This window comes from Amycolatopsis anabasis (assembly GCF_009765355.1).
In the GTDB taxonomy this organism is placed as follows: domain Bacteria; phylum Actinomycetota; class Actinomycetes; order Mycobacteriales; family Pseudonocardiaceae; genus Amycolatopsis; species Amycolatopsis anabasis.
On sequence record NZ_VTHK01000030.1, the window covers coordinates 1 to 57,526 of the forward strand.

General features: G+C 67.8%; 50 protein-coding genes, 1 tRNA gene and 1 pseudogene (1 of these 52 cut by a window edge). 28 read left to right on the forward strand and 24 right to left on the reverse strand.

The genetic code is table 11. The annotated features are described in order from the left end of the window. Positions 1-262: 262 nt before the first annotated feature. From FXO23_RS31970 to FXO23_RS31980, 3 genes and pseudogenes are all read left to right on the forward strand, one after another. Positions 263-1,071, forward strand: a pseudogene (locus FXO23_RS31970) (DeoR/GlpR family DNA-binding transcription regulator). Beyond that, entirely contained in the window at positions 1,068-2,156 is a 1,089-nt protein-coding gene (gene galT / locus FXO23_RS31975; RefSeq protein ID WP_158889228.1) for a galactose-1-phosphate uridylyltransferase, read from the forward strand. Before FXO23_RS31970 ends, galT begins: the two are co-directional and overlap by 4 nt. Positions 2,157-2,234: 78 nt before the next feature. After that, on the forward strand, positions 2,235-3,731 hold the full coding sequence (locus FXO23_RS31980; protein WP_158889229.1) for a S1C family serine protease: 1,497 nt from the start codon (positions 2,235-2,237) through the stop codon (positions 3,729-3,731). A gap of 89 nt (positions 3,732-3,820) precedes the next feature. On the opposite strand, the gene FXO23_RS31985 is transcribed toward FXO23_RS31980, so the two are convergent. Genes FXO23_RS31985 through FXO23_RS32005 form a run of 5 tightly spaced genes read right to left on the reverse strand, consistent with a single transcriptional unit; the run spans position 3,821 to position 7,302 of the window. Beyond that, positions 3,821-4,252: a hypothetical protein gene (locus FXO23_RS31985; protein WP_158889230.1), complete on the reverse strand. Its 432-nt coding sequence runs from the start codon at positions 4,250-4,252 to the stop codon at positions 3,821-3,823. Further along, on the reverse strand, positions 4,249-5,361 hold the full coding sequence (locus FXO23_RS31990) for a molybdopterin-dependent oxidoreductase (protein ID WP_246258154.1): 1,113 nt from the start codon (positions 5,359-5,361) through the stop codon (positions 4,249-4,251). Before FXO23_RS31990 ends, FXO23_RS31985 begins: the two co-directional genes overlap by 4 nt. Continuing rightward, on the reverse strand, positions 5,358-5,990 hold the full coding sequence (locus FXO23_RS31995) for a methyltransferase domain-containing protein (RefSeq protein ID WP_158889232.1): 633 nt from the start codon (positions 5,988-5,990) through the stop codon (positions 5,358-5,360). The genes FXO23_RS31990 and FXO23_RS31995 overlap by 4 nt, the downstream gene beginning before the upstream one ends. Then, the gene (locus FXO23_RS32000) at positions 5,987-6,658 is read right to left on the reverse strand and encodes a TIGR04282 family arsenosugar biosynthesis glycosyltransferase (RefSeq protein WP_158889233.1); all 672 of its coding nucleotides are present in this window, start codon (positions 6,656-6,658) and stop codon (positions 5,987-5,989) included. The genes FXO23_RS31995 and FXO23_RS32000 overlap by 4 nt, the downstream gene beginning before the upstream one ends. Further along, complete coding sequence (locus FXO23_RS32005) at positions 6,655-7,302, reverse strand: glycosyltransferase family 2 protein (RefSeq protein ID WP_158889328.1); 648 nt, start codon at positions 7,300-7,302, stop codon at positions 6,655-6,657. Before FXO23_RS32005 ends, FXO23_RS32000 begins: the two co-directional genes overlap by 4 nt. A gap of 169 nt (positions 7,303-7,471) precedes the next feature. Between FXO23_RS32005 and FXO23_RS32010 the strand changes: the two genes are divergently transcribed. Genes FXO23_RS32010 through FXO23_RS32020 form a run of 3 tightly spaced genes read left to right on the forward strand, consistent with a single transcriptional unit; the run spans position 7,472 to position 10,607 of the window. After that, positions 7,472-8,839 carry a hypothetical protein gene (locus FXO23_RS32010; protein WP_158889234.1) on the forward strand — a complete coding sequence of 456 codons (1,368 nt, stop codon included), beginning with the start codon at positions 7,472-7,474 and terminating at the stop codon, positions 8,837-8,839. Positions 8,840-8,847: 8 nt separating this feature from the next. Beyond that, positions 8,848-9,549: a response regulator transcription factor gene (locus FXO23_RS32015; protein WP_158889235.1), complete on the forward strand. Its 702-nt coding sequence runs from the start codon at positions 8,848-8,850 to the stop codon at positions 9,547-9,549. After that, complete coding sequence (locus FXO23_RS32020) at positions 9,546-10,607, forward strand: sensor histidine kinase (protein ID WP_158889236.1); 1,062 nt, start codon at positions 9,546-9,548, stop codon at positions 10,605-10,607. The genes FXO23_RS32015 and FXO23_RS32020 overlap by 4 nt, the downstream gene beginning before the upstream one ends. 62 nt (positions 10,608-10,669) lie before the next feature. Here the strand turns inward: FXO23_RS32020 and FXO23_RS32025 are convergent, their stop codons facing one another. Beyond that, on the reverse strand, positions 10,670-11,731 hold the full coding sequence (locus tag FXO23_RS32025; RefSeq protein WP_179956937.1) for an NAD-dependent epimerase/dehydratase family protein: 1,062 nt from the start codon (positions 11,729-11,731) through the stop codon (positions 10,670-10,672). Positions 11,732-11,858: 127 nt separating this feature from the next. Here FXO23_RS32025 and FXO23_RS32030 point away from each other — a divergent pair, with 127 nt between their 5' ends. Together FXO23_RS32030 and FXO23_RS32035 are read left to right on the forward strand one after the other, a co-directional pair. Further along, entirely contained in the window at positions 11,859-12,359 is a 501-nt protein-coding gene (locus tag FXO23_RS32030) for a MogA/MoaB family molybdenum cofactor biosynthesis protein (RefSeq protein ID WP_158889238.1), read from the forward strand. Positions 12,360-12,478: 119 nt separating this feature from the next. Beyond that, on the forward strand, positions 12,479-12,658 hold the full coding sequence (locus tag FXO23_RS32035) for a hypothetical protein (protein WP_158889239.1): 180 nt from the start codon (positions 12,479-12,481) through the stop codon (positions 12,656-12,658). A gap of 168 nt (positions 12,659-12,826) precedes the next feature. Here the strand turns inward: FXO23_RS32035 and mscL are convergent, their stop codons facing one another. From mscL to FXO23_RS32055, 4 genes are all read right to left on the reverse strand, one after another. Beyond that, complete coding sequence (gene mscL, locus FXO23_RS32040) at positions 12,827-13,228, reverse strand: large-conductance mechanosensitive channel protein MscL (RefSeq protein WP_158889240.1); 402 nt, start codon at positions 13,226-13,228, stop codon at positions 12,827-12,829. A gap of 83 nt (positions 13,229-13,311) precedes the next feature. Next, a complete protein-coding gene (locus FXO23_RS32045; RefSeq protein ID WP_158889241.1) occupies positions 13,312-14,010 on the reverse strand; it encodes an SAF domain-containing protein in 699 nt (232 codons plus the stop codon). Between the two features lie 142 nt (positions 14,011-14,152). Then, positions 14,153-14,506 carry an FmdB family zinc ribbon protein gene (locus FXO23_RS32050; protein ID WP_158889242.1) on the reverse strand — a complete coding sequence of 118 codons (354 nt, stop codon included), beginning with the start codon at positions 14,504-14,506 and terminating at the stop codon, positions 14,153-14,155. 144 nt (positions 14,507-14,650) lie between these two features. Then, entirely contained in the window at positions 14,651-15,250 is a 600-nt protein-coding gene (locus FXO23_RS32055; RefSeq protein ID WP_158889243.1) for a 5-formyltetrahydrofolate cyclo-ligase, read from the reverse strand. 24 nt (positions 15,251-15,274) lie between these two features. On the opposite strand from FXO23_RS32055, the gene FXO23_RS32060 reads away from it, so the two are divergent. The 5 genes from FXO23_RS32060 to FXO23_RS32080 all read left to right on the forward strand — a co-directional run bounded on the left by FXO23_RS32060 (position 15,275) and on the right by FXO23_RS32080 (position 19,266). Beyond that, positions 15,275-16,171 (forward strand): UTP--glucose-1-phosphate uridylyltransferase, encoded by an 897-nt coding sequence (locus FXO23_RS32060; protein WP_158889244.1) that lies wholly within the window; start codon positions 15,275-15,277, stop codon positions 16,169-16,171. A gap of 5 nt (positions 16,172-16,176) precedes the next feature. Then, on the forward strand, positions 16,177-17,442 hold the full coding sequence (gene glp, locus FXO23_RS32065; protein ID WP_158889245.1) for a molybdotransferase-like divisome protein Glp: 1,266 nt from the start codon (positions 16,177-16,179) through the stop codon (positions 17,440-17,442). A 7-nt stretch (positions 17,443-17,449) separates the two neighbouring features. Next, positions 17,450-18,121, forward strand: coding sequence for a GNAT family N-acetyltransferase (locus tag FXO23_RS32070; RefSeq protein WP_158889246.1), 672 nt, complete (start codon positions 17,450-17,452; stop codon positions 18,119-18,121). A gap of 138 nt (positions 18,122-18,259) precedes the next feature. Continuing rightward, complete coding sequence (gene sepX / locus FXO23_RS32075) at positions 18,260-19,135, forward strand: divisome protein SepX/GlpR (RefSeq protein WP_158889247.1); 876 nt, start codon at positions 18,260-18,262, stop codon at positions 19,133-19,135. 58 nt (positions 19,136-19,193) lie between these two features. Continuing rightward, positions 19,194-19,266: transfer RNA gene (locus FXO23_RS32080), tRNA-Ala, on the forward strand. A gap of 138 nt (positions 19,267-19,404) precedes the next feature. Here the strand turns inward: FXO23_RS32080 and FXO23_RS32085 are convergent. The 4 genes from FXO23_RS32085 to FXO23_RS32100 form a co-directional block, all read right to left on the reverse strand. Continuing rightward, on the reverse strand, positions 19,405-19,695 hold the full coding sequence (locus FXO23_RS32085; protein ID WP_158889248.1) for a hypothetical protein: 291 nt from the start codon (positions 19,693-19,695) through the stop codon (positions 19,405-19,407). A gap of 125 nt (positions 19,696-19,820) precedes the next feature. Beyond that, positions 19,821-20,711 (reverse strand): IS982 family transposase, encoded by an 891-nt coding sequence (locus FXO23_RS32090; protein ID WP_158889249.1) that lies wholly within the window; start codon positions 20,709-20,711, stop codon positions 19,821-19,823. A gap of 197 nt (positions 20,712-20,908) precedes the next feature. Further along, entirely contained in the window at positions 20,909-22,060 is a 1,152-nt protein-coding gene (locus tag FXO23_RS32095; RefSeq protein ID WP_158889250.1) for a hypothetical protein, read from the reverse strand. 11 nt (positions 22,061-22,071) lie between these two features. After that, positions 22,072-22,407 carry a hypothetical protein gene (locus FXO23_RS32100; RefSeq protein WP_246258155.1) on the reverse strand — a complete coding sequence of 112 codons (336 nt, stop codon included), beginning with the start codon at positions 22,405-22,407 and terminating at the stop codon, positions 22,072-22,074. A gap of 161 nt (positions 22,408-22,568) precedes the next feature. On the opposite strand from FXO23_RS32100, the gene FXO23_RS52735 reads away from it, so the two are divergent. The 10 genes from FXO23_RS52735 (at position 22,569) to FXO23_RS32150 (ending at position 39,727) form a co-directional block, all read left to right on the forward strand. After that, positions 22,569-22,778: a hypothetical protein gene (locus FXO23_RS52735; RefSeq protein ID WP_425484929.1), complete on the forward strand. Its 210-nt coding sequence runs from the start codon at positions 22,569-22,571 to the stop codon at positions 22,776-22,778. A gap of 72 nt (positions 22,779-22,850) precedes the next feature. Continuing rightward, complete coding sequence (locus FXO23_RS32110) at positions 22,851-23,132, forward strand: hypothetical protein (RefSeq protein ID WP_246258156.1); 282 nt, start codon at positions 22,851-22,853, stop codon at positions 23,130-23,132. Positions 23,133-23,480: 348 nt separating this feature from the next. Then, complete coding sequence (locus tag FXO23_RS32115; protein ID WP_179956939.1) at positions 23,481-23,855, forward strand: very short patch repair endonuclease; 375 nt, start codon at positions 23,481-23,483, stop codon at positions 23,853-23,855. Positions 23,856-24,962: 1,107 nt separating this feature from the next. Next, on the forward strand, positions 24,963-29,672 hold the full coding sequence (locus FXO23_RS32120; protein ID WP_158889252.1) for a sacsin N-terminal ATP-binding-like domain-containing protein: 4,710 nt from the start codon (positions 24,963-24,965) through the stop codon (positions 29,670-29,672). Further along, positions 29,669-31,189 carry a nuclease-related domain-containing DEAD/DEAH box helicase gene (locus FXO23_RS32125; protein ID WP_158889253.1) on the forward strand — a complete coding sequence of 507 codons (1,521 nt, stop codon included), beginning with the start codon at positions 29,669-29,671 and terminating at the stop codon, positions 31,187-31,189. Before FXO23_RS32120 ends, FXO23_RS32125 begins: the two co-directional genes overlap by 4 nt. Next, complete coding sequence (locus FXO23_RS32130; protein ID WP_158889254.1) at positions 31,186-34,362, forward strand: helicase-related protein; 3,177 nt, start codon at positions 31,186-31,188, stop codon at positions 34,360-34,362. The genes FXO23_RS32125 and FXO23_RS32130 overlap by 4 nt, the downstream gene beginning before the upstream one ends. Continuing rightward, on the forward strand, positions 34,343-36,151 hold the full coding sequence (drmB, locus tag FXO23_RS32135) for a DUF1998 domain-containing protein (RefSeq protein ID WP_158889255.1): 1,809 nt from the start codon (positions 34,343-34,345) through the stop codon (positions 36,149-36,151). The genes FXO23_RS32130 and drmB overlap by 20 nt, the downstream gene beginning before the upstream one ends. A 420-nt stretch (positions 36,152-36,571) precedes the next feature. Then, complete coding sequence (locus FXO23_RS32140) at positions 36,572-37,063, forward strand: hypothetical protein (protein WP_158889256.1); 492 nt, start codon at positions 36,572-36,574, stop codon at positions 37,061-37,063. Positions 37,064-37,538: 475 nt separating this feature from the next. Next, complete coding sequence (locus FXO23_RS32145) at positions 37,539-38,546, forward strand: DNA cytosine methyltransferase (protein WP_158889257.1); 1,008 nt, start codon at positions 37,539-37,541, stop codon at positions 38,544-38,546. A 14-nt stretch (positions 38,547-38,560) separates the two neighbouring features. Continuing rightward, entirely contained in the window at positions 38,561-39,727 is a 1,167-nt protein-coding gene (locus tag FXO23_RS32150) for a DNA cytosine methyltransferase (protein WP_158889258.1), read from the forward strand. Here FXO23_RS32150 and FXO23_RS32155 read toward each other — a convergent pair. The 5 genes from FXO23_RS32155 to FXO23_RS32180 form a co-directional block, all read right to left on the reverse strand. Next, a complete protein-coding gene (locus FXO23_RS32155; protein WP_158889259.1) occupies positions 39,717-40,616 on the reverse strand; it encodes a DUF6339 family protein in 900 nt (299 codons plus the stop codon). The two genes, FXO23_RS32150 and FXO23_RS32155, sit on opposite strands and share 11 nt — an antisense overlap. Beyond that, positions 40,613-41,590: a hypothetical protein gene (locus tag FXO23_RS32160; RefSeq protein WP_158889260.1), complete on the reverse strand. Its 978-nt coding sequence runs from the start codon at positions 41,588-41,590 to the stop codon at positions 40,613-40,615. Before FXO23_RS32160 ends, FXO23_RS32155 begins: the two co-directional genes overlap by 4 nt. Next, positions 41,587-43,689, reverse strand: a complete 2,103-nt coding sequence (locus FXO23_RS32165) for a helix-turn-helix transcriptional regulator (protein ID WP_246258157.1) — start codon at positions 43,687-43,689, stop codon at positions 41,587-41,589. The genes FXO23_RS32160 and FXO23_RS32165 overlap by 4 nt, the downstream gene beginning before the upstream one ends. A 797-nt stretch (positions 43,690-44,486) precedes the next feature. Then, positions 44,487-45,737: an alpha/beta hydrolase family protein gene (locus tag FXO23_RS32175; RefSeq protein ID WP_158889262.1), complete on the reverse strand. Its 1,251-nt coding sequence runs from the start codon at positions 45,735-45,737 to the stop codon at positions 44,487-44,489. Positions 45,738-45,872: 135 nt separating this feature from the next. Next, positions 45,873-46,529 carry a DUF6308 family protein gene (locus FXO23_RS32180; RefSeq protein ID WP_158889263.1) on the reverse strand — a complete coding sequence of 219 codons (657 nt, stop codon included), beginning with the start codon at positions 46,527-46,529 and terminating at the stop codon, positions 45,873-45,875. Between the two features lie 160 nt (positions 46,530-46,689). On the opposite strand from FXO23_RS32180, the gene FXO23_RS32185 reads away from it, so the two are divergent. The 3 genes from FXO23_RS32185 (at position 46,690) to FXO23_RS32195 (ending at position 51,651) form a co-directional block, all read left to right on the forward strand. Beyond that, positions 46,690-48,126, forward strand: a complete 1,437-nt coding sequence (locus FXO23_RS32185) for a phytoene desaturase family protein (protein WP_281356650.1) — start codon at positions 46,690-46,692, stop codon at positions 48,124-48,126. 170 nt (positions 48,127-48,296) lie between these two features. After that, the gene (locus FXO23_RS32190; protein WP_158889264.1) at positions 48,297-50,189 is read left to right on the forward strand and encodes a Xaa-Pro dipeptidyl-peptidase; all 1,893 of its coding nucleotides are present in this window, start codon (positions 48,297-48,299) and stop codon (positions 50,187-50,189) included. Between the two features lie 31 nt (positions 50,190-50,220). Then, entirely contained in the window at positions 50,221-51,651 is a 1,431-nt protein-coding gene (locus FXO23_RS32195; RefSeq protein ID WP_158889336.1) for an aminotransferase class I/II-fold pyridoxal phosphate-dependent enzyme, read from the forward strand. 75 nt (positions 51,652-51,726) lie between these two features. On the opposite strand, the gene FXO23_RS32200 is transcribed toward FXO23_RS32195, so the two are convergent. The 4 genes from FXO23_RS32200 to FXO23_RS32215 all read right to left on the reverse strand — a co-directional run bounded on the left by FXO23_RS32200 (position 51,727) and on the right by FXO23_RS32215 (position 55,934). Further along, positions 51,727-53,544, reverse strand: a complete 1,818-nt coding sequence (locus FXO23_RS32200; RefSeq protein WP_158889265.1) for an alpha-L-fucosidase — start codon at positions 53,542-53,544, stop codon at positions 51,727-51,729. A 93-nt stretch (positions 53,545-53,637) separates the two neighbouring features. Beyond that, a complete protein-coding gene (locus tag FXO23_RS32205; RefSeq protein WP_158889266.1) occupies positions 53,638-54,243 on the reverse strand; it encodes a TetR/AcrR family transcriptional regulator in 606 nt (201 codons plus the stop codon). Further along, the gene (locus FXO23_RS32210) at positions 54,210-55,025 is read right to left on the reverse strand and encodes an SGNH/GDSL hydrolase family protein (RefSeq protein WP_158889267.1); all 816 of its coding nucleotides are present in this window, start codon (positions 55,023-55,025) and stop codon (positions 54,210-54,212) included. Before FXO23_RS32210 ends, FXO23_RS32205 begins: the two co-directional genes overlap by 34 nt. A gap of 330 nt (positions 55,026-55,355) precedes the next feature. Beyond that, positions 55,356-55,934, reverse strand: a complete 579-nt coding sequence (locus FXO23_RS32215; RefSeq protein ID WP_158889268.1) for a TIGR03086 family metal-binding protein — start codon at positions 55,932-55,934, stop codon at positions 55,356-55,358. A 40-nt stretch (positions 55,935-55,974) separates the two neighbouring features. Between FXO23_RS32215 and FXO23_RS32220 the strand changes: the two genes are divergently transcribed. Next, entirely contained in the window at positions 55,975-56,667 is a 693-nt protein-coding gene (locus tag FXO23_RS32220; protein ID WP_158889269.1) for an MOSC domain-containing protein, read from the forward strand. Further along, positions 56,657-57,307, forward strand: coding sequence for a TetR/AcrR family transcriptional regulator (locus FXO23_RS32225; RefSeq protein WP_158889270.1), 651 nt, complete (start codon positions 56,657-56,659; stop codon positions 57,305-57,307). Before FXO23_RS32220 ends, FXO23_RS32225 begins: the two co-directional genes overlap by 11 nt. A gap of 42 nt (positions 57,308-57,349) precedes the next feature. Here FXO23_RS32225 and FXO23_RS32230 read toward each other — a convergent pair whose 3' ends face one another. Then, positions 57,350-57,526: the end of a beta-N-acetylhexosaminidase gene (locus tag FXO23_RS32230; protein ID WP_246258158.1), read on the reverse strand. The gene runs 1,428 nt beyond the window's last position; the window shows 177 of its 1,605 coding nt (coding positions 1,429-1,605); the start codon falls outside the window, past its right edge; the stop codon is at positions 57,350-57,352.

Genomic DNA, 57,526 nt, shown 5'->3' on the forward strand with positions numbered 1-57,526 from the left:
CAGGTCCACCGATCCCTCACCGCCTACGACCACTGACCTTGGAATAGGTCATCTAGGCGATAGCGGGGGACCTTTGCTCCAGCCGAGGCGGGAGGAAAGGAGCTTTGCTATCGATATACGGGAGCGTGGGAGCTTTACTCCCGTATGGGTGTAGTAAAGGTCCCTTGCTCACGCTCCCGGCGCATGATTGTTTGATCGTGTAGGATTTTGTGTAGTTGGCGAGGTGTTTGCGAGACCGGTTTCTTGCGAGACGGAGTGGGCGGTGCTGGCGCGGCAGCGACAAGCGGTGATCCTCGAAGAGGCGCGGCGGACCGGTGCGGTCCGGGTCAGCGACCTCGTCGGCAGGCTGGGCGTCTCCGATATGACGGTGCGCCGCGACCTCGACGTGCTCGCCAGCCGGGGCCTCGTCGAGAAAGTGTACGGCGGCGCGACCTCGGTGATCGGCAAGAGCACCGACGAACCAGGTTTCGAGGCGAAATCCGTCCGCCAGCGCGCGCAGAAGGAGGCCATCGCCGAACTGGCGGCCGGTCTGGTCCGCCCGGGCACCGCGATCGGCATTTCCGCGGGCACCACCACCTGGACCCTCGCCCGGGCACTCGGTGCGGTCCCGGGTCTCACCATCGTGACCAACTCGATCCAGGTCGCCGACGTGCTGCGGTCCGGCCAGCCCGATCGGACCGTCGTGCTCACCGGCGGCGTCCGCACCCCTCCGACGCGCTCGTCGGCCCGGTCGCCGTGCACAGCCTGCGCTCGCTGCACCTCGATCTGGTCTTCCTCGGCGTCCACGGCATGGCCGACGGCCCGGGGTTCACCACCCCGAACCTCACCGAGAGCGAGACCAACCGCGCCCTGGTCGAGGCCGGGCGCAGGCTCGTCGTGCTCGCCGACCACACCAAATGGGGCACGGTGGGCATCTCCACGATCGCCGACCTCAGCGAGGCCAACGTCGTGGTCACCGACGACGGCCTGCCCGAACATGCCCGGCAGTCGCTCGCCGAACAGGCGGGCGAGCTGATGATCGCCCCGGTCGCCGGGGAAGATTCCGACGAAGATGAAGCGGAAGAAGCGTGAAACGTACCGCCCGCCAGCTCGCCGACGGCCGGGAAATCCTGTACTTCGACGAACATCCCGACGCGCCCGCGCGCACCGCCGCCGATACCCGGGACCTGCCGCCGGTCGCGGCCAGCTCGGAGATCCGGCTCGACCCGCTCACCGGTGAATGGGTCGCCATGGCCGCGCACCGGCAGACCCGCACCTACAAACCGCCCGCCGATCTGTGCCCGCTGTGCCCGAGCAAACCGGGCAAGCCCAGCGAGATCCCGGAGGCCGACTACGACGTCGCGGTGTTCGAGAACCGGTTCCCCTCGTTCTCCCAGAACGTCTCCGGACAGGAGTCCACTGTGGACGGAAATCCGCTGGTTCCGCTCGCGCCGGGGCGGGGCCGGTGCGAGGTCGTCTGCTTCACCAGCGACCACGACGGCTCGTTCGCCCGGCTGAGCCCGCGCCGGGTCCGCACGGTCGTCGACGTCTGGGCCGACCGCACCAGCGGTCTGTCCACAGTGGATGGTGTGGAGCAGGTCTTCCCGTTCGAGAACCGGGGCGAGGAGATCGGCGTGACCCTGCACCACCCGCACGGGCAGATCTACGGCTACCCGTTCGTCACGCCGAAGACCGAGCGGATGATCGAAGTCGCCCGCGCCTACCGGGAAGAGCACGGCCGGGCCGTGCTCGGTGACGTCCTGGCCGCCGAGCGCAAGGCGGGCACCCGGGTGATCGCCGAGGGCGACCACTGGACCGCCTTCGTCCCGCCCGCCGCGCGCTGGCCGGTGCACGTGCAGGTCGTTCCGCATCGCCAGGTCCCGGACATCCCCGCGCTGACCGACGCCGAACGCGACGACTTCGCCGAGGTCTACCTGAGCGTCCTGCGCGCGTGCGACGGGCTCTACGACCGCCCGCTGCCTTATATCGCCGCGTGGCACCAGGCGCCGGTGCGCCGCGACCGCGATCTGGGCTGGTTGCATCTGGAACTGTTCTCCGTGCTGCGGTCCAAGGACAAGCTGAAGTACCTGGCCGGATCGGAATCCGGCATGGCGGTCTGGATCAATGACGCCACTCCGGAGCAGATCGCCGAGCGGCTTCGCCGGACTGTGCGCTGATCGGTCAACCGGCATACTCATGCAGGAACCACAGGTTCGGCTCAGGAAGCTCTCAGGACCAACGAGCATGGTGGTGACATGACCGAGAACGACCCCAGTGCACAGCAGAACAAAGGTGTCCCGCAGGAACCGGGTGAGCAGCCCGCCCAGCCGGAAACCGGCACGCCATCACCGGGGGACTCGATCGGCGGTGAACCGCGTGCGGAGGCGCCCAGCCCCTGGTCGGCCCAGGGCGCGCAGAGCAACCCGTATGAAGCGCCGCGACACCAGACCTACGAACCCCCGCAAAGCCAGCCGTACCAGGGACAGCCGTACGGCACCGGGCAAGAAGGCGTGCTCTTCGGCTCCGCGGCCGGGCAGACCGGCCCCCAGCAGACCCACCCGCACGCGCCGCCCGCCGGCGGCTGGGCGGACCAGCAGCAGGGCACGGCGACGTTCGCCGCGCCGGTCGGTCCGCCCCCGCAGCGACCGGCGTCCAGCGGCACCGGCAAGCTCGTGGCCGGGGTGGCCGTGCTCGCGCTGCTCGTCGGCGGCGCCGCCGGCGGGCTCGGCGGCTACCTGGCCTCGAACAGCGCGGGCGACGGCGGCTCGTCGATCAGCTCGCTGGACCAGCCGAAACCGGCCAGGCAGACCGGCAACGCGCCCGCGGGCACGGTCGAATCGGTCGCCGAGAAGCTGTCGCCGAGCGTGGTGCAACTCCAGGTCGCCGGGAGCAGTGGCGCCGGGGAGGGCTCCGGATTCGTGCTCTCCAACGACGGCTACATCCTGACCAACAACCACGTGGTCGAGGTCGCCGCGAACGGCGGCCAGATCGAGGCGGTGTTCCAGAACGGGAAGAAGGCCGCGGCGAAGATCGTCGGCCGCGACCCGTCGGCCGACATCGCCGTGGTCAAGGCCGACGGCGTCAGCGGGCTGACCCCGGTCGAACTCGGCCGCTCCGACGACCTCAAGGTCGGCCAGCAGGTGGTGGCCATCGGCTCGCCGTTCGAGCTGTCCGGCACGGTCACCTCGGGCATCGTGAGCGCGCTGCACCGGCCGGTCACCGCGGGCGGTCAGGGCGACCAGAACACGGTGATGGATGCCGTGCAGACCGACGCCGCGATCAACCCGGGCAACTCCGGCGGACCGCTGGCGAACATGGCGGGCCAGGTCATCGGCATCAACTCGGCGATCTACAGCCCGCGGTCGGGCTCCGGCGGCGGCCTGCCCGGGCAGCAGAGCGAGGGCGGCAACGTGGGTATCGGGTTCGCTATCCCGATCGACCAGGCACGTCGGACCGCGGACGACATCATCAAGACCGGCAAGGCCACCCAGACCTATATCGGCGCGCGGGTCGGCCCCGCCCAGTCCGGCGGCGCGCAGATCGCTTCGGTCGAGCCGGGCAGCCCCGCCGAGCAGGCCGGGCTCAAGGCCGGTGACGTGGTGACCAAGATCGACGACCGGACCGTCGACGACTCGAACGCGCTGGTCGCGGCCATCCGCGCCAAGGCGCCCGGCGAGAAGGTGAAGCTGACCGTCGGCGACTCGCGGACCGTCGAGATCACGCTCGCCGGGAAGCCGGTCGAGGTCAACTAAGTCCCCAGACGCTCGGCCGCAGCGCGCGGCCGAGACCAACTCCGACCCGCTGCCCCCGGGCCGGAACCGCGGAGCCGCGTGCGACCGGATCACCCCTCGTCCGGTTTCACGCGGCTCCTCAACGTCCGGACCAGCCCGGTGACCAGCACGACTGTCCAGACCGCGGCCAGCGAGACGAGCAGCCCGGCGCCGGTGTCCGCGTCGTGCAGCCCGGGGTTGACCGGCACGCCGAAAGGCCGCCACAGCAGCGGGATCGCGAGCAGGGTGAGCACGGCGCTCAGGACCGCGCCGACGAGCAGCGGCACCCGCCACGGCCGGGGCGCGAACCGGGTCAGGACCAGCCCGGCGAGCCCGGCCGCCGGGGCGACCAGCGCGTCGTGCGCGATCGGGCCGCCGAGCAGCCAGCCGAGCGCGGCGAAGGATTCCGGGCCGAGCGGGAACGCGAAATCCGCGAACAGCACCGCGCCCCAGGCCAGCGCGGCCAGCCCGGCCAGGACCAGGAGCAGGCGCACGAGCTTCATACCACCTCCAGCGTGCTGACCCATTTCGTCTGCAGCACCCCTGGCCGGTTCGGCGCGATGATCCGGCACGGGAAACCGTGGTCGGGGTCGAGCACGTCGCCGCCCAGCTTCAGCGCGAGCAGCGTGTTCGGATCGGCGGTGTGCTCGCCGGGCAGGGTGCTCGAGGCGTACAAACCCCCGCGTTCCAGGGAGGTCACTCGCAAGGACACCCCCGGCTCGCTCCCCGCTGCCCGCAGCAGGTCCGGCAGCGCCACCCCGGTCCAGGTCGCCGACTGGCTCCAGCCCTCCACGCAGGCGATCGGCAGTTCGGCCGTCGTCTGCGGCAACGCGGCCAGGTCGGCGAGCGAGAAGGTCCGCGCACCGGCCGGGGTCCGCACCTCGAGCCACCAGTCCGGCGCCCGCGCCGCCGCCAGCACGCCCGCCGCCGCGGCCGTGCGGTTCACCGGAACCCCCTGCGGCCCCTTGCCCGACCGCCACGACAGCCCGGAAACGTTGCGCAGCAAGGGAACCGTGGCCCCGGCCGTGGCCACGACGGCGACCCCGGCCGAAAGCGCCGTGGTGCGCAGGAAACCGCGCCGGGACAGCCCACCGCCGAGCGGTTCGCGATCGGTCGCGTCGTACCGGGTCAGCGCCCGCCGCAGGATCGGCAGTTTGACCGCGATGTGCAGCAGGATCGAGCCGATCGCGATCCAGGCGACCGCGTAGTGCACGGCCGGGAAGTAGAAGTTCCACGGATAGTTCTGCGCCACGTTGAACAGGCCGGTGATCAGTTCGAAGAACGCGGCGGCCGACAGGACCAGGATGGACAGCCGTTCGAGCGCGTGCGGGAGCGAGCGGATCACCGGGCGGGCGAACAGTTTCGGATAGACGCTCCACAGTTTGGCCAGCAGCAGGGGAATCGACGCGATTCCGGAGAGCGCGTGCAGTCCCTGCGTCACCCGGTACAGGTTCACCGGCCGGCTGGGCCAGGCGAACCAGCCCGGCGGATGCTGGATCAGATGGCTGAGCAGTCCGGTCAGGAAGCACCCGGTGAACGTGATCGCCAGCCACAGCCCGATGCGTGCGGTGACCCGCTCGGAATGGGCCGCGCCGCGGAACGCGGGTTTCACGAGCGCACCAGCTCGGCGAACCATCGATGACCGTGGCGCCCGGTCCACCGCAGGTGCAGGGCCGCGTGCCGCGCGACCTCGGCGACCGCGTCGGTGCCCAGCCACGCCCAGGTGAACCAGGTGCCGGGTCCGTGGACGTCGCGGTGCACCCGGACCCGGTCACGCCGGAGCCCGTGGCCGGGCGGGTCGACCTCGACGAGCGCGCTGCCGTCGCCGCCGAGCAGCCGGGCGACCCGGCGCAGCAGCGCGACCGGATCGCCGCCGATGCCGATGTTGCCGTCCGCGAGCAGCACGTGCCGCCAGCGCCCTTCCCCGGGCAGCGGGTCAAAAACGTTGCGCCGCAAGGCAACCGCACCTCGCCGCCGGGTCAGTGCCACGGCCGTGGGCGAGACGTCCACGCCGAGGGCCACCACCCCGCGTTCGGTGAGCGCGGCGGTCATCCGGCCCGGACCGCAGCCGATGTCCAGCGTCGGCCCGGTGCACCGGCCGAGCATCGCCTCGTCGCCGTCCCGCGCTTCGCCGCGCCACCGGTGCACCGGCAGTTCGACGTGCTCACCCGTGGCCAGCTCGAGCCAGCACCGGCCGCCGAGCAACGCGGAGTCGAACTCGCTCCCGGTCAGAACGCTCATCGGGCCGTCTCCGCTTCCCGGATCCGCGCCACGGCCGCGGCGAACCGGCCGTGCGGGGCGAGTTCCGCGACCCGGCGGGCATCGGCCATGGTGTCCACATCGGACAGAGTGCGGAGCGTTCCGGACGAGCCGATCGCCCCGCGGGTGAGTTCGCCGGTGTCCGGCCGGGACATCGGGATTTCCGCGAGCACCCGGGCGCGGCGGGGATCGCGCAACCCCAGCGCCCACCAGCCGCCGTCCTCGGCGGGGCCGAGCACCGCGCCGGAGGAGGCGTGCGCCAGACGTTCGGCGGCGTCCGCCAGCAGTTCCGCGGTGACCTGCGGGGTGTCCATGCCGATCTGCACCACCGCGCGGCCCGGGTGGCGGGCGGCGGTGTCGGCGTGCGCGTTCGCCAGGCGCTCGCCGAAATCGCGGCCACGCTGGGCGAGCACCGTCGCGGCGCGCAGGGCCCGGCGGATCTCGTCGCCCCCGGCCGCCGCGCCGAGATCCCCGGTCACCGCCACCACCGGCAGTGCCCCGGGCGTGGCGGCGACCGCGTCCAGGGTGTCCAGCAGGGAGGCCGCGGCGATCTCGGCGGCCTCGGTCGCGGTCGCGGGCGGGCACAGCCGGGTCTTGGCGAACCCGGGCACCGGCGCCTTCGCCACCACCAGCAGGCAGAACGGGTTCACGACCGGAGCGCCTTCGCCATGTCGCGGACCGCGCGCAGCGTGCCGCGCAGCGAACCGGAGACCTTCGACCGGGTGCCCCGGGCGCGGCTTGCGTACCGCACGTCGAACTCGCGCACCCGCCAGCCCGCTCGTCGCGCCCTGATCAGCAGTTCCAGGGGATAGCCGAACGCGCGGTCGGTGACGCCGAGCGCCAGCAGCGCGTCGCGCCGCACCGCCCGGGCCGGGGCGATGTCGTGCACCCCGAGTCCTCGCCGGCGCAGCAGCGCCGACAGCAGCGCGTTGCCCGCCCGGGCGTGCCACGGCCACACCCCGCGCGCAACCGGCACACGGCGGCCGACCGCCAGCTCCGCCTCGCCCGCCCGCACCGCTTCGACCAGTCGCGGCAGTTCGCCCGGATCCAGCGAGCCGTCGGCGTCGAGGAAGCACACGATCTCGGCGGTCGCGCTTTCCAGCCCGGTGTGCACCGCCGCTCCATAACCGCGGCGCGGCTCGGACACCACCTTCGCGCCGAGATCAGCGGCGATGCCCGGGGAGCCGTCGGTCGAACCGTTGTCCACCACGATCGCCCGGAAACCGGGCGGCAACGCGCCGAGCACCCCCGGCAGCGCACCCGCCTCGTCCAGGCAAGGCAGCACCACTTCTATCCGCTCGTCTTCCACGCCGGTCACGTTAAGTCCGAGGTGGACGGTCGGAAACCCTTGCGGTGCTTACCAAACAATGACGTGCGCCGAAGGGTGGCGAGTTATTACCAAGTTCTGACGAGTAGGCCGTTCCGCTGGGTTCGCACCCCGTTCGCGACTACCGTGCGAACCGATGAGCGAGCTTGCGAGCACCCGGCTCGCCGGAAAACCCGTGCGTGAACCGGCGCGGCGCACCGGGGTGCGCGCCGATCTGGTGACGGTCGTGCTGGTGGTGATCCTGATCGCCGCCGCGACCGCACTCGGGATCTACTTCAACCGGCCGGGCTCCGGCGTGGTCATCTGGGCGTTCGCCCCGCCGCTGTACGGCGACTGGCTCCCGCACGTCGGGCCCGGTTCCGCGTTCGCCGTGCTGATCGCCTTCGCCGTGGTCGGCTGGGGACCCGCGCTGGCCGCCCGGCTGCCGTGGCGGCGGCTGCTCGGGCTCGGCTACCTGACCGCGGTCGGCTGGACCTTCGCCCTGGCCATGGTCGACGGCTGGTCGCGCGGCTTCGCGGGCCGGTTGGCGAACGGGCACGAGTACCTGCACGAGGTGCCCGGTATCACCGACATCCCGGCCATGCTGCGCGGGTTTTCCGCGCGGATCCTGGACTTCCAGCCCGATTCCTGGACCACGCACGTGTCCGGCCACCCGCCCGGGGCCACCCTGGTGTTCGTCTGGCTCGACCGGATCGGCCTGTCCGGCGGAGCGTGGGCGGCGGTGGTGTGCGTGGTGACCGGGTGCCTGGTGGCGGTCGCGGTGCCGGTCACGCTCGCCGCGCTGGGCCGGGCCGAGGCGGCGCGCGCGGTGGTGCCGTTCGCGGCGTTGTTCCCCGGCGCGGTCTGGATCGGGGTCTCCGCGGACGGGCTGTTCGCCGGGGTCACCGCGACCGGCATCGCCTTGCTCGCCCTCGCCGCACGGCGCCGGTCGTTCGTGCTCGGGACGGCGGCCGGGGTGCTGCTGGGATTCGGGCTGTACCTGTCCTTCGGCCTGGTGCTGCTCGGCCTGGTCGCGCTGGCCGTGGTGCTGGCCGGGCGGAATCCCCGGGTGCTCGCGCCCGCCGCGCTCGGCGCGGGAGCCGTGGTCGCGGCGTTCACGCTGGCCGGTTTCTGGTGGCTCGACGGCTACCACCTGGTCGTCGAGCGGTACTACCAGGGCATCGCCAGCGCCCGGCCGTACGCGTACTGGGTGTGGGCGAACCTCGCCTGCCTCGCGCTGGCCACCGGGCCCGCGGTCGCGGCCGGTCTGCGCCGAACCGGTGCCGAGGTGGTCCGCCGCCGGTGGGATCCGGTGGTCGTCGTGGCCGCCGCAGCGGTAATCACCCTCGCGTGCGCCGATATTTCCGGGCTTTCGAAGGCGGAGACCGAGCGGATTTGGTTACCGTTCGCGGTGTGGCTGCTGCCGGCCACCTCGCTGCTACCGCCCGGCTCGCGCCGCTGGTGGCTCGCCGGGCAGGCGGTGACCGCGCTCGCGGTGAATCATCTGGTGCTGACGATCTGGTGAGGTGCGTGGTGAACGAGCAGACCGGCCGGGTGCTGGTGGTCGACGACGACGAAACCGTGCGCGACGTGGTGCGCCGCTACCTGGAAGTCGCCGGGTTCACCGTCGAACAGGCGAGCGACGGCGCCGAAGCCCTGCGCAGCTTCGGCGAGCGGCCGCCGGACGCCGTGGTGCTCGACGTGATGATGCCCGGGATCAACGGGCTGGAGGTGTGCCGCCGGTTGCGCCAGGTCAGCGAAGTCCCCGTGGTGCTGCTGACCGCGCTCGGCGAGGAGGAGAACCGGATCGCGGGCCTCGAACTCGGCGCGGACGACTACGTGACCAAACCGTTCAGCCCGAAGGAACTCGCCCTGCGCGTCGCCTCGGTGTTGCGGCGGGCGCGAAGGCCCCGGCCGGAACCGGCCGCCGCGGAACTGCGGGACGGCGACCTCCGGCTGCAGCCGGGCGCCCGCCAGGCCACCCTGGGCGGCGCCGAACTGTCCCTGACCGTCCGCGAGTTCGACCTGCTCGCGTTCTTCCTGGCCCACCCCGGCACCGCGTTTTCCCGGGCGGACCTGCTGGAGAAGGTCTGGGGCTGGGACTTCGGCGATCAGTCCACTGTGACCGTCCACGTGCGACGGTTGCGGGAGAAGATCGAACCCGATCCGGCGAAACCGGTGCGGATCGCCACCGTCTGGGGCGTCGGCTACCGCTACGACCCGAGCGACCGATGATCGAGCCGAGCGAGTCGTTCGAGGCGATGCTGCTGCACGCCTGGCACATCCTGCCCTTCGCCTTGGCGTTCGCGTTGCCGGTCGCCCTGCTCGGCGGGCTGGTGCTGTACGTGCTGCGCCGGGGCTCGCTGGCCACCACGCTGACCGTGCTCGTGCTCATCCCGGTGCTGGCGACCCTGGTGGGCGTGCTCGGCGTCAGCGGGTTCATGTTCACCCCGGCGCTCACCACCATGCTGCTGGTGTGCCTGATCGTGGCGCTGGTGACCGTGCCCGCGGCCATCGTGTTCGGCCGGGCGGTGGCCCGGCGCAGCGTGTGGGAACGCGAGGCCCGGGAGCGCGAGCGCGCCGCCGAGGCCTCCCGGCGCGAACTGGTCGCGTGGATCAGCCACGACCTGCGCAGCCCGCTCGCCGGAATCCGCGCGATGGCCGAGGCGCTCGCCGACGGTGTGGTCGCCGAACCCCGCGAGGTCGCCGACTACGCCGGGCGTATCAGCGGCGAGACGACCCGGCTGTCGGACATGGTGGGCGACCTGTTCGAGCTGTCCCGGATCACCGCGGGCGCGCTGCGGCTGACCATGTCGGCGGTGCCGCTGCGGGACGTGGTCAGCGACGCGGTCGCCGCGCAGACGCCGGTGGCCCAGCAGAAACGGGTCCGCCTGCTGGCCAACGAGTTCGCGCGGCCGGTCGTGTCGGGCAGCGACCCGGAACTCGCCCGGGTGGTGCGCAACCTGGTGTCCAACGCGATCCGGCACACCCCGCCGGACGGCACGGTCGCGGTCCAGATCGGCATCGACGGAGCCGATGCGCTGCTCGCGGTCGACGACTCGTGCGGGGGCATCCCCGAGGACGAAATCGGCCGGGTGTTCGACGTGGCGTTCCGCGGCACCCAGGCGCGAACTCCCGAACGGTCCGGCGCGAGCAGCGGCGGCGGGCTCGGCCTGGCGATCGCCAAGGGCCTGGTCGAAGCCCACCGCGGCCGGATCGGCGTGCACAACCACGGCCCCGGCTGCCGCTTCGAAGTACGCCTGCCCCTGGCCCCACCCCCGGCCATGTCATGAGGGGACCCCTCCTGGCGGATTTTGCCCGGAGGGGACCCCTCATGACATGGCCGGGCCCTTCGTCAGGTGGTGACCGGGGCGCGGAGTTCGTCGGTGGCGAAGGTGGCGATGCCCTCGGCGAACCCGGTCCGCGCGGTGAACCCGAGCAGCCGTTCCGCCCGCGCGGGGTCGGCCACCACGTGACGCACGTCGGCCGGGCGAGCCCCGCCGACCACCCGGGGCCGCGGGCCGTCGCACGCGCGGGACAGCTCCTCGGCCAGCTCACCAACGGTGTGCGGAGTGCCCGAGCAGACGTTCACCGGGACCAGTTCGCCCGGCTCGCCCAGCGTGTCCACGGCGAGCACGTTGGCGCGCGCGACGTCGTGCACGTGGACGAAGTCCCGGCGCTGGCGGCCGTCCTCGAGCACGGTCGGCGCCTCGCCGCGCAGCAGCGCGGAGCGGAACAGCGAGGCCACCCCGGCGTACGGCGTGTTCTGCGGCATACGGGGTCCGTACACGTTGTGGTACCGCAGCGCCCAGACCGTCCCGCCGGTCTGCCGCGCCCAGGCGCCGGCCAGGTGTTCCTGGGCGAGCTTTGTCGCGGCGTACGTGCTGCGGGGTCGTAGCGGGGCGTCCTCGGGGACCAGCCGGGGCGCCAGTTCGCCGCCACACCGGGGGCAACCGGGTTCGAACCGGCCCGCGTCCACATCGGACTGCCGACGGGGAGCCGGTGGCACGACCCCGTGGCGGGGGCAGGAGTACCGGCCCTCGCCGTAGACCACCATCGACGACGCGAGCACCAGGCGCCGCACCCCGGCCGCGTACATCTCGGCGAGCAGCACGGCGGTCCCGTAGTCGTTCTGCAGCGCGTAGGCGGGCGCGTCGGACGGATCGACGCCGTGCCCGACGACCGCCGCCTGGTGGCAGACGGCGTCCACCCCGGCCAGCAACCCCCGGAGCAGGTGCGCGTCCGTCACGTCGCCCCGCACGAACCGGTGCGCCGCGGTGTAATCCGGCGGTGTGCCGCCGGAGTGCGCGGTGGGCAGCAGGTTGTCCAGCACCACCGTTTCGGCGCCGGATTCGGCCAGCAGATCGGCGACGTGGGAACCGATGAACCCGGCGCCGCCGGTTACGAGGACTCGCACGCCGGTCACGCTAGGCGCGGCACCCGGCCAGCGCAGCCGGTCGGCCCCTTCCGTCAGCCTTCGGTAAGGACTCCGGGTGATCCGCGCGACGTGACCTTGATCCACGCGACCGACTACGGTGTGTGCCATGGAACGGAGTGCACAACGGCTTGGCCGCGCCCTCGTGGTGATCGTGGACGACCGCGCGGCACACGGTGAACATGAAGACACCGCGGGCCCGCTGGTCACGGAGCTGCTCGAGGAAGCCGGCTTCATCGTAGACGGTGTGGTGGTGGTGCACGCGGAGACCGTGGCAATCCGCAATGCGCTCAACACCGCGGTGATCGGCGGGGTGGACCTGGTGATCACCGTCGGCGGCACCGGGGTTTCGCCCCGCGACCGCACGCCCGACGCCACCGCGGGCGTGCTCGATCGGCCGATCCCGGGCATCGGCGAGGCGCTGCGCTCGTCCGGGCTGGCCGCCGGTGCGGTGGACGCAGGGATCTCCCGCGGCCTGGTCGGGATCTCCGGCAGCACCCTGGTGGTCAACCTGGCCGGCTCCCGGGCCGCCGTGCGCGACGGTATGGCCACGCTCTCCTCGCTGGTTCCGCACGTCATCGACCAGCTCTCCGGCCTCGACGACGCCTGAACCCGCAGGAAGGGACCTTCGCTGCGCCCTCGGGCCAGCAAGGGAGCTTTGCTATCGCCGAACCGGAGTGAAGGTCCCTTGCTGCCGCCGCGGCCGGTGGGCGGTGGGACCATGGAGGAATGGCGGACGACGAGAAGGAGCGCGGACCGCGCAAGGTGGACCGGCGCACCCTGGACGCCGTGTTCGGCGATGTGCTGCCGGAGACCACATCGGACGAACGCGACCCGGAATCCACGCGCGGCGGTGACCGACGCGACTCCTGGTATCTGGACAACCGGCCGCCGCACCACGACCGCTAGCGCGGGCAGGTCATCGCGGGGTCGTGGACGGCCAGGGTGGCAGGGCCGCCCCAGCCGCCCACGACAAGCCCGCCGGAAGAGCACTCCGGGGGTCTCGGGCTCCACGGCGGGCCGCTGAGGCCACCGTCAATCGTGGGCTTGATCGCGATGTCGAGTTGTCAAGCAGCGTCAGCTCTTGCGCTGCTGCTCGCGAAGCAGGTCGCGGATCTCCGTGAGCAGTTCCACGTCGGTCGGTTCGGCGGGGCCGGCTTCCTTGCCCCGCTTGCGGCGGTCCTGGATCTTCTGCACCGGGAGCACGAACACGAAGTAGACGATCGCCGCGATGATCAGGAAATTGATCGCCGCGTTGATCACTCCGCCGAAGTCCAGGAAGGTGGAGTCGTTCCCGCTCAGGACGTTGAAACCCAGCCCCTTCGCGGCATCCGACCCACCGATGGCGTTGATCAGCGGTTTGATCAGGCCGTTGCTGAACGCGGTGACGATGGCGGTGAAGGCGGTGCCGATGACCACCGCGACAGCGAGGTCGACGACATTGCCGCGCATGAGGAAGTCTTTGAAGCCCTTCAGCAAGGTGCGCTCCTTTTCTGGCCCATGGGGCGTCACCTGCCGCCCCGGTCTCTCCTGCCCGCTCCACCAAGGGACACGGGAAACAGCTACCGGAGGGTAACGGTTACCGGACGCCCCAGCGAGGCGGCGGCGACCTGCGTGGCGTGGTCCGCGGGCACCGCCACGAGTACCAACGGCCCCTTGGCTTCCGTCCCCGTGGCGCGGCGTTCCCCGGCCCGGCCGGAAGCCTCCGCGACGACCGTGATCACCGTTGCCCCGCTGGCCAGGACCTTGCGCCCCTGCTCCCCGGCATCGAGCGCCACCACGTCGACCCGCGTGCCCGGATGCAGCAACTCCGCGACATCGGCGTCGGCGAGGCGCACCGGAACCGTCGCGCTACCCGATTCACCCGTGCCGGGGAGGGCCGGCGGCGAGCGGACCAGGCGCAGGTCGGTGATGGGCTCCCCGGCCCGGGCCGCGCCGGCGAGCAGGTGACCGCGCACCGCGTCGGGACTCGTGAACGCGCCCTGCGGCCGCAACGGGCCCGGCATCGACACGGTGCGGACGTCCGTGTCGCCCAGCGTGCTGCCGGGTGGAAGGTCGCGGGCGGACACCACCGTCGCGGTGCCGGAATCGCCGCCCGCGGCGGGCAGGAAGGCGAGGATTGCGGCGGCCAGCAGCAGTACCACGGCCAATCCCTTGCGGAACAACGAGAGCGGTCGGCCGCGCACCCGCGGCCGGAGACGCTCCCACCAAGGCCGCGCCGGACGGGCGCCATCCGGTTGGCGCGGTGTGTTCGTGCCCATGATCGATCCCCCTGCGTTCGTTCCGGATCGAGGACGGGATTCCGTCGCTCGCTGTGGTCGACGCTAGGCGGGGTGCGGGGTGCGCGGAAGGAAAGATTCGCGCGGCTGTGGATAACCGGGTGGGTGTGGATAAACCGCCGGATCAGGGCGCGGCGGCCGCGGTCTTCGGGGCGCTCGACGACGAGGAATCGCTGCTCGACGTGCTCGAGCTGGACGAGCTCGAGTCCGACTTGCTCGAATCGGACGACGAACTCTTGCTGCTCGACTCGCTCTTGTCGGACGCACCGGCCGACGACTTGCTCGACGACTTCGAGGAGTCGGAGCGAGAATCGTTGCGGTAGAACCCGCTGCCCTTGAAGATCACGCCGACCGAGCCGAACAGCTTGCGCAGCGGGCCGGAGCACTCGGGGCACTCGGTCAGGCTGGCGTCGGAGAACGACTGCACCGCCTCGAAACGGTGGTCGCACTCCTTACAGGCGTACTGGTAGGTGGGCACAGGTGCTCCTTCGTGTTGGCACTCTATCCACACGAGTGCTAACACTGGACCATACCTAAGCATTCCCGCGCAGGTCAAACGAGGTTTCCGAGGATCACATACGAGCTTGCTCACGGTCGCTGTTCCGCACCATTCCGTGCAGGATCAGGTCGCGCGGGGCAGCGCCACCAGGCCCTTTCCCGGGGTCAACGCCGCGGTCATCCGGACGTCGTGGGGTTCGCAGGGCAGCCGTTCGACCAGTTCGTCGTCGCGGACGACCGCCACCAGCCGGGCCGCGGGCGTGGCGTGTCCCAGGGAGCGGTCGTAGTACCCGGCGCCGCGGCCCAGCCGGACTCCCGCGTGGTCGACCGCGAGCGCGGGCAGCAGCACCAGCCCGGCCTCGCCGATCGCCGACGGGCCCAGCCGTGGCCCGGCCGGTTCGAGGACACCCCGGAATCGGCCCGCCGCCAGGGAGGACGTCCCGGTGTACTCGGCCCAGTCGAGGGCGGCCGGGGTCGGCGGGACCACCGGCAGCAGCACCCGCACGCCCGCCTCCCGCAGCGCGTCGAGCAGGCTCAGCGCCCCCGGCTCGGTGCCGAACGGCACGTAACCGCACACCGTCTCCGGCAGGGACATTCCGGCGATCGCGCCGGTCAGCGCGTGCGCCTCGGCGACACGCTGCTGGACCGACACGGCGGCGCGCTGGCCTGCCAAACGTTTGCGCCACTCCGCCTTACTACTCTGCTCATTGCCACCGACCTGCACGCCTCCACGTTAGGCTTTGCGCCCATGACGGGCGCCGCAGAAAATCAGACGTTCCGAACCGCCATCGTGCCGGCCGCCGGGCTCGGCACCCGCTTCCTGCCGACCACCAAAGCCGTGCCCAAAGAACTGCTGCCGGTCGTGGACACACCGGGCATCGAGATCGTGGCGAGCGAAGCGGCCCAGGCCGGAGCGAACCGGCTGGTGATCGTCACCTCGCCGGGCAAGGAATCCGTGGTCAACTACTTCCAGGACGCCCCTGAGCTGGAAGAAGCGCTGGAGCGCAAGGGGAAGTCCAAGCTGCTGGACAAGGTGCGCCGGGCTCCCGCACTGCTCGATGTCGAGGTCGCCATCCAAAAGGAGGCGCTCGGCCTCGGCCACGCGGTCGCGCAGGCCGAGCCCAACCTGACCGACGAGGACGAGGCCGTCGCCGTGCTGTTGCCCGATGATCTCGTGCTGCCAGCCGGAGTGCTGGAGCGGATGTCCGCGGTGCGGGCGCGGCACGGCGGCAGCGTGCTGTGCGCGTTCGACATCCCGAAGGCCGAGATCTCTCCCTACGGTGTGTTCGACGTCTCGGAAACCGACGATCCCGATGTGAAGCAGGTGCACGGCATGGTGGAGAAGCCGGCGCCCGAGGACGCGCCGTCCACCTTCGCCGCCGCCGGGAGGTACCTGCTCGATCGGGCGATTTTCGACGCGCTGGGCAGGATCACCCCCGGTTCGGGCGGTGAACTCCAGCTCACCGACGCCGTGGCGTTGCTGATCAAGGAGGGACACCCGGTACACATCGTGGTGCACCGCGGCGGCCGGCACGACCTCGGCAACCCGGGCGGCTTCCTGCGCGCCGCGGTCGACTTCGCGCTGGACGACCCCGAATACGGGCCGTCCCTGCGCACCTGGCTGGCCGACCGAATCGGGAACTGACGCTGATGACCGAACCCACCCCGGAGCTCGTCGAAACCGAGCAGGAGTTCCGCTCCGTCGACGCTCAGATCGCCCTCGCCCTGGACGCCGCGGTCCGCCCGCGGCCGGTGCGGGTGGCGATCTCGGAGGCGCAGGGCCTGCTCTGCGCCGAGGAGGTCGTCGCGGAACACGCGCTGCCCGGTTTCGACCAGGCCGCGGTGGACGGTTACGCGGTGCGCAGCGTGGACGTGCGCGTGGTCGGCGAAGAGGTCGTCCAGCTGCCCGTGGTCGGGGAGATCCCGGCGGGATCGCGGCAGCCTCGCCGGCTGCAGCCGGGCCAGGCGGTCCGGGTGGCGACCGGCGCGCCGCTGCCGACACTGGCCGACGCGGTGGTGCCGACCGCCTACACCGACGGTCACCACGCCAACGTGACCGTGCACCGCTCGGTCCCCTCCGCCGGATACGTCCGGCGGACCGGTGAGGACGTGCAGATCGGCGATGTGGCGGTGCGCCAGGGCGACACCATCGGTTCGGCGCAGGTCGGCCTGCTCGCCGCGGTCGGCCGGGCGAAGGTGCTGGTGTACCCGCGGCCGCGGGTGTCGATCGTGTCCGTCGGCGACGAGCTGGTGGACATCGACCGCACGCCGTCCATCGGTCAGGTCTACGACGTGAACTCCTACGCCCTCGCCGCCGCCGCGCGGGACGCCGGAGCCGAGGTCAGCCGGGTCGGCATCGTCTCCAGCGATCCGAAACGACTGCGCGAGGTCGTCGAGGGCCGGTTGCTGATGTCCGAGGTGGTGGTCGTCGCCGGTGGCGCGGGCGGCACCGCGGGCGACGAGGTGCATGCCGCGCTGTCCGATCTCGGCCGCATCGACATGACCCGGGTCGCCATGCACCCCGGGTCCGTGCAGGGTTTCGGGCGGCTCGGGCCGGATTCGGTGCCGACCTTCCTGATCCCGGGCAACCCGATGAGCGCGCTGGTCGTGTTCGAGGTGCTGATCCGCCCGCTGATCCGGGCGGCCCGCGGGACCCGGAACCCGCATCGCCGGGTGGTCGGCGCGCGGCTGCTCTCGCCCATCACGTCCACCAAGGGCAGGAAGGGGTTCCTGCGCGGTCAGCTGCTGCGGGACGAGGGCAACGGGGAGTACCTGGTGCAGCCGCTCGGCACCTCCGGGGCGCATCTGCTGGCGTCGCTGGCGGAGGCGAACTGCCTGATCAACGTGGACGAGGACCTCACCGAGGTGGCCGCGGGCGAAGAGGTCAAGGTGACCTTCCTGGCCCAGCGCGGGTAGGGCGCCGATGTCGCAGCCCGCGCCGGGTATGCCGTACACGGTGGAGAGCCGCCATCCGGGCTGGCCGGCCAAGCTCGGCCCGCTGCGCGTGCCCGCCGGGGTCGTCGCCGTTCGGCCGATCCGCCTGCGGGACGGGGGCGAGTGGAGCCGGATCCGGCTGCGCGACAAGACGCACCTGGAGCGCTGGGAGCCGACCGCGCCGGGCGCCTGGCTGGAGCGGAACGCGCTGTGGTCGTGGCCGCCGCAGTGGGCGGCGCTGCGCTCGCTGGCCAGGAGGGGGCAGTGCCTGCCGTTCACCATCACCGTGGACGGCGCGTACGCAGGTCAGATCACCATCGGGAACGTGATCAGGGCCGCACTGCGCTCGGCGTGGGTCGGGTACTGGGTGTCGTCGACCGCGATCGGCGGCGGGGTGGCCACCGCGGCCGTGGCGCTCGTCGTGGACCACGTGCTCACCCGCGCCGGCCTGCACCGCATCGAGGCGACCGTGCGGCCGGAGAACGCGGCCAGCATCCGCGTGCTGACCAAATCGGGTTTCCGCCAAGAGGGTGTTTTCGAGCGCTATCTCGATGTCGCGGGGGACTGGCGGGACCATCTCTGCTTCGCGATCACCGCCGAGGAAATCGGCGATGGCCTGGTCACCAGGCTGGTCGGCGCGGGGCGCGCCGAGCGTGTTTAGTCCGCGTTACCACATCGCGGGACTTTCACCTAATCCAGTGACCTATTTTTCAAGATCCCGGGCGGCGTGGCTCCGCCCGATCTGTGACTCCTGTGGCTAGCGTGACTAACAGCAGTGGATCGGGGGAGGTGACGGGAGATGCCCAGTTCGTTGATCATCGTCGCGCTGGCGGCAGCGTGGCTGGTCGTCCTCGTCCCGATGATCGCGCGCAAGCGCCAGGAGATCGCCCGGACCGCCGACTCCGCGATGGCCGCCCGCGTTGTCCGGAGTGGAAGCGCGAGCCACGAGGGGGGAGAGGAGTTCGCGATGTCCGAAACCGCAAAGCCCGCAGGCAAGGACGACGAAGTCGTCGACTCCGCGGAGGCCGACGAGATCGACGAGGACCTCCAGTACCTGGAGGAGCTTGAGCACGTCGACGGCGCCGGGCAGCTCGAGGACTACGACGACGAAGAGCCCGACGAGCCCGTGCGCCCGGCAGCCGCCCATTCGGTTTATGACGAGGAGCCCGCCCCGAGCCGCCCGTACCGCCCCGGGCGCGGCGGATTCGACCCGGAAGCCGCCGAGATCGCCGCACGCGCCAAATACGCCCACCGGCAGCGGGTGGTGCTGGGGATGATCATCGCCGTCGTGGTGACCGCGGTGCTGGCCGGTTTCCTGTGGCCGATGCTGTGGTGGGGCCACGGTCTGGTGGATGTCGCACTGGTCGCCTACCTCGGCTACCTGCGCCGCCAGGTGCGCATCGAGAACGAGATCCGGCAACGGCGCCTCGCCCGGCTCAACAACACTCGTCCCGCACGTCCGGCGGTCCGCCGGGCCCGGGTCCAGCCCGAACCGGAGCACGACGTCGAGGTCGTCGACGAGCCCCGCCACGAACCCGTCGCCGAACGCCGGCCGTCCCCCAGTTCGCGGATCCGGCAACGCGCCGTGGTCGTCGACCCCGAAGACGAGGACCCCGCGTTCCACGAACTGGACGAGCCGGGACAGCAACCCTTCCGGCGAGCCTCCGGGGAGTAATCACCCCCCTCCCTGGGGCTCGGCGGGCGGCTGTTATGCTGATCGAGCTTCACCACGAGGGGCTGTAGCGCAGTTGGTAGCGCGTCTCGTTCGCATCGAGAAGGTCAGGGGTTCGATTCCCCTCAGCTCCACAGATGGCAGGCTCGTGCTCGCGGAGAGCGCGAGCCTTTCTTGTTTCCGCGATCACATTGGGGTTCAACCCCGCCCCCCGGCAGCGGTCGCCTTGGACCGGGAGAAGTTCGAGTAAGTGCTCGCGGAGTGTGTCTGCTTCAAACTAGAAGCAGACCGCGTCGGCGGCCACGGTGGTGCCGTGACAGGTCGTGGACGCGTTCAGCCAGTCGTTCGGCTCGCCTCAAATTGATCAGGAACATCGCCATCACGGTCAGAAGTGCGATGCCGATCGCGACGGGCGCGATGATTCCGATCAGTCCATCGGTGTTTATGGCGAGTACGAGAACCGCCAGGCAGAACGCCATTAGGTTGCCAAGGATGCCCAGCCATTGGAAGCGCAGACCGAGCTGGCGATCGGTATGGGGTTCGGCTCGCTGAGCTTGCGTCACGGCGCATTCAGGAGCCCGTTGAGCGCGCCGGCGAACAGTTGGGTTGACTCTATGTGAGCGGTTGCAGCTTCGCATGATCACAGTGTGCCGCGATCGCCTAGATGGTTGATTCCGTGAAGTTGGTGTTAGTGGTCGAACGCGATCAGTGATCGCTTGCTGGTCAGGCTGGTTGTCCAGTTGTGCCAGATGCCCGCGGCCATGGCCAGCAGGTGCTGGGCGACTCGGGTGAACACGCCCGCCGGGGTGCGTCCGCCGTGCGCTTCGAGGTCGAGTTGACCTTTGAGGGTCTGGTTGACTGATTCGATCCGCTGGCGCACGCCGCCGAGGTTGCCGTTGCGGTAGGTCTCGTCCTTACGGTCGGGGCGTAGCAGCCGTATACCCATCGCCCCGGTCAGCTGCTTGAACTCCTTACCGGCGAAACCTTTGTCCGCCAACAGGATTTGACCTTCGCGGATGAGGTGATGGTGGTGGTCGAGCAGGGCGGCCAGCACCTCGCGTTCGCCGAGTTTCGGGTTGGCCAGGCACCACATGACCGGCATCCCGTCTCCGGTGCACACGAGGTAGAGCTTGAGTCCCCAGTACCAGCGGGAGTGCGACGCACAGTAGCCGTAGCTGGCGTGCCCGGCCAGGTCCGAGCGCTTCACCGTTTCCCGCGACATACCGCAGGGCACAGCGGTGGCGTCGGTGATCCACAGGTCGTCGAACCAGGACGGGCAGCACGCGGCCAGCGTGAGGATTGCCTTGCACAGCAAAGGTTGCGCAGTTTTCAGTCGCTTGTGATAGCCGGACTGGGTCAGCATCGCGGGGAACATCGCGCGCCACCCGTCATCGGCGTGGATGTGCCGGATCCAGCGCCGCTCACTGCCGTAGCGGTGCAGCACCTGTGCAACGGCCATCGTGATCAGCTCACTGTCGGTCAGCTCCGGTCGCCGCCCACGGCCGATCCGAGGCGGCACCACGTGGTCATCGATCAGCACGTACAGTGCGGTCAGGAGGGTGTTCAGTTCTTTCGTCACGGTTGGATCTTGGACACCCTCCTCCCGAGCCCGCACAGCGGCTCCCTTCACGTGATCTTCACGGAATCAGTCATCTAGGGCTAGCCGGACGACCGGATGAAGTTTCTGATGAGTCAGCGGCGCGGAGCCCGTGAGTTCCTCCGCGATCTTCGCTGACTGGAGATCGTCGTCCGCGGAACCCACCGTAGACCTGACACTCAGATGCGTGCCCGGTCGAAGCGTTCGATGAGGGTGGGCTTGCGCGCATGCGTTTGCCGCAGTGCGATGGTGCGCAACGTGAACGTGTCGTAGCGGTCCTCGCGTTCGGCGAGCGCTTGGAGATCAGTGAGCAACTTGACGGCGGCGTCGTACTCGGCCGGTTTCCGGGTGGCGATCATCGCCTCGACGCGCGCCCAAGCGGCGTCCTCCTCGCCGGCCAGTTCGTCGAGTCGCCGTTCGCGGGCCAAGGCGCGCGCATGTTCCTGGCGCGCCTCCTCTTCGGCGCGCTGGGCCGCCAGTCGGCGCTGTCGGTCGGCTCGTCGGCGTGCCGCGTCGTCGAGCAGGTCGGCCACGGTCCGGCGGGGCGGGACGTCGACGGTCGGGGCGGTGTCGCGGAAACGGCGCAGCAGTTCCATCCGCACCCGCGCGGCTTCACCTTGGACGACCCGCGCCAGGAGGCGGTCCTTCTCGGCAACCGGCAGGGTAGTGACCCAGTTGGCGAGGTCAACGTCAATGATCTCCTCAAGTGGCGGGGAAGTCTGCGCCGCGACCGCGAGCAGGTCCTCATCGAGGCGGAGGAAGTCGGCCAGCCCCCGCTGTGCCGCGGTGAGCGTGCCCAGTCCGGGCGGCACAGGCGGCTCGAGTTCGTCGTCGGCGTCGAAGTGGAAGTCGTCCCACTCGCAAGCGCCGAAGGTGGCCAGCCAGGCGAGGTAGAGCGGCCGGAGGTCACCGGCGGCGAGTTCGGCGCGGACTCCGACGATCGCCGACAGCGACGCCTCGGCGACGTAGTCGAATTCGAACTCGTCGTGGTCGTCCTCGCTGTTGAGGTCGAGCACGACGAACTCGCCCGCGACCCGGGCACTCACCTGGTCGCCGACGCAGTAATCCTCGACGACAGCGGGATCGAGCAGAGCACACGGCAGGCGGAGCATCACCCGGTGCGTGCCCCAGTTGGCCACATACAGGTGCGCGTCGTAATAGCGCTCCATCAACCGGTTGGGATTACCGCGGAAATCGCTCCAGTTGTACTCGTTCACGAAACTGGTGGCGGTGATCCTCGCCCGGGTGGACAGCGACCGGATCTCAGCCTGCTCGGCGTCGTCCAGCGGCCGGTCGACCGCCAGGAATTCGTAGTACTGATACGTGCTCACTATCCGTCCAGTCAATCGGTAGAGGTAAAAGGCTTCGCCCGGAAACTCGAGTCGTCTCCCTGGTGGAAGAACAGATGACCCTCGACCGTCACGTCATCGACAAGAGTCGCCCAGCCTCGTCCGCTGACCTGGTCGCCTTCGGTGTCACCGTCCCAGGTGAACTCGACACCGACCCGGCCGTCCCGCTCGGCTGGGCGGCAGTCCAGCGCACCATGGACGGCGATAAAACCGAACTGGCCGGTCCCGCCCCTGGCGAATTCGATGAAACCCGGCTCGACCAGGTCGATCGCGTCGCGGTCCCAGGTACTCATCGCCACGATCCGCCACCGACCGATCAACGGCGCCACAGACTTCAGACCACGTCTCGCCACAAGGCGTCAGGGTAGCCGTGCTGGGTTGTGGATGGGCGGAGGGGTGAGGGTGACAAGTTCTGGATCAGCGCACTGATTCCTCGAAGAACCGCGGCGTCCGTGACGTGTTCTTTCTGGTCTGCGACGGCCTCAAAGGCATGCCTGAGGTCATGACCAATTTCTGGCCGAAAGCCATTGCCCAACCCTGCGTTGTCCAATTGCTTCGGAAAGTTTTCTGTCTCGTGTTCCGTCAGAATTGGAACGCGGTGAGCGGTGCATCAAACATGTCTACAGCTTACCCAATTCCGACGCCGTATCACTTGCCCTGGATGAACTCGACGAGAAATGGGACAAGAAGTCCGGTGTGAGAATCTGACTGTGGCGCAACGCATGGGGAGAATTCGCACTCTTCCCTCAATCGCGACATCGAAATACGGCGAATGATCTGCTTCACCAACGCGATCGAAACAACTCCCGGGCCGGTCGACCGTCGACCGGGGCTGTTGTCGTTCAGGTTGTCGCCATTATCATCGGCCTCCCCAGGGCTGACCTTCCTGTTCGGCTTCGGCAATGTCCTCAACCTCGCGCTCCGTCTTGACGCGCCCTTTTGGGGCGCTCTACTCGTCTCACCTGCTGTTGGTCTCTCGATCCCCAGCTCATCGACGCAATTGCACCCAGCCCGCCGACGGCTGATCTTCGCCAGCATGGTGGCCCTGGCTTGAACGTGGCTGACCTGATATCCGCGGGCACGCTGCGCATGAGTCTCCGCATCGGGCCGCACACTCTCGGCTGCTCGTGGCCATGATCAGAACCGAATCGGCGGGAAGGTTGGCTCAACCCGAGCCAGCGGCGAATGCGGAAGATTGATGTTCGGATGTTCAAGGCTGATCAGGTCGGGTGGGCCCCGGAACGCGAAGTGCGGGCACCCAGCCTGGGGCAGCCCCCGGTGATCGACAGCCACATCGTGGATAGCTGAGTCACTTGTCCGTGCGGGTTCATCATGGACCCGGCAAATTTGCCACAATGAGGGGGTGGAGCGTCTGGAGACCGCGTCCGCGGTGCGTGTCCGAATGAGCAGGCAGAAGTCCCGGGACACCGGGATCGAGTTGGCGCTGCGTAAGGCCCTGCACAGCGCCGGCCTTCGTTACCGAGTGCATCGCCGGCCGGTCAAAGGCGTACGACGCGAGGCGGATCTGGTGTTCGGCCCTGCCCGCGTCGCAGTCTTCGTGGACGGCTGCTTTTGGCACGGGTGCCCGGAGCACGCCACGTGGCCTAAGAACAACGCGGAATTTTGGCGGGTCAAGATCGAGACCAACCGCAAGCGGGACGCCGATACGGACGCCAGGCTCCACGAAGCCGGCTGGCTCGCCCTCCGGATCTGGGAGCACGAGACCGTGGAGGTCGCCGCGGCTCGGGTCATCACGGCGGTCAGGGACCGCCGCTGAGACGCAGGCCTTGTCGGTGTCGAACAGTCCGTCGAACCTGTTGCAGGTGCACTTCCCGCTTCGCTTGATGGACCGGTCCAGGACCGACACGTCGAGCTCCTTGCCCAGCGCCGCAGCAAGGACATTGGCAGCCAGCTGCGGCGGGTTCGCATTCCCGATCTGCTGGGCGATGCCCCGCCAGACCAGGGTAGTCGGGTGAGAAGGTCCGGCTTGCTGTGAAGACTGGCTTTCGTGCGAGTGACGCAGGTATCTTCGTCCCACTCGATCCCGGCCACTGACACCCCGAGCCAATGTGCGGTGACATCTCAAGATTGCTCGAACCGGCGAAGAAGTCCACATCTAGAGCTGCGTAGGCAAAGGCGAGAGTGGCTGTCCGTCGATCACGGATGGAAGTTCATGAGGCAGGTCCGACGAGAACCGGCCCCGACCGACCAGACAAGCAGGCCGGATCCTTCACTCGATGCTCACACCAGCGCGGCGCGTTCATGATCACACGGAGTAACAAAGTCAGCTGTCCGCACGACGTGACCGATCACGGGGTGCGTTCGCCTTTTCGGGGGATGGTCGTCCGATCAGGGGGTGCTCTCTCGATGCCTTGATGAGGGCGCCAGCAAGTCTACCGTGGACTGCGTCGGCGTGGATTGTCCAGTCGACACGACCGGACACGCAATGGAGGGTCGGTGATCGACAAATCAGACCGGCAGTTCGCGGCTACAGATCTTCGATCGCCTCGACAGGCATCCAGAACAGGCTGCGAAGGCGAACTCGACGATCTCCAGGGTGGCAAACGTGTCGAAGCTTACCGTCACCGATTGCCGGAGCCGAGGTGCCCGACAGGTTTCACCCAGCAGCCCATTTCACCCGAGAAGCACGGACAGCACGTGCTGTCCGTGATAGGGAAAACCCACGTACCTACATACGAATACTGGCCATGGAGTCCGTGTTGCACAATTGGATCAGGTCCGGAGGAGCGGACAACGACGTCGCCCGCCAACGATCGAACGTCTGGCCACAAGTTCGTGGACAGCAGCGGCTACGAGGCCGGACAGATCGGGTGACCACAGCCCACAACAGTAAGCCGAGGTCGGCCACGAGGAGCGTGTGCCAATGGTGATGAACCCGCAGTCCTGGACGCCGGACGCCCGCCTGATCCAATACGTCGAAGAGCAGTTCGACAAGGCAGTCAGAGTGTACGAGACAAACACGAACCTCGTCTCGGAGCACGCGAATCACGAGGAATCGATCCGAGTGGGCGGGTACTCGGACCGAACGTTGCTCGAACTCGTCCAGAACGGCGCCGACGCCATGTCCGGAGTGGAAGGTGAACCGAACTCCGCGGGTCGTGTCGAGATCGTCCTCGACACGGAGAACCGGACGCTCTACTGTGCCAACGTGGGTCGGCCGTTCTCGAGAAGCGGCCTGATTACCATCACGCACGCTCATTTGAGCGATAAGCGCGGTGACGAGATCGGCCGCTTCGGGCTCGGCTTCAAGTCCGTGCTCGCGGTTTCGGATGCTCCCCAGGTCTTCAGCCGCTCGGTCTCCTTCGAGTTCAACTCGCCCAAGGCCCGCGCCGTAGTCGCAGCGATAGACCCGACGACGAAGCGCTGTCCGGTCCTCCGCACTCCGACCATCGTCGATCCCTTGGCCGCGTTCGCCGATGACCCGATTCTGGCAAGCCTCACTGAGTGGGCGACCACAGTCGTCAAGCTTCCCCGGGCAGCAGGTCTCGCGCGGCTCCGCCGGGAGATAGAACAATTCCCGTCGGAGTTCCTCCTCTTCGTCGGCGACGTCCGACAGATCAGACTGAGGGTGCTCGGCAACAACCCGTTCGAGACCACCCACGTGTCCCGCAATTTCGGCAACGGGGTACTCAAGATCGAACGTCCCGACGGCAGCGGAGACGAGTGGATCGTCGAAAACCACATGCACGAGCCCTCGACCGAGGCTCGCAAGCAAGTCGGTGAGGCCGTGTCACGTGCGAAGGTCAAGGTCACCGTCGCGATTCCGAAACGCCAGGCGAGGCTGCGGATCGGACAATTCTGGTCTTACTTCCCGCTCCAGGACCAGACTTCGGCGTCGGCCCTGTTCAACGCCCCTTGGAGCGTGAACGACGACCGGACGACGTTGCTCAAGAACGACTACAACCGGGAGATCCTGAGAACCCTCGCCGGTATGTTCGTCGACCTGCTGCCACGGGTGAGCACGAGCGACGATCCCGCCTCGCATCTCGACTACATGCCCGCTCGAGGTAGGGAGCCGCTCTCCTTCGGTGATGAGTTGCTCTGCACACACGTGCCGAAGTTGTCGGCAGGTCTCGACCTCATTCCCGACGCGACGGGAACGCTGACCCGCTCCACGAGGCTACGTCCCCTGGACTTCGGCATCGCAAACATCGATGCAAGCGACCACCTCGCGTGGACCAGTTCGCCGAACACTGCCGACGACGTCCCGAACTGGCGTTGCTACACATCGCCACAACGAACGACGCGTCTCCGCCAGCTGTTCGTGGCCTCGGCGTCCGGTGACCTCCTCGACAGCAGCAGGGACGACAAACGTACGCTGGATTCACTTCCCAAGCGGGGGCTTCTCAGCTGGCTTCGGGAATGGGCGGAAGGTGACGACATCGCATCCGCCGTCGGCGCGCTCAAATTTGTCCTGGTACACCGGAATCTGCCCAATGTCGAACAGGCCAAGGTGGTCCCGACGACCGGCGGTATGCGGGCACTGAAGGACAGGAAAATCGTCTTCCTGCACCAGGAAGAGGACATAGAAATCGAGCATGCGATCTTCGTCGATCCCGGTCTGCTGGCACATCCAGGAGTGGACAAGATCCTCCGGGAGTTCGGGTTCCGCGACCTGGATCCGCTCGCGATTCTCAACGCCCGCTTGGCGAATCTCTCGACGACACCCGACGAAGAGCAGCTCTCCAAGCTCTGGGATGCGGTTATGGGAGTCGGGGAATCGGATGCGGTGGAGGCCTTGTCCGCCCACCCGGCCACGGTCAAGGTTCCGACGCGGGACGGTGCCTGGGCGTGGCCGAGGCAGGTCTTCGACCTCAACGTAGCTTTGGGCGCCGAGCTGGCAGCCAAGACTTTGGACCGCGACCGCTGCATGCCCAAGGTGGCGCACCAGCTCGGAGTCGTGCACCGCCCTGTGAGCAAGTACTCCACGGAGGACGAGCCCCTGCGCGAAAGATACCTCGAGTGGGTCTTGACCACCCTCAACTCACAGCAGGGGCCCGGTGAGCGCCCGATCGAGCGCGTCGAACTCTACCCGAGCGAAGGTCCGGGCCCGTTCTCCATGCTGTTCCTCCTGCGCGATGCTGGAGCATCCGACCGGACACGCGTGCACTGGACCGCCGAACTGCTCCAAGCCCGAGACTCCGAATGGACGTGCGAAGACCTGGACACGGGCATTTCCCACCGAGTGCAGTCACCCGTTCGTTGGGCAGTGGACCGTGCCGGCTTGCTGGACACCGACCAAGGGGTCCGCCCACCCGGCGAGGTCGTCGCCCCGTCGATGCTCAAGTACAGAAACCTCCTGCCGCTGTTCCGTGGACCTCGCCAGGTCGCCGATGCGTTGGATCTTCCTGACGAACTGGACGCCGTACCGGCTGCCGTGCTCAGGAGCGCACTCGAGGCGAAGCTGTTCCCATCGGCCCTCGACAACACCGTGCTCGTCGAATTCATCACCAGTGCCTGCCGCATCGCCTATCCCGAGGGGCGGCCTGCGACCATCCCCGCCCGGGTGAGACGCGCGGTCGAGGCACGTTCTCCGTCCTCGGTCTACCTCGCCACCACTGACGAGCAGGAGGAGTTTCTCTCCTCCCGTCAGCGCCCGTATCTGCGGGTCACGGACGATCGGGTGGCCGAACTCGGGACCTCGATGGGTTGCCGCCGATTCGAAGACAGCTTCGCCTTCTCCATGGTGATCGAAGGAGAACAGGACGGCGATCGTATTGTCGATCTCTTCCCCGGACTTCGCGCCATGCACGTTGTCGACAAAGTGATGAGTGCGATGGTCGCGCGGGCGCTCCGAGTGGCCAAGCGGGTGACCACCGAGGACGGCGTCGAGGACCAGACGCTCGAATGGCACCTCGACGGGCAGACCCTGGTGGTACGCAGCGATGTCGACGAGCGTCGCCTGCTCGGGGTCGTCAACGAAGCTTTCGACCTGCGCCTCACGAACGTCGACCTCGACAGTGTTTTGCGGGCGGGCCTGGACCTCCACCACGAGAAGCTTCGGCAGGAAGCCAAAGCCGCGACCACCGATGCCGAGCGACTCGAAGTCTACTTCGGTCCGGACGACTTGCGCGACGCATTGCCGAAGGGGCTCTGGCAAGCGCTCGAGGCGCAAAACTTGGTCGACGACTCGACGTCGGTTGCCGATCTCTTCCTCACGGTGTACGGATCCGACTCGATCAAACAGCTCGCCGACCAGTTCCAGAACGACGGTTTCGCCGATGTTCCGAAATCATGGGCGGGTGGTGCGGCAACCATCTCATGGCTGCGGAAGATGGGCTTCGGAAGCAAGTACGCCGGCCGTCGCACCCAGCACCAAGAGGACGAGTTCGTCGTCCCCGGTGCCGTGAAGCTCAGTCCCCTCCACGATTTCCAAAAGAGAATCAGTCGGCAGCTCAAGGACGTACTCACGCTCCGCGAGGCGGATGGTCGTCATCGCAAGGCGATGGTCGAGTTGCCCACCGGCGCAGGCAAGACACGTGTGGCCGCCGAAACCGTACTCAGGCTCTTCATCGATGGAGATCTTCGTGGCCCGGTCCTTTGGATCGCCCAGTCGCAGGAACTGTGCGAACAAGCTGTGCAAACCTGGAGCACCGTCTGGCGCGGTCTGGGAGACGATCGGCCGCTCACGGTGGGTCGTTTGTGGGAAAACAACACCGTGCACGAGCCGGACACCGAGTTTTCGGTCGTCGTGGCGACGGACGCCAAGCTCGATGTCATCCTCGGCCATACCGAGTACGCGTGGTTGAGCGACGCGGCCGCGGTCATTGTCGACGAAGGACACCGGGCAGGGGGCTCCGAGCGATACACGCGGATCCTGAATTGGCTCGGGGTGGCGGGCCGAGGGTGGGAACGTCCGCTTGTCGGGCTCTCCGCGACTCCCTTCAAAGGCACGTCCGAAACAGCGACCGCCGCGCTCGCCAGCAGGTTCGGCAAGCGCAAGCTCAACGTCTTCGACACGACCGATGCATACCGTTCACTCGTCGAACTCAGAGTACTCGCGCGGGTTCAGCATGAAGTGCTCCCCGGCGTCGAAGTAATCCTCAAACCGGACGAGATTGCCGAAGCCGAGCAACAGCGCAGGCTACCGGCGCGTGTCATGGACCGCGTCGGTGCCGATCAAGCCCGCATGTCGATCCTCGTCAACCACATCATGGAGTTGGATAAAACCTGGCCGGTGCTGGTCTTCACCCCGAACGTCCTGTCCGCCCAGGTGCTCGCCGCGACGCTGCGATGCCACAATATCGCGGCAGCGGCTGTGAGCGGGCAAACAAGCAGACAGGAGCGGCGCAACATCATCGAGAGCTTCAAGAACAACGAGATCCGCGTTCTTGCGAACTGCGACCTGCTGGCACAAGGATTCGACGCCCCCGGTGTTCGCGCTCTCTACATCGCTCGCCCGACTTTCAGCCCAAACGCCTACATCCAGATGGCCGGGCGCGGGCTCCGCGGCCCTGTCAACGGCGGAAAGGAAGAGTGCTTGATCGTGGACATGGCGGACAATTTCGGAGCCTTCAACGAGTGGCTCGGCTACCGCGAATACGAAGACCTCTGGCAGGAGCAGCACGCGTGATTCTCGTACCTGACCTGACCGACATCGAGAAGAACGCGACCAGTGAGGCGGAGCGCAGGATCGCCCGATTGCTTCGGGAGATCGACGGTGACCCCGACGCAGTCGCCTTCCACTCGGTGAAATTGCGGTCCCACACCTACAAGCAACAGGCCGAAGCCGATTTCGTCGTGCTGTGGAAGAAACTCGTGATCGTCGTCGAGGCCAAAGGCGGGGGCATCAGGAAACATGAGGGCAACTGGTACAGCATCGACCGACGGGGCGACTGGCACAAGTTGGCCACTTCACCCATGGAGCAAGCACAGTCGGCGATGTACGCCCTGCGGAACATCCTCCGTGAGGAAGGAGTCGGATGGTTCGCGCAGGAGGCCGTCGTGATCACTCCGGACATCGACTCTCCTCCGCGCTCGGTCGAGTGGCAGCCGACCCACTGGCTGGCGCGAAACGACATGAGCATCGCGGAGTTGACCCGGGCTTTCGACAAGATCGCGGAGAATACCCAGAAGCCTCCCGCGAACCGGAAGCTCGCGAGAATCGACGACCTGCGGACGCGTCTGTTCGGTCACTTCACCCGCATGCCGGTGATCGATGCACAGCGTGGTGCGGTGATCGAGGAGCAGAACCGCGCCACAGCGGGCCAGGCCAGGGTTCTCGCATCGCTGGCACGTAACCCTCGGGTGCTGGTCTTCGGTGGTGCGGGCACAGGCAAATCACTCGTCCTCGTGGAGGCGGCCAAGCAGGAGGCCGATCAAGGCAAATCCGTTCTCATCACTTTCCGTTCCCCCGCCTTGGAGGGATTTTTTGCACCACACGTGATCGGTCGCGACATCGATCTCCTCCCGTTCGACCGACTGGTACCCACCAAGACTTACGATGTCGTGTTCGTCGATGAAGCACAGGACCTGATGACAGCGGACGGTATGGACCGCATCGACGGGACGATCGTCGGCGGCCGGAGCGCCGGCCGCTGGCGAATGTTCCTCGACCAGAACAACCAGGCGCACGTGGATGGGCAATTCGACGAGGATGTCCTGGAAATCGTCACCGCGGAGGCCTTTCCGGTCGACCTGAGTCTCAACGTCCGGAACACGCGGGCGATCGTCCATACAGTCCAGGAGTACCTCGGCGCAGACGTGGGAGACCCCGGCATCGTCCACGGAGAGAAGGTCCGATGGCGGACGACCGAGGGCGATTCCAGTCTGGCCGGGGCCGAATCGGTGGCTGAAGAGTTGGTGGCCGACGGAGTTCGTGCCGACGACATCTGGATCATCCGCACGGACTCGAGTGCACCGCCCGAAAACACCAAGCGAGGTTTCGTCGTCACGAGCCCCAAATACGCCAAGGGTCTTGAAGCGGAGCACGTGATCGTCTGTGAGCTTCCGGAATCCTTCGACGAAGCGGGGACCGCGGCCTTTTACGTCGCCGTCACCCGCGCACGAGTCTCCTTGGACATGGTCTTCTCCCGCGAAGACAAGCGACGCATCCAATATTTGGTCAGACAGCAGTTGGAGAAGAATTGACTCTCACCAAGGCGCAGGAGGTCGCGCTGCACCACCTCCGGACGGCATACGCCGGACCCGATCGTGGTGACCGGGAGGTCCTCCTCAACCTGCCCGATCGTCAGTACGCCGTGGGGATGCTGTTCCCCGCAGCGTCGTTGCCTCCGGACCCGGACGTCCCCGAGGGCGATCCGCAGATCGAAGCGGAAGTGGCCGCAGGCGAGGTGGAGGAGGCCGGCGCGAACGTCCCGCTCGCCGAGGACTGGCGTCCGTCGTCGGTCGCGATATCGTTCGTCACCGACAAGCCGAGCGTCTCGTGTGACTTCTCCGGGGGAACCTACCAGCCGGTCAAAGACGATGGCCCCCCACGTTGGCAACGTGCTCCGTTCCGATTCGAGAGCCTCGTACTCACACAGGGCCGTCCCCTGCACGTCCTCACCGCAGGCGAGGTACCGATCGAGATCGGATCGCGATGGCGCGCCTACGGCGACGCGCACCTCGTGACGGTGCACGCTCGCGTGTCGGCCAAGTCCACCGACGACGACCGACGTGACATCGGCCTGACGCTCTTTCAAGTGGCTCTCAGTGTGGCCCCCGCACTCGATGGCCGGATCCTGGAGTACGACCGGACCAATGTGTTCGACTCCGATCCCGAATCCGCGGAGCTGCGACTCCGATACCGGGACAAGAAGGTCTACGCGGTCGGCCACGGCATGGCGGCGGACTGGGACCTCACCGACGGCATCTGCACACGGGTCTTCCTCGATCCGGTGCCGTCCTTCGTGGTACCCGCTGTCGAAACGACCGGCCTCGCACCCGGTTCCATCGAATCCGAGGCACTCCTGCTCGACAACCTGTCGCGGATCGACTCGGAAACGGAACGAGTGACGTCGACACTGGACGCCTTCGTCGACGCCTATGCCCGCTGGGTCTCCGAACAGACCGACTGTGTCGACGGCTTCGGAGCCGACGCGCCGATCGCACGATCCATCACCGACCGGGCGCAGGCCGCTTTGCGCCGGATGGAGGCTGGTGTCGACCTCCTTCGCGCACCCGGTCAGGACTCGTTGAGGACCGCCTTCGCACTCGGCATGACCGCAATGCGGCTTCAGATCCGTCAGATCTCGATCAGGAACGGCGCCGATCCGGCCGCTGTCGAGGAACCCCGGTGGCGTCCGTTCCAGCTCGGCTTTCTGTTGGTGGCTCTGGCGTCGACGGTGGATGAAACTCACAACGATCGAGAACTTGTCGACCTGATCTGGTTCCCGACGGGCGGCGGCAAAACCGAGGCCTACCTGGGCCTCGCCGCCGTGGAGATCTTCCGGCGCCGCATAGTCCATGGCATTTCGGGTGCGGGAACGGCCGTGATCACGCGGTATACACTCCGACTCTTGACCTCGCAGCAGTTTCAGCGGGCGGCTTCGCTCATCTGTGCGATGGAGTTACTCCGGAACCAAGATCCGCGTGCGAAGGGAATGGCTCCGTTCTCCATCGGCCTGTGGGTCGGAAACGAAGTCACTCCTCGCACGCGGCGGGACGCGCAGGCGGCGCTCGAGCGCCTCCACAAAGCCGCCCGTCCCGAGGAAGCGAACCAGTTCCAGATCGAGAGCTGTCCATGGTGCGGTGCCGCGCTCCTGCCGCGGTCCGGTCCCACCGCTCCGGACCGCTACGGATTCCGCGACGTCGGCCACGACGTGGTCATCCACTGCACCCGAGCGAACTGCGAGTTCCAACGCGAGCTCCCGGTCGCCGTGATCGACGACGTCCTTTACGAAGAACCGCCGACGATCCTCCTGGCGACCGTCGACAAGTTCGCGCGTCTGCAGTTCCTCCCGGACGCGGGCAAGCTGCTCGGGCTCGGTACTCCGTTCCGGCAACCGTCCCTGGTCATCCAAGACGAGCTGCACCTGCTGTCGGGTCCGCTCGGCACGACGGTAGCTGTCTTCGACGCCGTCATCCAGGTTCTCCTGAGCCACGACGGTCCGGCTCCCAAGATAGTCGCGTCGACCGCCACGATCCGTGCCTCGGATGAACAGGTCCGAGGTCTGTACGGGCGTTCGGTCGCGCTGTACCCGCCGGCGGGGCTGCGCGGCGACCGGACCTTCTTCTCCCGTCCGGTGGAAAGTGGCGAAGGTCGCCTCTACGTGGGTTTGATGCCGCAGTCGATATCGCAAGTGTCCGCGGTCGTCGCCGCGACGGCGCCTCTGGTCGAGATACCGGAGGTGCTCGTCGAGGATGCGACCACGCACACCACGAGAGATTCGTACTGGACGCTGGTGATGTACCACAACAGCCTTCGCGAGCTCGGCCGCACGGGAACGTTGGTGGTCGACGACGTCAACGGGCGTCTCGAACCGCGATCGGAACGGTTGGGATTGCCGCTGCGCCGGGTGCGCGCCGAGCGGCTCCTGGAACTCACCAGTCGCCGAGGACCAGACGAACTGCCCAACGACCTCCGCGAGCTGGGGCGAGGCGTCGACGATTCGCCGGAGGCGATCGATGTCGTGCTTTCCTCGAACATGCTGTCGGTCGGCATCGACATCCCTCGCTTGGCGCTGATGTTGATGGTGGGCCAGCCCAAGACGACCGCCGAGTACATCCAGGCAACCAGCAGGGTGGGCCGTGGTCGAAACAACGGGATTGTGACCACTCTGTTCCGGTCGAACCGGGCGCGTGACCGCTCGCACTTCGAGAGCTTCCGGTCATACCATGAAGCCCTCTACCGCAATGTCGAGCCGACTAGTGTGACTCCGTGGTCGTTGTCGTCCCGAATACGCTCCCTGGCCGGCGCGCTGGTGGCATTGCTGCGTCACTCGTTACCGGCTCTCGCCGCGAACGACGCTGCGTCGCGCTTGGACCTCGAGGACGATCGCATGTCGGGGGCAATCGAAAAACTGGTGGCGCGCTTCCTGCACCTGGTGAACTGCTCCGACCGTGTCGAGGCGGAGGAGACCGAGGATCAGGTGTGGCAGCTTCTGCGCGAGTGGGACCGTCGCGCGGAGAGCGCGCGTGAGGCCGGAGAAACCTTGGTGTACGACCGTCGGAAGCAAGACGACGAAGCGCTGCTCAAACGATTCGGCCACAATCGAGAGGGATGGCTCGTCGCCGATTCGATGAGGTCGGTCGAGCCGAACGTCGCCGTCCAGGTACGCGAGCCGATGGAAGGGGGCAAAGGTGGAACGAATCGTGCATGATCTCCGCATCTCGGAGACGATCACGCCCTTCGGAGTGGGCGCGATCGTCGACGTGCTGGGCGAATCTCTGATTGCGGCCGACACCTCCTGGTGGGATCGCAAGTACGCTCCCGAGATCAGCTGTGATCGGCTTCTCGCTCGCCTCAGTCCCGGTGCCCTCCGACAGCCGCCCGCACACGCCGGGCGCGCGGCCAGGGAAACCCCGCACCTGCTCTACTGGCGTTTTCCCGCCTGGCGGTTCTGCGAGCGGTGCACGAGACTCTCGCAGATCAGCGGCAAGAACAAGGGCCGCTGGACCAACCGGTGCGAGTGCGGTGGAAAGCTTGTTCCGATGCGGTACGTCGCCGTTTGTGAGAGAGGAAGCCATATTCAAGACGTACCTTGGTTCAAGTGGGCACATCGAGGCCACGGCGCGGAAGTCACCGAATCTGTGCGCTTCTGTCGTGCCTACAAGGAATTGAAGTTCATCCGATCTTCTCAACGCGGCGAGGGCCTCGCATCGCTCAGCGTCCACTGCGCGGGTTGCAAGCGAACCCGCCCGCTTTCCGAGCTCGTGGGCGCGGAATCGCTCCAACGAGACGGTATCCGTTGTGCGGGCTGCCAGCCTTGGCAGGAGCCGACGAGTGAAACCGTGTGCGAGTATCGGCTCACGGCCGTTCAGCGAGGCGCCACTGGCAATTACATCGCTGATCAGCTGTCCGCGCTCGACATCCCCGAGGAAACCCCTCAGTCCGCCGAGACAGCCGAAAAAATCCGTAGCCACGTGTACTTCGAGAAGGTGGTCGCCGACAACGGTGGCCCCCAGGCCGAAATGGTAGCCGGATGGATCGCGGATGAAGTCGGCGCAACGGCATCGGACGTGCTCACCCTCGCTGCGGACGGAGAGGCCGCCGAGGAATCTCCACTTCTCGACTTGAAAGACGGGGAGTGGGCGGCCTTCTGCAAGAAGCTCGAGTGCGGCCGAGACCATGGCGTCGGCGACTTCGTCGTCGACGGTTGGCCGGTGTCCACCGAATCCGGCTGGCCTCCGGCGCTGACAAGCAAACTGACAAGTGTCGGCCAAGTGCGCCGCGTCCGCGAGGTTCGGGCACTCCGCGGTTTCCGGCGGCACGACGCCGAAGCCGAGTTCGTCAAGGCCGACCTCGGTCCCGACAGCAAGCGAAAGCCGATCTACCCGGCCATCGAAATGTTCGGAGAGGGCATCTTCATCCGTTTCGACGAGGATCAGCTGTCCGATTGGGAGAGTGTGCCGGAAGTCCGCGCTCGTGCGGAGATTCTCATGGGTCGCCGGAACTCCAGTCCTTGGGCTCAGCGCCTGGCCGTACCGGAACCGCGCTTCGTCGCACTGCACACCATCGCTCACCTCCTCATCCGTCGACTGGCCTTCGCAAGTGGTTACTCGTCGGCGTCGCTCCAGGAGCGCATCTACGCACATTCCGACCGGCCTGACCGCACCGCGGGCATCCTGATCTACACAGCGGCCGGGGATGCGCAGGGGACGCTCGGGGGGCTCGTGCGGCTCGGCCATCCCGACACGCTCATGCCGCTGCTGCTGGCCGCCCTGGGCGATGCGGACGTTTGCTCGAACGACCCGGTGTGCATCGAGAGTGACCGCCAAGGCTCTTCGCACCTCAATCTGTCCGCCTGTCACGGCTGTGCGCTCGTCAGCGAGACCTCGTGCGAGACCGGCAATCGCCTCCTGGATCGCCAGTTGGTCCTGGGCGGAGGAGCCGTGCCCGGCCTGTTCGATCACGTCCTCGACGAGGTGCGGCGCACGGCCGGTAGGTGACCTCGAGTAGGGATTCCACGAACAGTGTCCGAAGAGATGGTCGGGGTTGTCTCCTACGCCCCTTTGGAGCCTGCTGCTCTACTGCGGCGCGCCCCACCAAGTACGCGCTATCCGTCGGACTCGACAGGTTGCAGTGGCACTTGCCGCCGCGTGCGCGAGGTTGATCGACGTGCCGCTGGTGTACTGGATGGACCGGTTCTCCCGCAATCCGGGGGACATGGTGATGCTGCTGGGCGAATTGGGCCAGAGGGGTGTGCTCCGGTCGGCGACGAGCCGTTCGACACCTCGACGCCGACGAGGTCGTACGCCGGGATGTTCGCCGATTCGAGCGCGACACGCTCATCGATCGTGTCATCGCGGATACGGATCGCAAGCCGGCCATGAACGAGCGGACGTACGACAACCCCTGTCGGCGCCCAGATGAACAAGACCACCCACAAGCTCGTGATCGACGAGCACGAGGCACTGATCGTGCGGCTGATCTTCGACCTCTCCGCTGAGGCTCGGGTCGGCTTCCGCGCCAACGACCGCAACATGATCTACCGCTACTGTGCGTGCCGGTATCCGGCCCCGCTGCGGTGTCGGCAGGTACGGTCCCGGACGCGCAGGCCGGCTCCCCGCAGCCGCCACGACCTCATCGCCGGCCAGCTCATCGAGCATTCCTTCGCTGCCGGGTTCGTCGAGGGCGGCACTCCGCCACAGTCCGGCTTAGGTCCATTCGGTAGCAGCAGATGCCGCCAGGTGCACCTGCCGGTCAGCAACGAACACGATCGCGGTAAACCCGCTGGGGCACCAGCCTTGGCCGGTTCGCCACCCCTGCGGCCGTTTCGCGGCCACCGGGGTCAGCGGGTCGGTCAACACCGCGCCGAGACCAGCCAGTGCCAACGTCGATCTCAACACCCAGGATCATGATCGCGAACTACGGCTGGAGCACTGACCACGGGACTCTTCGCTCATCTCTTTGTCCGAACGCGCTGCCCCTGAACATCGGAACCGGACGGCGTAGGCATGGTTGTCGACAGGCGGACCGCCGACTGCGGTGTCTGCCGCGAAAACCAGGGTTGCACGCGCAGTGAATCATTCCGGGTGTTCTGCCGCGTCAGGGCGGCGGACAGTTTGCTGTCGAGTCCAACCGGCCCACCGATTGTGGGGCGGCAACGGAGCCGGAGCAGCTCAGGTCTGTTCGGGGGACGTCTGGTATTGCGAACAAGAAGACGGTGCTTGTCGCGAAATCCTGGTGCCTTGGCATAGCAAGGTCGAGGAGCCCGTTGAGACAGGCGACCGCGAACGAGCTTCGCCGTGTCGGTCCAAATTGCATCGACTTGACGGTGATTTCCGCTATCCTTTACCCCGATCGGGGATCGGACACAAACGTAAGGGGCGGGTAGTGGAAAGGCCGACAGCAGTCAATGCATCGGAGAAGCGGCTTTCGTCGCTTGAAGTCTGCGCGGGGGCGGGAGGACTCGCACTGGGTCTGGAACAGGCTGGGTTCGATCCTGTCCTGCTCATCGACAACAACGCCGTCGCGTGTGAAACGCTGCGCATGAACCGCCCGTTCTGGCGAGTCCTGGAGGCGGATCTGCTTGATTTCGATCCCGCCGAGCACCAGCAGGTCTACGACGTCGACTTGCTTTCGGCAGGCCTTCCCCGTGTGAAGGCCACGGCTGCCGTCAACCGAGAAGACGACAGCGAGGTCGAGCTCAAGCTGCTCGAGGCCACGATCCTGCTGGCCCACGGAGTGCAACCGCGCGCTCTTCTGATCGAGAACGTTCCGGACCTCGTCACCAAGGACACCTACGCGCCGATCCGCGAGTACATCGGCAAAGAACTCGATCACCTCGACTACCGGTACCAATGGTTTGTGCTCAATGCGATGCATCACGGAGTTCCCCAAGACAGAAAGCAGGGGATCCTGGTTGCGTTCAAGGGTGATTCGATGAATGCCTTCGAGCCACCGACCGCGGACTCGAAACCACCGAAGACTGTGGGTGAAGTGCTGAAGGAGTCGATGGCGGCGCGTGGCTGGCCGAAGGTTTCCGAGTGGGCTGTCCAAGCTGACCGGGTCGCACCTACGTTGGTCGGAGGCTCCTGGAGGCGAGGTGGAGCAGATCTGGGGCCGAGAGGTTCGAAGGCCGCCTGGGAGCGGATGGGGGTGAATGGCGGCACGGTCGCCGACCACGTACCCGACGCAGACTTCGATTGGAACCCATCCTCGGGACGCGACGCTATGGTGCAGCTCACCGTCGACCAGACAGCACTTCTCCAGGGGTTTCCACCGGACTGGCGCTTCGCGGGCCGGAAGACCGCCAGCTACCGTCAGGTCGGCCAGGCTTCGCCGCCGCCGGTCGGACGCGCACTGGGTGACGCAATCCGGGCTGCGATCTTGGCGTCTTGATAAGATCTCGCGCCATGACACCCGCACAGCCGGAAGGGCTGCCACCTGGGCAAACACATATGGTGGACCTGTTCGCCGGCCCGGGCGGGTTGGATGTGGCGGCGCGTTGGCTCGGTATCACCGTGGACGGCATCGAGTGGGATGCGAATGCCTGCGCCACCCGTGAAGAGGCTGGACTGAGGACCACGCAGGGTGACGTTCGCGATTACGAACCGGAGCAGTTTTCCGACGCCACGATTCTTGCAGGTGGCCCACCTTGCCAGACCTACACCGTCGCCGGAGGCGGTGCGGGCCGTCGCGCGTTGGAGCGCGTGCTCGACTTCGTCAAACGGATGGAAGCTCGGGAGGACATCAGCCAAGATCTGTCCCTGCTGGACGCTGAGCAATACGTGCGGGGCGAGCCGGACGTGCGAACAGGCCTCGTGATCGAACCTCTGCGGTGGGCATTGCGAGCGGTCGACGCCGGCCGCCCGTACGAAGCCATCGTGTTGGAGCAGGTTCCTGCGGTCCTGCCGGTGTGGGAGGCAGTAGCCGATGTCCTTGCCGGAGAGGGTTACAACGCGGTTTTCGATATCCTGCACACTGAAGAATTCGGAGTGCCGCAGACTCGTCGCCGAGCTATTCTGATCGCACGTCACAACAGCCCGGCGGAGCTTCCCCGGCCGACGCATCGCCGCTACCGGAAGGGAATGGCGCGCTCGGAAGGCGATCCCCGATTGCGACCATGGGAGTCGATGGGGGCTGCGCTCAAGCGTCGAGAGAAGTTCGTAGTCGTATCCAACTACGGTACAGGTGGTGATCCGAAGGCTCGTGGGCAACGCGAATCTGATCATCCGGCCGCGACGGTCACCGGGAAGGTCAGTCGGAACCGCCTGGTGACCTCTCGTGGCATTCAAGATCGGTTCACATTGGCCGAGGCCGGGCGGCTCCAGACCTTTCCACTGGACTACCCCTGGGCGGGAAAAGACAGAGCGCAGCAGATCGGCAATGCCATTCCACCGAGGCTCGCTGTGCACGTCCTCGCCGCGTCGATGGGGCGGAGACCCATCGACGCGACTTTGGACGAAGCCGTCGAGGGCAAATGGGACGACACCAGTGGATCGGCCCCCGTGCTGACCGAACCCCTGCCAACGGTCACGTCCGAGAAGAACATCGGTAAACAATTGAATCTCAGCCTGTAACCGCCTTTCTCGGACGGTGTCGAATCGGTGCTTCGTCCAGTAGTTTCTTGAAGAATGGTACCAAGGAATTCACGGATACTTCGTTCGCTGCACCGTCGTCCGGTCCATCCGGGAGTCGCTCCCACGACACGGGCGGCATGTCCGCGGATTCTGCGATCCAGTTGTGCAATACGTCGTCGTCGGGGGGTTCATCGGGTGCGAGCACGTCGTAGAACAACGTGCTGCCTGCCGCATTGACGGCTTTGGACAGCGCGTTGATGTGATCACCGGGACGATGTACGCGGGCTTCCAGGAGCTGTTCCACCACGCGAAGGAGCGCCATGGCGGTCGGCCGGTGATCGATGATGTCCAGTCGCAGCGTCGTATTCAGGGTGTCCTGTGACCGACAGGCCAGTTCGACCGTTCGGTAGTCTTTGCCGTTTCGGAACAGTTCCGCCGTCCACCACAGGCGAGCGAATGCCTGCTTGTAGTGGGCGCCACTGAAATGCTCCGAGGTGGCGATTTCTCCGCCTTTGTGGCGCCACACAACATAGTCCGGCGCGACGACCAATGCCATGAAGTTCCACAGACGAGCGTCCGCCGCTTCGGCTCGAGTCAATCGCAAGGTTGCGTGCAGCCGCGGAGCGAGCCAGCCGTCGGCGACAGCCCTTGCCTTCGACGTCCGGCGATCTTCGAATCGACGCATTGCTTCGTCCACCAGCTCGCGGATGGGCGCGGCGCGCCACCTTGCGACGTCTTCCGGAAAGGGAATGGATGCCTTGCGGAGGGCGACCTGGGGTGGCTTCTCCTTGCCGGACTGGATGCCATGGCTGAGGTACTTGACGACAGCGGTGTCAGGCAGAAGTCCCAGTACGGGCGGAATTTCGAGGGCAGTCGTGGCGCGGCTCATCGGCTTTCATTTCTCTCGGCCCTGACCGATCGGACGGCGTCGGTCAGCTTCTTGGTTATCCGACTGCGCTTGCCTGCCGCGTAGTGGATACCGGTTTGGAGTTCAGACCAACCGAAGTTCTCGGTGCGACGTTTCAGGATTTCGTAGAGCGCATCGGCAAGCTGTCGTCCGGGCAGGACGTCCGGCAACATCATGCGCAGGACACGGCCACGCCAGCCTACGGGCAGCACCGGGTTGCCCTCGTCGTCCTCGTCCAGTTCACTGATGGCGCTCTGGAACATGGCAGCCCAGGCGTCGTGGGCGATCTGGCTTGCCGTTGTTTCGCGCAGCAGCCGTTCTTCGGGCGTGCCGCCCTTGCGATTCATGACCTCCAGCAAGCCGTCGACGGCGGTGGTGTTGAGATATACCTTCGGGATCTCGCCGGTGGTTTCGACAATCCATAACGCATCCTTGTAACCGCGCAGCCATTCGAGAGGGCCACCGCTGAAATCCACTTGGATGATCTCGATCTCTTGCTGACGCAACGGTCTTGAGGCTCGCAGGTCGGCATACCAGTTTTTCTCGGTCGTGCCGATTATTCGCCCTTCCACCGAATCGATTGTCGCGACGACGGCGATTGCAAGTGAGGCGCGGTTCGAATGGCGGCTGCGGACAAGTTCGATGGTACCTTCCCAATCGCCGCCAGGGCCGCGGGTCAAACGCGCGGTTCGGCGTGAGTTTGTCGCCGACTCGGAAAGCACGGCCAGACATTGGATGTCGGACCAAGGACCCTTTGTGATTTCCTGCTCGGGAAGCGAGGCTTTCACTCGGATGGTAGCCTTTTCCCATTTCTCGCGACCGGTCTCGTGCAGGGCAATAGTACGCTCGACCTTGGACACCTTCGCATAGGGCAGCTCGGCGCCGTCCACGATTACAGACACGACGTCGAGAAGGACTTCCCCGAAGAGAGTCTTGTAGGGGGAAACCGGTTTCATAGCGCGCCTCCGCGGGCCTTCTGGACGTCGACGATGAGCCGGGCCAGCCTGCCTTGTACCGGGTGAGAGGCGGGGTCGGTCACGCCGACGAACGTTGCAGACCGCACACCGGCTTCGATAACGACGTTGTCGTCATCGATCCGGCAGTTGTCGGACGGGGTGAGAATCTTCCAGTCGACCTGTGGGCGGCCGCCGGAGCGCACGTCGAATTTGGCGACCGGTGTGAGCCGCCATGGATCCTCGACTTCGGGCAGCTTGAGGTCGACTCTCACATGCCAGGCCCCGCTGTCCTCGAGATGGGCGCTCACATTGTGGATCGACGGGATGCCCTGTGCGCGGCGAATCCCGCTGGAGCCCGGGCCGTCCAGCTTCAACAGCTCTCGCAGTACGGTCGGTCCACCGTTGCTGTCGGCTTCTCGGCGTCCCACCAGACGGCGGACTGTCGTGTCGATTTCGGTACGGAACTCCTTGAGCCGGGTGAGCGCCCCGCGCTCGTACAGCGAGGTCAGTTCCTCGGTGCGGTCCCAACGATTGTGCTCGGGCGGCTCGGACGCGCGCAGGAACTCTTCGGCGAGGTCGACATCCTCGCCGTCGGACTCGGTGGCGTAACCGGCGAGGAGGACCGCTTGGAATGGCGAGGCCCCCAGAGGAAGTTCGCGCGGGCGATGGCTGACGATCGTCATGCGGTTGCCGCGCATGAAGACGACTCGATTGAGGGGGTCGTCTTCGTCGTTTGCGGGAGTGAGCAGGAGAACTGCCTGATGTTCGTATCCTTTGCCACGCGCTCGCCCTTTTCCCTTTCGCGGCGGGACTACGAGTGGCACGGAAGCCTGTGCCACCTGGTCTCCCGAGGTGAGTTCTGCGACGGTTTCATGGTCCAAATAGGACTGAAAGGCGCGGCTCAGCGCCGGGTGATGGTTGTGCGGGTCGACACGCGTTTCGGGAATGAGAACGTGCCCGTTGCGCAACGTGGTGACGCGAGCTTCCAGCAACGGTCCTTTCGTTCGGCCGCCGACCATCGCGGCCCAGAATCCGTCGGCCAACGAATCGACGAGCTTGTCGTGCATTTGTTGCAGCGTCTCGGCGGAACCCGAGGCGTCGTGCACGCCCACAATGAGAAACGTTGTTCCGGGATCAGTTCCCAAGCGCGCCAAGTGCAGGGTCTCGACAGTCTGTTCGTCGGCCCACCATGACCGCGAAACTCCCTTGTGGTCAGGCTCGGTGTCGGGCTCGCCCAACCAGGCAGGGCCTGCATACGCGGTCCCAGCGATTTCGTGCCAAGGCAGGTCGAGCCGTCCGATGACCCTCCGTTCGGTGCGTCCCTCTTGCGGGGCCGACAGGGTTGTGTTGATCAATACCAGGCCGAAGCGACTGGCGGCCCACAAGGTGGCCTTGCCGAGTCCGTACGAACCGCCGGCGCGACCATCGGCATGTTTGAAGCTGTCGAGCTGACGGCGTACCACTGCGGCGTAACGACCGTCGCCGTATTCGGGGCCCGTCAGGCCGGTGGCGTTGTAGTCGTCGACTCGCAGCAGGGTCAAAGACCTGGTTTCAGCCAAGTTGTCGAGGGCAGCGCGCAGGCTGCGGGAAACCTTCTGTTCGGCGGATGCAGCCTGCTCGTAGTGAGCTTCCAAGTCGTCCCAATGCAAGGCTTGCAAGAAAGCATCGAGGTGTTCCCCGGTCAGCTCGTGCAGGGTATAGCGCACACTAACCGGTTTGTCGTTGTCGTAGCGCTCGTCGAGAGTGTTTTGTGTGGCTTCGCGGGCAAGCGCGGAGAGGTCGGCATCGAAGGCGAAGGCCGCGGCATTCCCGTATTCGCGTCCGCCGTCGGCGTGACCGAGCCGGTGGTACCATTGTACGGGTAACTCGGTCGCGACATCCTTGGCGAGGTTGAAAAGTGAAGCCGTGTCGGTGCCCAGGACGGCGGCGATCAGCCTCTTGGTGTCCTCGCGTGGTTCGGCACGGTTGTTGATCCACGCGGAGACCGCCGCACGCGTGAGTCCGACCCGGTCGGCGAGTTGAGCCTGGGACATGCCAGTCCGGCGGAGTTGGCGTGCCAGCCATGGGCCGAACTTTTCTGCCTGGTGCGTGGCCACCACAGTCGCCGCCCTTCGTCGATCACGTGCCGGACCATCGGACCCGGCCGAGAGAGGCAACTGTAATTTGACTTCCCCTGGCATGTCAAATGCTGGTTGACGCGCACGAAAGGTTGATCGGCTGCCGGGAAGACTCACAGCTCAGGGATACCTTCGAGGGACTTTACTGGTTTCCGCGGTATGTGATGGCATTGAGCACTCGATCGTCGGCGGCTTCTGCGGTCTCATACCTCCTACACCCGGACGGTCACCCAGCCTGCGCCCGCCAAGCGAGCGTCGTTGTCGAGGTGGCACCTTCGACTGTCTCGATGGCGGCACACCAAAACTCGGCGTTAGTATTAGGCTACTTTACGTGCTCGAGACATCCGTCCACGAAGACTGCGACCCGGATGGGGCCGAAGACGATGTCCGCCTCACGTCTCACACCCTTGACCGGACGTCGGTGGATCCGGCAGCGCAACCCGACCCGAGTGCAGGCCTTTGCGCAGCGAAAGTTCCGAGACTTCTGCCTGCTCATGCGAACACAAAACTTCGGTGTCGTTTCCAGCCGCTCCATATAGTCATTTTGGCAATCCGTTATCGGAGACACACAAGCAGGTCCGTGATTGGCTCGACGCCCCGAATTCTGCTCCCCTGCGTCGACCGCGCAGCCGATCACTTGGAGCTCGGGTGCGAGGTGTCGCCGTTCGATGGAGCGCCGGCGTCTCTCAAGATCGAAGCCGCCCCCTGCGAGTCGATAGTGTTTCATTCACCCCGCATCGCGAGTGCCACCGGCGGGCGGAGTTTTTGGATCTTGCTGGCTAATTCTGGCTTCCATCGCTGGGCGGTGTTGAACGCGTCGTGGTGTGGAAGAAACGCAGGATGTCCGGGAGGGCGGCGATGGGGGTGGTTCGGTGGTCCGCCTCGCCGAGGATGGTCAGTTGGGGGTTGGCGCCGTGGGTGTGGAGGGTGTCGCGGCAGTGTTCGGAGTTGGTGATCGGGACTTCTTGGTCGGCCGGGGAAGCGTAGATGCGGATCGGGGCGGGTGGGTGCCACGAGCAGGTGGAGTCGCCGGTGCGCAGGGCGTCGGCCAGGGGGCCGGTGGGGTGGCGTAGGCGTTCGGCGAATCGTGGGGTGAGCAGGTCATGCGGGGCGGGCAACTGCCGCACGATTTCCTGGTCGTCGTGGGTGCCGTCGAATAGCGGCTCCACGTGTGGGGTGGCGAAGGCTTCGGCGGGTGTGTCGTACAGGTGGTGCAGGCGGTTCCAGGCGACGGTGAAGTAGGCCAAGTAGAAGGCGGCGGCATGGGGTTCGAGTCGACCGTCGAGCGCGGCGGGTAGTTGCGTGCCGAGCAGGTCGAACGGGCCGCTCACCGGGGCGAGTGCGCCCAGCCGGAAATCGGGGTCCGCGCCCTCGGCGAGCGCCCGGCCGAGGGCCATGGACGTCCGCCCGCCCTGCGAGAAGCCGGTGACCAGCACGTCCGGCCGGGTAGTACGACCAAGCGACGCCAGCGCGGTGCGGGCGGCGCGCAGCATGTCCACCGATGCGGTGGTTTCAGAGGTGACGTCCAGGTACGGATGCGGCCCCGCGCCGTACCCCAGGCCGAGGAAATCCGGTGCGACGGCCGCGTATCCGGCGCCCGCGAAGAACATCGCGATCGCGCGATCGATCCGGTCGTCCGACACGGTCGCCGCGCCGTCCTTGAGAGAATTGGTTCCGTGCTGGTAGCTGACCACCTGGAGAACCCGGTTGTCGTTGTGCGGCACCACGAGGAGCCCACTCGCCGTGGTCGCTGCGCCGTCCGGGCCCACCGTGCGGTAGATCAGGCGATACGCGTGCACACCCTGGTCCGGGGACGGGGTGGTCAAGCCCCGATCGGTGAGGTAGGCGGCGAGGGTCTTCTTCCCCAGGGTGGCGACGGCCTCGATCGCGACCAGCGCGCCTCGGCCGGGGGCGGTGTGCTCGACGGTGGGCGGTGACTCGGCGGCGATCGTCGCGGGGGCGGCGACCGCGGTGAACACCAAACCCGCGCAGACGGTCGCGAGGGCGGAACGGACGAACTTCGTTGTCATACAAGAAAAACTAGGAATCTGCCGGGCCGGTGCCCATCCGGCGCGCACCCGTGCTCGAGGTGGTGAAAACTCCCCACCCGGTTTTTGTCGGTCCCCCTCGCTACCGTCTTTTCCAGACCGCCCGACCGGCGGCCATCAGCAGGAAACGTTGTCCTTCGACTGGCGGGGATCGCGTGACGCGCAACCGTAGCGTTCGTGGTGCCCGATGACGATGTCCAGCGCCCGCAGCGGGGAAAGCGGGCGGCCGTCGGCCGTGTAGCGGCCCTCGGTGAGTTCGGTGAGGAGGTGGGAATTGGTACGTACGTCGGCGTGCAGCGCGCGATAGAACGCGGCCGACTGGCTGGCGGCCTGGTAGAAGCGGCGGACCAGGGAGTCGCACACCGGTACGAGCAGGGGGCGCAGCCGGTGCAGCACCTTCGACACGGTCACGGGTGTCCACTGTGGAACCTGCTCGGTGAGCGCGTTCGCCTCGCGGATCAGGGGAAACGGCGGCTCCTCGATCGTTTCGAGATCGGCGAAGGCGGGTGCGTCCGGGGTGGTCTCGTCCAGTACGCGTTGCATCGCGGCGAGCAGCGCGGTGCTGGCGTCGTGGGTCCGGCGGAACAGCGGAATCACGTGGTCGTGGCGCAGGCGCAGGCTGAGCAGGTTCGCGGCGAAACAGTCCAGCGGGGTGAGCCGGCCGGACGAACCGTAGAGCTGGTCGTAGGTGGTGAACGCGAAGTGGGAGTTCGGGTCCGTGTACGCGTCGAGGTGCGCGGGCGCGCAATCCCGGAGCTCGGCGATGCTGCGCATGTCACCTCCTCGGTGCGCCACTCCAGCGACAGCGACGCAGTGCCTGTCGCTGGGTGCTCCGGGGCCGTTACGGTTTCTCGTGTATCGGCCGAAGGTCGAGGTGTTCGTCCAGTTACGGCGGAGTAGCAGGAGGTGAGCTCGGCTGGCAGCCGAACCCGACGTGGTCGTCGTCGGCTCGGGACCGAACGGGCTGGCCGCGGCCGTGCTCATGGCTCGCGCGGGACTGGCGGTGGAGCTGCGTGAGGCGGCCGCGGAGATCGGCGGCGGTCTGCGATCGGTGCCGTTGTTCGACTCCGAGGTCGTCCACGACATCTGCTCGGCCGTGCATCCGCTGGCGGTCGCGGGACGGTTCTTCCGCGAGTTCGACCTGGGCGCGCGTGGGGTGGAGCTGCGGCAGCCGGAGATCGCCTACGCCCATCCGCTCGACCACGGTCGTGCCGGGCTGGCGTACCGGAGTCTCGCGCGGACCTGCGCTCGGCTGGGCGCGGACGGGGCGAACTGGCGGCGGCTGATGGCACCGCTGGTCGAGCGCAGCCGCGGCCTGGTGGACCTGCTGTTCTCCGACCAGCGCCGGATACCCGGCGATCTGCTCGCGCCGTTGCTGCTGCCCGCGCGGATCCTCGCGCACGGCACCCCGCTGGCCCGGCGCGCGTTCGGCGGGGCCGAGGCGGCCGCGCTGCTCGCCGGGGTCGCCGGGCACTCGTTCGCCCGGTTGCCGAGCCTGCCCGGTGGGGCGGTCGCGCTCCTGCTCGGCCACCTCGCGCACGCGACGGGCTGGCCGGTGCCGGTCGGCGGGAGCCGGAGCATCGCCGCGGCGCTCGCCGACGACTTCCTCGCGCACGGCGGGGTGGTGCGCACGGGGAGCCCGGTGACGGATCTCCGCGAGCTCGCCCGGGTCCGTGCGGTGCTGCTCGACCTCGCGCCACGTGGGTTGCTGGAACTCGCCGGGCCGTTGCTGCCGGGCGGGTACCGGCGGCGGCTCGAGGCGTACCGGTACGGACCGGGGGCGGCGAAGGTCGACTTCCTGGTGTCCGAGCCGATTCCGTGGGCCGCGCCGGAGGTCGGCGAGGCGGGGACCGTCCACGTGTGCGGGGACCAGGCCGAGGTGTTCGCCGCGGAAAGCGCGGTGGCTTCGGGCAGGCGCGCGGACCGGCCGTTCGTGCTGGTCGCCGACCCGATGGTGGTCGACCCGTCCCGCGGGCGGCCGGGTAAGCGGCCGGTCTGGGCCTACTGCCACGTGCCGAACGGCGACGAGCGTGACCCGACCGAGGCGATCCGCCGGCAGATCGAGCGGTTCGCGCCGGGCTTCTCCGACACGGTGCTGGCGAGCCGTGCGATCACCGCGGCCGAGTTCGCCGCCTACAACGCGAACTACGTGGGCGGTGACATCGCGGCCGGGGCGATCACCGTCCGGCAACTGCTCGCCCGGCCGACCCCGCGGTGGGATCCGTACCGGACCGCGCTCGGCGGGGTGTACCTGTGCTCCGCCGCCACCCCGCCGGGTCCGGGAGTGCACGGTATGAGCGGGTACTTCGCGGCGCGCAGTGCGTTGCGCCGGGAGTTCGGCATCCGCACGACGCCCGGTCTCGCGCCCTGAACCGGTCACGACGAAAGCGGGTTGCGTGAAGACGATCGCGGGTAAAGAGTGCACCTGGAACCTGGGGGAAGTGCCTCCGTTCACCGCGCCGGGCGGGAGGTCGCCTGATGTCCCGGCGGGCACCGGATGAGCCGCGAGCACCGAACCGCAACCTGCACAGAGGACAAACGATGCGGATAGCACGCGCGCTGGCGGTGGTCGCACTCGCCGGCGTCTCCTTCGCGTCCACCGTGACGGCGGCGCAGGCCGCCCCGGCGGACGACCCGGCCCGGCAGATCGTCGTCCGGGACGGCAAGACCCAGCCGGTCTACGACTACACCAAGGCCGTGCGCGAGCAGGTCTTCGTGGAAACCCCGGTGGACAGCGACCGGGACGGCAAGCACGACAAGCTCGCGGTCTACGTGACCCGGCCGAAGGAAACCGAAGGTTCGCTCAAGGTCGCCACGATCGTCGAGCCGAGCCCGTACTTCCGGGGCACCCTGGACGTGCCGTACCACCCGGCCGAGGTCACCGACTACCCGCGGACCGCGCCGTGGTCGCCGCCGACCGGGCCGCAGCCGGGGCAGAACTACGGCCGGATGTACTACGACAACTACTTCGTCTCGCGCGGGTACGCGGTGCTCGCCGCGGACACCCTGGGCACCGGCGACTCGGAAGGGTGCCCGAGCGCGATCGGCAACGACGAGAAGACCGGCATGAAGACGGTCGTCGAATGGCTGACCGGCAAGGCCAAGGCGTTCACCGCCGACGGCAAGGAGGTCAAGGCGAGCTGGTCGACCGGGAACGTGGCGATGGCGGGCAAGAGCTACAACGGCACGCTTCCGGTCGCGGTCGCCAGCACCGGGGTCGAAGGACTCAAGACGATCGTGTCGATCTCCGGGATCGCCAGCTGGTACAGCTACTACCGGGCGAACGGCGCGGTCGTGTCGCCGGGCGGGTATGTCGGCGAGGACGCTGATCTGCACGCCAAAGTGGTGCTGACCAGGAAGAACCCGCAGGTCTGCGACAAACCGATCCGCGAGATGGAAACCGCGATGGACCGGGTCAGCGGTGACTACAACGCGTTCTGGGACGAGCGGAACTTCGCGAAGGACCTGGGCAAGTTCAAGGGCAGCGTGTTCCAGGTGGCCGGGATCAACGACTGGAACGTGAAGCCGAAGAACTTCACCGACCTGTGGTCGGCGCTGGGCCAGCACCACATCCCGCGCAAGCTGTGGCTGCACCAGGCGGCGCACGACGACCCGCTGTACGTCGCGGAGCAGGCCTGGCTCGACTCGGTGCACCAGTGGTTCGACCACTGGCTCTACAACATCGACAACGGCGTGATGCGGCAGCCGAAGGTGCACTTCGAAACCGAACCCGGCAAGTGGACCGACTACCGGAACTGGCCGGAACCGGGCACGCACAACGTGACCCTGCGGTTCGGCGCCGGGCGTTCGCCGAGCCAGCCGGGTGTGCTGACCCCGTTCTGGGCGCCGGGATTCGGGCAGCGCCAGGACTTCACCGACGACCCGGGCCGCACGGCCGATTCGCTGGTCGCCGGGATGGACAAGGCCGATCCGAACCGGCTGCTCTACGTCTCCGATCCACTGCCCCGGGACGTCCGGATCTCGGGCGCACCGGAGATCAGCGTGCAGGCTTCGGTCGACGGCAAGTCGCCGTACCTGAGCGCGCTGCTGGTCGACTACGGCAAGGACAACCGGATCACCGGGTTCGGCCCGGCCAAGGACCAGTGGTGCTTCGGGGACAGCGTCGAAGGCAACTCGGGCTGCCGGCCCAAGTACCAGTACAGCACCGCGCAGACCGACTACCAGGTGGTCAGCCGGGGCTGGGTGGACGTGCGGAACCGGCATTCGCAGGAGGTCACCGAGCCGATCAAGCCCGGCCAGACCTACTCGTTCCGCTGGAACCTGGAGCCGCGGCAGTACCAGCTCAAGGCGGGCCACCGCCTGGGCGTCGTGCTGCTGGTGACCGACCAGGACTACACCCTGCGCTACCCGGCCGGCACCAAGATCTCCACGGTGCTGGGGCTCAGCGACATCAAGATTCCGTTCGCGGGCTGATCCAGGTAGAACGGGAAGTGTGACCGGGCACATGTCGCCGGAGGAATTCCGGCAGTACGGCAGGCGAGTGGTCGACTGGATCGCCGACTACCTGAGTTCGATCGAGTCGCACCCGGTGCGCTCGCAGGTCCGTCCCGGCGAGGTGCGCGTGGCACTGCCCGCGCACCCGCCGGAGCACGGCGAGCCCTACGAACGGGTGCTCGGCGACCTCGACCGGACGATCCTGCCCGGGGTCACGCACTGGCAGCACCCCAGCTTCTTCGCCTACTTCCCGGCGAACGCGTCCGGCCCGGGCATCCTCGGCGACCTGCTCTCGTCCGGGCTGGGCGTGCAGGGCATGGTGTGGGCGACCAGCCCGGCGTGCACCGAACTGGAAACCGTCGTGGTGGACTGGCTCGCCGAACTGCTGGGCCTGCCGAAGCACTTTCGCACCGATTCCCGCGGCGGCGGGGTCATCCAGGACTCGGCGTCGAGCGCGAGCCTGGTCGCCGTGCTGGCCGCGCTGCACCGGGCCAGTGGCGGGAAGGCGGGCACCGACGGGATCAGCGGCCGCTACCCGATCTACGTCTCGTCGCAGACCCATTCCGCGCTGGAGAAGGCGGGCCGGATCGCCGGGATCGGCGCGAAGAACGTGCGCGTGGTGGACGTCGATCCGGCGACCCTGACGATGGATCCGGAGCACCTGCGCGCGCTGATCGCCGAGGACGTGGCGGCGGGCGCGGTGCCGACCCTGGTCTGCGCCACGATCGGCACCACGTCGACCACCGCGATCGATCCGATCACCGAGATCGGCCGGGTGTGCCGCGAACACGGTGTCTGGCTGCACGTGGACGCCGCGTACGCGGGGGTCTCGGCGATCTGCCCGGAACTGCGCTGGATCCACGACGGCGTGGCCGAGTACGCCGATTCCTACGCCACGAACCCGCACAAGTGGCTGCTCACCAACTTCGACTGCACGGTGTTGTGGCTGGCCGACCGCGCGCCGATGATCGAGGCGCTCTCGATCCTGCCCGAGTTCCTGCGCAATTCGGCGACCGACACCGGTGAGGTGATCGACTACCGGGACTGGCAGGTGTCCCTGGGCCGCCGGTTCCGCGCGCTGAAGCTGTGGTCGGTGATCCGCTGGTACGGCGCCGAAGGGCTGCGCGAGCACATCCGCACCGGCGTCGCCCTGGCCGACGAGTTCGCGGCGCTGGTCGCCGCCGATCCGGATTTCGTCCTGTTCGAACCGCACCACTTCGGCCTGGTCTGCTTCCGTCCGAAGTGGACCGGATTGTCCGAAGAGGACGCGAACGCGGCGACCCTGGCGCTGATGGAACGGCTCAACGACTCCGGTGCGCTGTACCTGAGCCACACCAAGGTGAACGGCCGCGTCCTGCTCCGGATGGCGATCGGCGCCCCGGCCACCGAACGCCGCCACGTCCTCGAGGCCTGGCACCGGATCCGCGCCGAACTGCCCTGACCCCCGCGGTCCAGGGCAGTTCGGACGATCGTGCCAGCAAGCGGGCCAAGCGTCCTGACTTGTGGGACGCGTGTCCTAGCTCGCCGGGTGCAGCTGGGCCGCGGGGATGATCTGCTGCGGGGTGTTCGGGCTGGACCACAGCAGCTTCATCGAGGCTTCGCCGCCGCGTTCGGTCTGCTCGAGCTTGATCGCGTACCGCTGCCCGGCGGTCAGCGAGACCTTCCCCTGGTGCACCGCCGGCCCGTGCGGCACGGTGTTGTCCACCACGAGCTTTCCGTTGACCCACAAGCGAACCGTGTCATCGGAGACGGTCGTGAACGTGTACTCGCCGCTGTCCCGGGGCACTACGTTCCCGGTCCACCGCGAAGAGAACGCCTCGGCCGGGATCGCGGGATCCGGTGAGCCGGTGAACTTCCAGTTGTAGTTGACTCCGGGATCGGTGCGGGTCACCGTCGGCTCGCCGGAGAAGTCCGCGTTCGGCCAGAACTGCGCGGTCAGCCCGGTGCCGTTGCCCGGGGCGGTGACCGGCGGTGTCTTGATCTTCAGTTCGATCACCGTGGCGATCGGGTTGACCGGCTTGCCGGTCGGTGTAACGCGAAGAGTCCCGGCACCCTGCTCGACGCGGACCCGCTGGCCGCTGCCGAGCACCCGGGCCGACTGGACGGAGAACGGCGCGAGGGTCTTCAGCTCCAGCGAGCCACCGGCGGTGGGCCACTGGTAGACCGAGGCGTAGAGCCGGTCGCCCTTGCGGCTCACCACGCCCCAGCCCGGTTCGGCGACCACGCCGGGAGTCCCCGCGCCGTACACCGCGTTGCCCTGACCGTGGGCGCGCAGCCAGTCGCCCATCTGCCGCAACCGGTCCACCGATTCCCGCGGCACCCGCCCGAGCTTGTCCGGGCCGACGTTGAGCAGGTAGTTGCCGCTGCGGCTGGCGATGGACACCAGGTTGCGGGTCAGCTCCGTCGAGGACTTCCAGTCGTGGTCCCAGGCGGCGTAACCCCAGCTGCCGTTCAGCGTCATGCACGATTCCCACAGCTGGCCCGCCACCGGCTGGTCCGGGATCTCCTGCTCGGGCGTCCCGGTGTCGCCGTCCACCACGCGCCGCTTGCCCACCCGGTTGTTGAGCACGATGTTCGGGTCGAGGCTCCGGACGTACGCCTCGAGCTCCTCACCGTCGCGCTCGGTCCACGGGTTGTTCGGCCGGTCCGTGCTCCACTCGCCGTCGAACCACAGCACCGCGGGGTGGTAGTTGTCGACGAGTTCCTTCAGCTGCGCGTACATCCGTTTCTTGTAGCGGGGAAACGTCGCCGGATCGGGGAAATCGGGGTCGTGCCAGTCCCAGATCGAGTAGTAGAAGCCGAGCCGCACGCCCTGCTCGGCGGTCGCTTTCTTCAGCTCGGCCAGGATGTCGCGGTTCTTGTCGAACGACGAGTGGTCGCGCAGGTTCCACTGGTTGACCTTCGTCGGCCACATCGCGTAGCCCTCGTGGTGCTTGCTGGTGATCACCACGTACTTCTGCCCGGCCGCCTTCGCGGTGCGCGCGATCGCGTTCGCGTCGAATCCGGACGGGTTGAACCCGGCGGCGAGTTTCTCGTACTCCTCCCGCGGAATCTGGCACTGCCGCTGGATCCACTCCGCGTTGCGGCAGGTGGTCCCGTCCGCGCGCCGGTACTCGCCCTGCAACTGCGAGTAGGCGCCGAAGTGGATGAACATCCCGAACCGGTCGTCGCGCCACCACCGGGTGCGGGCGGCGGTGAACGGATCGTCGGTGGCGTAGTTCGTGCCGGGCCCGGACGGCAGCGGCGCCGCCCGCGCGACGGCGGGCAGGCCGCCGGTCAGGATCGCGGCGGCCGCCAGGGACAGCACAGCTCGGATGAATGGGCGGCGGGTCATGGCGCCTCCTCGCTGAGGGGTCGACAAGCTCGACGGGAGGCGACGGTAAGGGACACAGAGATCCGATGTAAACCGTCTCAGGTCGGTTTCTGGCTAACTTGCACCCGGATGGACGCTCGATACATCGGATCTCTCGCCCTCGAGAAAGACGTCCAGGGTGACCGAAAGCGCGGCGTCCGGATCCGGGGCAGCGGTGGACAACCCGCCCCACAGCCACAGCTCGGCCAGCCCGTGCAACGCTGCCCACAGCGATCCGGTGAGCAGGCGGGTTTCGGTTCCGGCCCGCCAGCCTTCGGCCTGCACGGCCGCGACCAGCTCGCCGAACAGGTCGAACACCGCGCTGTTCGCGGCGGCCAGCTCCGGTTCGTGCGCGTCGACCAGGTCGTGCCGGAACATCAGCTCGAACATCGCCGGGTCGCCGAGCGCGAAGTCGAGGTAGGCCCGGCAGGCCGCTCGCAGCCGGTCCCGCGGCGCGCCGGGCGGCAACTCCCGGCCGCGCCGCCGCAGCTCGCGGAACCCGGTGGTGGCGACCGCGGACAGCAGTTCGGCGCGCCCGGTGAAGTGCCGCAGCGGGGCGCCGTGCGAAACGCCCGCGGCCCGCGCGATCCGGCGCAGTTTGACCGCCTCGATCCCCTCCTCGGCGAGGAGGGTGACCGCGGTCGAGATCAGGCGTTCTCGGGCGCCGGGACTCGAGTCCATGCGTCCACTTCGTCGGCGAGCACCGGCAGCAGCTCGGGGCGTTTCGGGAACATGCCGTCCCCCGGGGAGCGGCCGACGATCCGGTTGCGGATCCGGCTCACCGCGACCGGCAGAACCTCCTGCCACACCCAGGTGGCGTGCGCGCGCAGGCCCGGCCGCGCGGGCGCGCCCGGCAGCGGCTCCAGCCAGGCGGGCTCGTACGGCAGGTCCAGGCGGCGCAGCAGATGCGCGGCGAGGCGCCGGTGGCCGTGCTCGCCGAGGTGCAGCCGGTCCGGGCCGAAGTACCGCAGATCCCGGGCCGCCTCGTCGTCCCACAGGTCCACCACCAGCGCGCCGTAAGTGCGCGCGGCGGCGTGGATCGCCGCGTTCAGCGCTTCGATCCGCGGGCGCATCCGCAGCGCGACCGGCATCCGCCCGGACAGGTCGCTGAGCGTGAACACGACGACCCGCGCGCCGAGTTCGCTGCACCCGCGCACCGCCTCGTCGACCCGCCCGGCCACCACCTCGGGGTCGAAACCCCGGGTCATCACGTCGTTCCCGCCGCCGAACAGGGCGATCAGATCCGGCCGCAGTTCGGCCGCGGTCGGTAGCTGCTCGACGACGATCTGGTCCAGCCGCCGCCCGCGCACGCCGAGGTTCGCGTAGCGGAAACCGGGCTGGTCCGCGGCCATCCGGGCGGCCACCAGATCGGCCCAGCCGCGGTAGTGCAGGCCGTTCGGATGGAGGTCGTCCAGGCCCTCCGTGCAACTGTCGCCCAGCGCGACGAACCGTTGGTAGCTCATTCAGATCTCCGACACCCCGAGTTCACCTGGTAGACACTGTCTACCAAATCGAGTAGACGGTGTCTACCAGGTGAACACCAGGTGTCCAGGCGGGCTCGATGGGTGAGCACCACCTGCTGGTGTCCTACTCGGACCAGGTCCTCGGATTTTTCTGATACCGGGGGCGCCGAGCAGCGGCGGCAGGAAGGGAGATTCGCTCCCGGAAATCATGAGCGAGGGACCTTTACTATCGGATAACCGTAGTAAAGCTCCCTTCCTGCCGCGGGCTCCCGGGTCGTGAGCGGCTAGGCCGGTTAGAACCGCTGCGGTTCCTGGTCCGGTCCCGGCTGCTCACCGAGTGGGGACTGTCCGAATTGGACGGCCGAGCAGCGCGATGAGCCGTTCGCCGGGGCGGGCGTCCTCGGGCACCTCCACCGGGTACGCGAAGGCGCCGCCCGGTCCGCGCACCGGGGCCGCGTCCGGGTAGCGCTCGGCGAAGGCGAGCGCGGGCAGCGCGAGGTCGTCCTCGGGCAGGTAGTCCAGGCCGAGCGCCTGGCCCAGATCCCAGCCGTGCACGAGCACGTCGACGAAATGCACACCGGCCGTCACCGATCCGGGGAACGTGCCGAACTCGCCGAGAACGATCCGCCGCTCCAGCGCGCCTTCCCCGGCGAAGTCTTCGAGATACCGCGCGGCACTTTCGGCGTAGGCCCCGGCCAGTGCGTGGTCGGGGCGCTCCACCGGCGACGGCGGTGTCCGGCCCGCCGCTTGCGCGCCGAAGTTCTCGTTGTTCCCGATCAGGTGCGCGACCACGTCCCGCACCGCCCAGCCGGAGCACGGCGTCGGGCGGCCCCAGTCCGCCGCGCCGAGTCCTTCGATGATCCGTCCGGTCGCGGCGATCGCCCGCCGGTCCACTTCGCTGAAGTCCATGGCGAAGAATGTATACGAACGGTCGTGCTATTTTCTAGTCATGGACGAGCTTGAGATCGAAGGTGTCTTCGTCGGTAAGCCGAGCCTGCTGGGCGAACAGCGCGGGATGCCGGTGCGCAGCGCGATCACCAAACACCGGGTCACCGCCCGCCAGTTGGCACTGGACGAGCTGAACCTCGCGGGAGACGACCAGGCCGACCGGACCGTGCACGGTGGCGTGGACAAGGCGGTATACGTCTACCCCGCCGAGCACTACGACGGCTGGGTGGCGGATTCGTTCGCGCTGGAACCGGGTTCGGTCGGGGAGAACGTGTCCGTGCGCGGCGCGGACGAGCGGACCGTGCGCCTCGGGGACGTGTGGGAATGGGGCGACGCCCTGGTCGAGGTGTGCCAGCCGCGCACGCCGTGCTTCAAGTTCGCGCTGAAGGCCGGCCGCAAGGACGCCATCCCGGCGATGATCGACTCCGGGCGCAGCGGCTGGTACCTGCGCGTGCTGCGGCCGGGCACCGTGCCGACCTCGGGCCGGATGCGCCTGGTGGAGCGGGATCCCGCGAGCCCTACGCTAGCCGAGGTGTACCTGGTCTACTTCGCCAATCCCGGCGCGCTCGGCGATCGGCTGCCCGCGTACCGGGCGCTCGGGGAACGGATCGTCGCCGCGCCCGCGCTCGCCGCGCAGTTCCGCGCCGGGATCCTGCGCAAACTGATGAGACTGGACGGTGGTCATGCCGCCTGACGGGAGGCTCGTCCGCGGCGACGCGACGCGGCGCGTGGTGCTGCGGCGGGCGGTGGACATCGCGTCCGTGGAGGGCCTGGACGGGCTGTCGATCGGGCGCCTGGCCACCGAGCTGGAACTCAGCAAGAGCGGGGTGTTCGCGCACTTCGGCTCGAAGGAGTCCCTGCAGCTCGCCTCGATCCAGGCGGCGAGCGAGATCTTCACCGAGCAGGTCGTCACCCCGGCGCTGGCCGCGCCGCCGGGGCTGGCGCGGCTGTGGAAGCTGTGCGAAACCTGGCTGGAGTACTCGGAGCGGCGGATCTTCCCGGGCGGCTGCTTCTTCTTCAACACCGCCGCGGAGTTCGACGCGCGGTCCGGGCCGGTGCACGACGCGATCGCGGAGTACACCCGGAAATGGCAGGACCTGCTCACCCGGCTGGTCGCGGAAGCGGCTCAGCTGGGCCACCTCGCATCGGGGGTCGAGGCGGCCCAGCTGGCCTTCGAAATCGATGCCCTGGCCCGCACGGCGAACGCGCATTCGGTGCTGCACGGGGGAAACGAGCCGTACCGCCGCGCGCGCCGGGGCATCCTCGGCCGTCTCCGGGCGGAAGCCGTCGAACCGGATCTCCTGCCCCCGGCCGGAAAGGAGCGCCGCGGGTGACCTGGGGTGCGCACGCCGGTGGTCACCCGCGACTCCCCCTGCCTACTTCCAGTCCACCTGCGGTGAACGGTAGAAGTTGATGCCCTGGTGGACCCACCGCGGCGCCTGCTTGGCCAGGCGGTCCCGGTAGTTCTCCCAGTTGTGCGTGGCCTGCGGCGACCAGCCCAGTTCGGCGATGCCGGTCAGGCGCGGGAACGCCATGAACTCGACGTCGTCGAG

What these genes read in the sequence shown, in the direction of transcription:
- FXO23_RS31980 (WP_158889229.1), top strand. Translation starts at nt 2,235, where the DNA reads ATGACCGAGAACGACCCCAGTGCACAGCAGAACAAAGGTGTCCCGCAG.
- FXO23_RS31985 (WP_158889230.1), bottom strand. Translation starts at nt 4,252, where the DNA reads ATGAAGCTCGTGCGCCTGCTCCTGGTCCTGGCCGGGCTGGCCGCGCTG.
- FXO23_RS31995 (WP_158889232.1), bottom strand. Translation starts at nt 5,990, where the DNA reads ATGAGCGTTCTGACCGGGAGCGAGTTCGACTCCGCGTTGCTCGGCGGC.
- FXO23_RS32010 (WP_158889234.1), top strand. Translation starts at nt 7,472, where the DNA reads ATGAGCGAGCTTGCGAGCACCCGGCTCGCCGGAAAACCCGTGCGTGAA.
- FXO23_RS32020 (WP_158889236.1), top strand. Translation starts at nt 9,546, where the DNA reads ATGATCGAGCCGAGCGAGTCGTTCGAGGCGATGCTGCTGCACGCCTGG.
- FXO23_RS32030 (WP_158889238.1), top strand. Translation starts at nt 11,859, where the DNA reads ATGGAACGGAGTGCACAACGGCTTGGCCGCGCCCTCGTGGTGATCGTG.
- FXO23_RS32035 (WP_158889239.1), top strand. Translation starts at nt 12,479, where the DNA reads ATGGCGGACGACGAGAAGGAGCGCGGACCGCGCAAGGTGGACCGGCGC.
- FXO23_RS32045 (WP_158889241.1), bottom strand. Translation starts at nt 14,010, where the DNA reads ATGGGCACGAACACACCGCGCCAACCGGATGGCGCCCGTCCGGCGCGG.
- FXO23_RS32060 (WP_158889244.1), top strand. Translation starts at nt 15,275, where the DNA reads ATGACGGGCGCCGCAGAAAATCAGACGTTCCGAACCGCCATCGTGCCG.
- glp (WP_158889245.1), top strand. Translation starts at nt 16,177, where the DNA reads ATGACCGAACCCACCCCGGAGCTCGTCGAAACCGAGCAGGAGTTCCGC.
- FXO23_RS32070 (WP_158889246.1), top strand. Translation starts at nt 17,450, where the DNA reads ATGTCGCAGCCCGCGCCGGGTATGCCGTACACGGTGGAGAGCCGCCAT.
- sepX (WP_158889247.1), top strand. Translation starts at nt 18,260, where the DNA reads ATGCCCAGTTCGTTGATCATCGTCGCGCTGGCGGCAGCGTGGCTGGTC.
- FXO23_RS52735 (WP_425484929.1), top strand. Translation starts at nt 22,569, where the DNA reads ATGCCTGAGGTCATGACCAATTTCTGGCCGAAAGCCATTGCCCAACCC.
- FXO23_RS32110 (WP_246258156.1), top strand. Translation starts at nt 22,851, where the DNA reads ATGATCTGCTTCACCAACGCGATCGAAACAACTCCCGGGCCGGTCGAC.
- FXO23_RS32115 (WP_179956939.1), top strand. Translation starts at nt 23,481, where the DNA reads ATGAGCAGGCAGAAGTCCCGGGACACCGGGATCGAGTTGGCGCTGCGT.
- FXO23_RS32120 (WP_158889252.1), top strand. Translation starts at nt 24,963, where the DNA reads ATGGTGATGAACCCGCAGTCCTGGACGCCGGACGCCCGCCTGATCCAA.
- FXO23_RS32140 (WP_158889256.1), top strand. Translation starts at nt 36,572, where the DNA reads ATGAACAAGACCACCCACAAGCTCGTGATCGACGAGCACGAGGCACTG.
- FXO23_RS32150 (WP_158889258.1), top strand. Translation starts at nt 38,561, where the DNA reads ATGACACCCGCACAGCCGGAAGGGCTGCCACCTGGGCAAACACATATG.
- FXO23_RS32155 (WP_158889259.1), bottom strand. Translation starts at nt 40,616, where the DNA reads ATGAGCCGCGCCACGACTGCCCTCGAAATTCCGCCCGTACTGGGACTT.
- FXO23_RS32160 (WP_158889260.1), bottom strand. Translation starts at nt 41,590, where the DNA reads ATGAAACCGGTTTCCCCCTACAAGACTCTCTTCGGGGAAGTCCTTCTC.
- FXO23_RS32175 (WP_158889262.1), bottom strand. Translation starts at nt 45,737, where the DNA reads ATGACAACGAAGTTCGTCCGTTCCGCCCTCGCGACCGTCTGCGCGGGT.
- FXO23_RS32180 (WP_158889263.1), bottom strand. Translation starts at nt 46,529, where the DNA reads ATGCGCAGCATCGCCGAGCTCCGGGATTGCGCGCCCGCGCACCTCGAC.
- FXO23_RS32190 (WP_158889264.1), top strand. Translation starts at nt 48,297, where the DNA reads ATGCGGATAGCACGCGCGCTGGCGGTGGTCGCACTCGCCGGCGTCTCC.
- FXO23_RS32195 (WP_158889336.1), top strand. Translation starts at nt 50,221, where the DNA reads ATGTCGCCGGAGGAATTCCGGCAGTACGGCAGGCGAGTGGTCGACTGG.
- FXO23_RS32200 (WP_158889265.1), bottom strand. Translation starts at nt 53,544, where the DNA reads ATGACCCGCCGCCCATTCATCCGAGCTGTGCTGTCCCTGGCGGCCGCC.
- FXO23_RS32205 (WP_158889266.1), bottom strand. Translation starts at nt 54,243, where the DNA reads ATGGACTCGAGTCCCGGCGCCCGAGAACGCCTGATCTCGACCGCGGTC.
- FXO23_RS32210 (WP_158889267.1), bottom strand. Translation starts at nt 55,025, where the DNA reads ATGAGCTACCAACGGTTCGTCGCGCTGGGCGACAGTTGCACGGAGGGC.
- FXO23_RS32215 (WP_158889268.1), bottom strand. Translation starts at nt 55,934, where the DNA reads ATGGACTTCAGCGAAGTGGACCGGCGGGCGATCGCCGCGACCGGACGG.
- FXO23_RS32220 (WP_158889269.1), top strand. Translation starts at nt 55,975, where the DNA reads ATGGACGAGCTTGAGATCGAAGGTGTCTTCGTCGGTAAGCCGAGCCTG.
- FXO23_RS32225 (WP_158889270.1), top strand. Translation starts at nt 56,657, where the DNA reads ATGCCGCCTGACGGGAGGCTCGTCCGCGGCGACGCGACGCGGCGCGTG.